This is a genomic window from Pseudarthrobacter sp. NPDC058329, from assembly GCF_042879835.1.
Lineage (GTDB): Bacteria > Actinomycetota > Actinomycetes > Actinomycetales > Micrococcaceae > Arthrobacter.
Genome location: NZ_JBHVZR010000012.1, coordinates 56,974 through 113,853, shown reverse-complemented (window position 1 = coordinate 113,853; position 56,880 = coordinate 56,974). Strand labels below are relative to the sequence as shown.

49 protein-coding genes and 1 pseudogene (2 of these 50 cut by a window edge) are annotated in these 56,880 nt (G+C 64.6%); 29 read left to right on the top strand and 21 right to left on the bottom strand.

What is annotated here, in order from left to right:
- From ACFVYC_RS15615 to ACFVYC_RS15580, 8 genes are all read right to left on the bottom strand, one after another.
- Positions 1-656, bottom strand: the 5' end (the start) of a protein-coding gene (locus ACFVYC_RS15615) for an MmgE/PrpD family protein (protein WP_387551837.1). The gene continues 748 nt to the left of window position 1, outside the view; the window shows 656 of its 1,404 coding nt (coding positions 1-656); it begins with the start codon at positions 654-656; its stop codon lies off the left edge, out of view.
- The gene (locus ACFVYC_RS15610) at positions 656-1,432 is read right to left on the bottom strand and encodes an HpcH/HpaI aldolase/citrate lyase family protein (protein ID WP_387551835.1); all 777 of its coding nucleotides are present in this window, start codon (positions 1,430-1,432) and stop codon (positions 656-658) included. Before ACFVYC_RS15610 ends, ACFVYC_RS15615 begins: the two co-directional genes overlap by 1 nt.
- Positions 1,429-2,283, bottom strand: a complete 855-nt coding sequence (locus ACFVYC_RS15605) for an SMP-30/gluconolactonase/LRE family protein (RefSeq protein ID WP_387551833.1) — start codon at positions 2,281-2,283, stop codon at positions 1,429-1,431. Before ACFVYC_RS15605 ends, ACFVYC_RS15610 begins: the two co-directional genes overlap by 4 nt.
- Positions 2,284-2,424: 141 nt before the next feature.
- On the bottom strand, positions 2,425-3,321 hold the full coding sequence (locus tag ACFVYC_RS15600) for a LysR family transcriptional regulator (RefSeq protein ID WP_387551831.1): 897 nt from the start codon (positions 3,319-3,321) through the stop codon (positions 2,425-2,427).
- A 151-nt stretch (positions 3,322-3,472) separates the two neighbouring features.
- The gene (locus tag ACFVYC_RS15595) at positions 3,473-3,703 is read right to left on the bottom strand and encodes a hypothetical protein (protein ID WP_387551829.1); all 231 of its coding nucleotides are present in this window, start codon (positions 3,701-3,703) and stop codon (positions 3,473-3,475) included.
- Entirely contained in the window at positions 3,700-4,872 is a 1,173-nt protein-coding gene (locus tag ACFVYC_RS15590; RefSeq protein ID WP_387551826.1) for a CaiB/BaiF CoA transferase family protein, read from the bottom strand. Before ACFVYC_RS15590 ends, ACFVYC_RS15595 begins: the two co-directional genes overlap by 4 nt.
- Positions 4,865-5,752, bottom strand: a complete 888-nt coding sequence (locus tag ACFVYC_RS15585; RefSeq protein ID WP_387551823.1) for an HpcH/HpaI aldolase/citrate lyase family protein — start codon at positions 5,750-5,752, stop codon at positions 4,865-4,867. The genes ACFVYC_RS15590 and ACFVYC_RS15585 overlap by 8 nt, the downstream gene beginning before the upstream one ends.
- Positions 5,749-6,315 (bottom strand): MaoC family dehydratase, encoded by a 567-nt coding sequence (locus tag ACFVYC_RS15580; RefSeq protein WP_387551820.1) that lies wholly within the window; start codon positions 6,313-6,315, stop codon positions 5,749-5,751. Before ACFVYC_RS15580 ends, ACFVYC_RS15585 begins: the two co-directional genes overlap by 4 nt.
- Positions 6,316-6,532: 217 nt before the next feature.
- Here ACFVYC_RS15580 and ACFVYC_RS15575 point away from each other — a divergent pair, with 217 nt between their 5' ends.
- Complete coding sequence (locus ACFVYC_RS15575; protein ID WP_387551817.1) at positions 6,533-7,705, top strand: acyl-CoA dehydrogenase family protein; 1,173 nt, start codon at positions 6,533-6,535, stop codon at positions 7,703-7,705.
- 27 nt (positions 7,706-7,732) lie between these two features.
- Here ACFVYC_RS15575 and ACFVYC_RS15570 read toward each other — a convergent pair whose 3' ends face one another.
- Positions 7,733-8,656, bottom strand: coding sequence for a LysR family transcriptional regulator (locus ACFVYC_RS15570; RefSeq protein WP_387551814.1), 924 nt, complete (start codon positions 8,654-8,656; stop codon positions 7,733-7,735).
- Positions 8,657-8,860: 204 nt separating this feature from the next.
- On the opposite strand from ACFVYC_RS15570, the gene ACFVYC_RS15565 reads away from it, so the two are divergent.
- The 6 genes from ACFVYC_RS15565 to ACFVYC_RS15540 all read left to right on the top strand — a co-directional run bounded on the left by ACFVYC_RS15565 (position 8,861) and on the right by ACFVYC_RS15540 (position 17,590).
- Positions 8,861-12,121 carry a 2-oxoglutarate dehydrogenase E1 component gene (locus tag ACFVYC_RS15565; protein ID WP_387551811.1) on the top strand — a complete coding sequence of 1,087 codons (3,261 nt, stop codon included), beginning with the start codon at positions 8,861-8,863 and terminating at the stop codon, positions 12,119-12,121.
- An 82-nt stretch (positions 12,122-12,203) separates the two neighbouring features.
- Complete coding sequence (locus ACFVYC_RS15560) at positions 12,204-12,863, top strand: response regulator transcription factor (RefSeq protein ID WP_387551810.1); 660 nt, start codon at positions 12,204-12,206, stop codon at positions 12,861-12,863.
- Between the two features lie 3 nt (positions 12,864-12,866).
- On the top strand, positions 12,867-14,321 hold the full coding sequence (locus ACFVYC_RS15555; RefSeq protein ID WP_387551807.1) for a sensor histidine kinase: 1,455 nt from the start codon (positions 12,867-12,869) through the stop codon (positions 14,319-14,321).
- Complete coding sequence (locus ACFVYC_RS15550) at positions 14,318-15,271, top strand: TAXI family TRAP transporter solute-binding subunit (protein WP_387551806.1); 954 nt, start codon at positions 14,318-14,320, stop codon at positions 15,269-15,271. The genes ACFVYC_RS15555 and ACFVYC_RS15550 overlap by 4 nt, the downstream gene beginning before the upstream one ends.
- A gap of 51 nt (positions 15,272-15,322) precedes the next feature.
- Positions 15,323-16,036 (top strand): GntR family transcriptional regulator, encoded by a 714-nt coding sequence (locus ACFVYC_RS15545; RefSeq protein ID WP_387551804.1) that lies wholly within the window; start codon positions 15,323-15,325, stop codon positions 16,034-16,036.
- 204 nt (positions 16,037-16,240) lie between these two features.
- Positions 16,241-17,590, top strand: coding sequence for an MFS transporter (locus ACFVYC_RS15540; protein ID WP_387551801.1), 1,350 nt, complete (start codon positions 16,241-16,243; stop codon positions 17,588-17,590).
- Between the two features lie 113 nt (positions 17,591-17,703).
- Here the strand turns inward: ACFVYC_RS15540 and ACFVYC_RS15535 are convergent, their stop codons facing one another.
- Positions 17,704-20,175 carry a glycoside hydrolase family 2 TIM barrel-domain containing protein gene (locus tag ACFVYC_RS15535; RefSeq protein WP_387551798.1) on the bottom strand — a complete coding sequence of 824 codons (2,472 nt, stop codon included), beginning with the start codon at positions 20,173-20,175 and terminating at the stop codon, positions 17,704-17,706.
- 358 nt (positions 20,176-20,533) lie between these two features.
- Here ACFVYC_RS15535 and ACFVYC_RS15530 point away from each other — a divergent pair, with 358 nt between their 5' ends.
- The 5 genes from ACFVYC_RS15530 (at position 20,534) to ACFVYC_RS15510 (ending at position 25,764) form a co-directional block, all read left to right on the top strand.
- Positions 20,534-21,832 carry an extracellular solute-binding protein gene (locus ACFVYC_RS15530; RefSeq protein WP_387551796.1) on the top strand — a complete coding sequence of 433 codons (1,299 nt, stop codon included), beginning with the start codon at positions 20,534-20,536 and terminating at the stop codon, positions 21,830-21,832.
- Position 21,833: 1 nt separating this feature from the next.
- The gene (locus ACFVYC_RS15525; protein WP_387551793.1) at positions 21,834-22,943 is read left to right on the top strand and encodes a Gfo/Idh/MocA family protein; all 1,110 of its coding nucleotides are present in this window, start codon (positions 21,834-21,836) and stop codon (positions 22,941-22,943) included.
- Positions 22,940-23,887: a PmoA family protein gene (locus ACFVYC_RS15520; protein WP_387551791.1), complete on the top strand. Its 948-nt coding sequence runs from the start codon at positions 22,940-22,942 to the stop codon at positions 23,885-23,887. The genes ACFVYC_RS15525 and ACFVYC_RS15520 overlap by 4 nt, the downstream gene beginning before the upstream one ends.
- Positions 23,884-24,630 (top strand): cupin domain-containing protein, encoded by a 747-nt coding sequence (locus ACFVYC_RS15515; RefSeq protein ID WP_387551789.1) that lies wholly within the window; start codon positions 23,884-23,886, stop codon positions 24,628-24,630. Before ACFVYC_RS15520 ends, ACFVYC_RS15515 begins: the two co-directional genes overlap by 4 nt.
- Positions 24,631-24,732: 102 nt before the next feature.
- The gene (locus ACFVYC_RS15510) at positions 24,733-25,764 is read left to right on the top strand and encodes a LacI family DNA-binding transcriptional regulator (RefSeq protein WP_387551786.1); all 1,032 of its coding nucleotides are present in this window, start codon (positions 24,733-24,735) and stop codon (positions 25,762-25,764) included.
- Here the strand turns inward: ACFVYC_RS15510 and ACFVYC_RS15505 are convergent.
- Positions 25,733-26,241 (bottom strand): annotated as a pseudogene (locus ACFVYC_RS15505) (Gfo/Idh/MocA family oxidoreductase); the annotation flags it as partial. The gene ACFVYC_RS15510 and the pseudogene ACFVYC_RS15505 sit on opposite strands and share 32 nt — an antisense overlap.
- Positions 26,242-26,454: 213 nt before the next feature.
- Between ACFVYC_RS15505 and ACFVYC_RS15500 the strand changes: the two are divergent.
- The 9 genes from ACFVYC_RS15500 (at position 26,455) to ACFVYC_RS15460 (ending at position 34,650) form a co-directional block, all read left to right on the top strand.
- Positions 26,455-27,537 carry an ABC transporter substrate-binding protein gene (locus ACFVYC_RS15500; protein ID WP_387551784.1) on the top strand — a complete coding sequence of 361 codons (1,083 nt, stop codon included), beginning with the start codon at positions 26,455-26,457 and terminating at the stop codon, positions 27,535-27,537.
- A 121-nt stretch (positions 27,538-27,658) separates the two neighbouring features.
- Complete coding sequence (locus tag ACFVYC_RS15495) at positions 27,659-27,997, top strand: hypothetical protein (RefSeq protein ID WP_387551782.1); 339 nt, start codon at positions 27,659-27,661, stop codon at positions 27,995-27,997.
- A gap of 90 nt (positions 27,998-28,087) precedes the next feature.
- Entirely contained in the window at positions 28,088-29,029 is a 942-nt protein-coding gene (locus ACFVYC_RS15490; protein ID WP_387551779.1) for an ABC transporter permease, read from the top strand.
- Positions 29,026-30,846, top strand: a complete 1,821-nt coding sequence (locus ACFVYC_RS15485; protein WP_387551776.1) for a dipeptide/oligopeptide/nickel ABC transporter permease/ATP-binding protein — start codon at positions 29,026-29,028, stop codon at positions 30,844-30,846. The genes ACFVYC_RS15490 and ACFVYC_RS15485 overlap by 4 nt, the downstream gene beginning before the upstream one ends.
- The gene (locus ACFVYC_RS15480; RefSeq protein WP_387551774.1) at positions 30,843-31,718 is read left to right on the top strand and encodes an ATP-binding cassette domain-containing protein; all 876 of its coding nucleotides are present in this window, start codon (positions 30,843-30,845) and stop codon (positions 31,716-31,718) included. Before ACFVYC_RS15485 ends, ACFVYC_RS15480 begins: the two co-directional genes overlap by 4 nt.
- On the top strand, positions 31,715-32,623 hold the full coding sequence (locus tag ACFVYC_RS15475; protein ID WP_387551771.1) for a sugar phosphate isomerase/epimerase family protein: 909 nt from the start codon (positions 31,715-31,717) through the stop codon (positions 32,621-32,623). Before ACFVYC_RS15480 ends, ACFVYC_RS15475 begins: the two co-directional genes overlap by 4 nt.
- A 22-nt stretch (positions 32,624-32,645) precedes the next feature.
- Complete coding sequence (locus ACFVYC_RS15470) at positions 32,646-33,812, top strand: Gfo/Idh/MocA family protein (protein ID WP_387551769.1); 1,167 nt, start codon at positions 32,646-32,648, stop codon at positions 33,810-33,812.
- Between the two features lie 9 nt (positions 33,813-33,821).
- A complete protein-coding gene (locus tag ACFVYC_RS15465) occupies positions 33,822-34,235 on the top strand; it encodes a LacI family DNA-binding transcriptional regulator (protein ID WP_387551768.1) in 414 nt (137 codons plus the stop codon).
- Between the two features lie 139 nt (positions 34,236-34,374).
- Positions 34,375-34,650, top strand: coding sequence for a substrate-binding domain-containing protein (locus tag ACFVYC_RS15460; protein ID WP_387551766.1), 276 nt, complete (start codon positions 34,375-34,377; stop codon positions 34,648-34,650).
- A gap of 113 nt (positions 34,651-34,763) precedes the next feature.
- Here ACFVYC_RS15460 and ACFVYC_RS15455 read toward each other — a convergent pair whose 3' ends face one another.
- The gene (locus ACFVYC_RS15455) at positions 34,764-35,597 is read right to left on the bottom strand and encodes a rhamnogalacturonan acetylesterase (RefSeq protein ID WP_387551763.1); all 834 of its coding nucleotides are present in this window, start codon (positions 35,595-35,597) and stop codon (positions 34,764-34,766) included.
- Between the two features lie 34 nt (positions 35,598-35,631).
- Complete coding sequence (locus ACFVYC_RS15450; RefSeq protein ID WP_387551938.1) at positions 35,632-38,226, bottom strand: Tat pathway signal sequence domain protein; 2,595 nt, start codon at positions 38,224-38,226, stop codon at positions 35,632-35,634.
- Between the two features lie 371 nt (positions 38,227-38,597).
- On the opposite strand from ACFVYC_RS15450, the gene ACFVYC_RS15445 reads away from it, so the two are divergent.
- Complete coding sequence (locus tag ACFVYC_RS15445; RefSeq protein WP_387551761.1) at positions 38,598-39,644, top strand: LacI family DNA-binding transcriptional regulator; 1,047 nt, start codon at positions 38,598-38,600, stop codon at positions 39,642-39,644.
- A gap of 36 nt (positions 39,645-39,680) precedes the next feature.
- Here ACFVYC_RS15445 and ACFVYC_RS15440 read toward each other — a convergent pair whose 3' ends face one another.
- Complete coding sequence (locus ACFVYC_RS15440; protein ID WP_387551758.1) at positions 39,681-40,481, bottom strand: alpha/beta hydrolase; 801 nt, start codon at positions 40,479-40,481, stop codon at positions 39,681-39,683.
- 125 nt (positions 40,482-40,606) lie between these two features.
- On the opposite strand from ACFVYC_RS15440, the gene ACFVYC_RS15435 reads away from it, so the two are divergent.
- On the top strand, positions 40,607-42,163 hold the full coding sequence (locus tag ACFVYC_RS15435; protein WP_387551936.1) for a succinic semialdehyde dehydrogenase: 1,557 nt from the start codon (positions 40,607-40,609) through the stop codon (positions 42,161-42,163).
- 54 nt (positions 42,164-42,217) lie between these two features.
- Here ACFVYC_RS15435 and ACFVYC_RS15430 read toward each other — a convergent pair whose 3' ends face one another.
- Positions 42,218-42,433: a hypothetical protein gene (locus ACFVYC_RS15430; protein WP_387551755.1), complete on the bottom strand. Its 216-nt coding sequence runs from the start codon at positions 42,431-42,433 to the stop codon at positions 42,218-42,220.
- Positions 42,434-42,542: 109 nt separating this feature from the next.
- Here ACFVYC_RS15430 and ACFVYC_RS15425 point away from each other — a divergent pair, with 109 nt between their 5' ends.
- Both ACFVYC_RS15425 and ACFVYC_RS15420 read left to right on the top strand, forming a co-directional pair.
- Entirely contained in the window at positions 42,543-43,172 is a 630-nt protein-coding gene (locus ACFVYC_RS15425) for a helix-turn-helix domain-containing protein (RefSeq protein WP_387551753.1), read from the top strand.
- A 2-nt stretch (positions 43,173-43,174) separates the two neighbouring features.
- Entirely contained in the window at positions 43,175-44,062 is an 888-nt protein-coding gene (locus ACFVYC_RS15420) for a DMT family transporter (RefSeq protein WP_387551751.1), read from the top strand.
- An 11-nt stretch (positions 44,063-44,073) separates the two neighbouring features.
- On the opposite strand, the gene ACFVYC_RS15415 is transcribed toward ACFVYC_RS15420, so the two are convergent.
- Positions 44,074-45,573, bottom strand: a complete 1,500-nt coding sequence (locus ACFVYC_RS15415) for a M1 family metallopeptidase (protein ID WP_387551748.1) — start codon at positions 45,571-45,573, stop codon at positions 44,074-44,076.
- 232 nt (positions 45,574-45,805) lie between these two features.
- Between ACFVYC_RS15415 and ACFVYC_RS15410 the strand changes: the two genes are divergently transcribed.
- On the top strand, positions 45,806-46,912 hold the full coding sequence (locus tag ACFVYC_RS15410; RefSeq protein WP_387551746.1) for a GTP pyrophosphokinase family protein: 1,107 nt from the start codon (positions 45,806-45,808) through the stop codon (positions 46,910-46,912).
- Between the two features lie 8 nt (positions 46,913-46,920).
- On the opposite strand, the gene ACFVYC_RS15405 is transcribed toward ACFVYC_RS15410, so the two are convergent.
- Genes ACFVYC_RS15405 through ACFVYC_RS15390 form a run of 4 tightly spaced genes read right to left on the bottom strand, consistent with a single transcriptional unit; the run spans position 46,921 to position 52,142 of the window.
- A complete protein-coding gene (locus ACFVYC_RS15405) occupies positions 46,921-49,059 on the bottom strand; it encodes an iron ABC transporter permease (protein WP_387551744.1) in 2,139 nt (712 codons plus the stop codon).
- A gap of 12 nt (positions 49,060-49,071) precedes the next feature.
- The gene (locus ACFVYC_RS15400) at positions 49,072-50,046 is read right to left on the bottom strand and encodes an iron-siderophore ABC transporter substrate-binding protein (RefSeq protein WP_387551741.1); all 975 of its coding nucleotides are present in this window, start codon (positions 50,044-50,046) and stop codon (positions 49,072-49,074) included.
- On the bottom strand, positions 50,043-50,900 hold the full coding sequence (locus ACFVYC_RS15395; protein WP_387551739.1) for an ABC transporter ATP-binding protein: 858 nt from the start codon (positions 50,898-50,900) through the stop codon (positions 50,043-50,045). Before ACFVYC_RS15395 ends, ACFVYC_RS15400 begins: the two co-directional genes overlap by 4 nt.
- 48 nt (positions 50,901-50,948) lie before the next feature.
- The gene (locus ACFVYC_RS15390; protein ID WP_387551736.1) at positions 50,949-52,142 is read right to left on the bottom strand and encodes a PucR family transcriptional regulator; all 1,194 of its coding nucleotides are present in this window, start codon (positions 52,140-52,142) and stop codon (positions 50,949-50,951) included.
- A 70-nt stretch (positions 52,143-52,212) separates the two neighbouring features.
- Between ACFVYC_RS15390 and ACFVYC_RS15385 the strand changes: the two genes are divergently transcribed.
- Genes ACFVYC_RS15385 through ACFVYC_RS15375 form a run of 3 tightly spaced genes read left to right on the top strand, consistent with a single transcriptional unit; the run spans position 52,213 to position 56,569 of the window.
- A complete protein-coding gene (locus ACFVYC_RS15385) occupies positions 52,213-53,961 on the top strand; it encodes an amidohydrolase (RefSeq protein ID WP_387551734.1) in 1,749 nt (582 codons plus the stop codon).
- 2 nt (positions 53,962-53,963) lie between these two features.
- Positions 53,964-55,289 (top strand): MFS transporter, encoded by a 1,326-nt coding sequence (locus ACFVYC_RS15380; RefSeq protein ID WP_387551731.1) that lies wholly within the window; start codon positions 53,964-53,966, stop codon positions 55,287-55,289.
- A gap of 8 nt (positions 55,290-55,297) precedes the next feature.
- Entirely contained in the window at positions 55,298-56,569 is a 1,272-nt protein-coding gene (locus tag ACFVYC_RS15375) for an ArgE/DapE family deacylase (protein WP_387551728.1), read from the top strand.
- Between the two features lie 65 nt (positions 56,570-56,634).
- Here the strand turns inward: ACFVYC_RS15375 and ACFVYC_RS15370 are convergent, their stop codons facing one another.
- On the bottom strand, positions 56,635-56,880 hold the 3' portion of the coding sequence (locus ACFVYC_RS15370) for a M20 family metallo-hydrolase (RefSeq protein ID WP_387551727.1). 1,038 nt of this gene lie beyond the right edge of the window; the window shows 246 of its 1,284 coding nt (coding positions 1,039-1,284); its start codon lies off the right edge, out of view; it ends in the stop codon at positions 56,635-56,637.

Below are 56,880 nucleotides of genomic sequence, written 5' to 3'. Positions count from 1 at the left end.
GCGAGTACGGCGTTGGACGCCGCCAGCCCAGCGTGCAGGGGCTTGGTGATGAAGCCACAGTTGACCCGGCTTCCTCCGGCCATCGAGGCGGCGATGCCTAAGGCGTGGCGGGTCTGCAGCAGTGTAAGCTGCCGAAGCCGCGCCACCGCCGCCGTTGCCCCGATGATCCCCACAGTACTGGTGGCGTGCCAGCCGTTGGCCCAGTGGGCCCGGACGGGCAATCCGGCCGAAACGGCGCACATGATCTGGTGTCCGATGACGTAGGCGTCGAGGATGTCGCGCCCGGACGCGTCGGCGGCCTCGCCCGCCGCAAGGAGCGCCGGGATGAGAACCACACTGGGATGGCCGTTGGTCTCAAATAAATGATCGTCGTAGTCATCGGCGTGCCCCGCCGTGGCGTTCAGGAGGGCGGCGACGTGTGCCGGCGCCAGCTCTCCCGTGGCCAGGACGGTGGCCCCGTGGATGCCGTTCGCGGGGACCAGGACTGACTCCATTAGTGCGGTGGAGGCGATGTCATGGGATCCGAGAAGTGCGACGGCCACCGTATCCACCAGTGCACGGGTTGCCATGTGCCGCGCAGCATCGGTGATCTCAGCCGATTCGGTGCAGATCGCGAATTCGGCGATGGCCCTTGTAATCTTTGGCGTTTCGTTCATTAGCTCGAAGCTCCTGTCAGGGCGGGGGCGGACCGAAGTTGGCTGACCGCGTTGGACATTAAGCGTGACTGGGCGGACAGAAGTAGGGTTGCGCCCCGCTCGATTGCCGTGGTGGTCTGTTCCGGGGTGCTGGCGGACATGCCCACAGCTTTGCCGGCTGCCCGGGAACGGGTCACAATGTCCCGAATGACGTCCTGGACTCTCTCGTCGAGGACCTCTCCCGGGATTCCTAGGCTCGCGGAGAGGTCGAATGCTCCCACGAAGATTGCGTCGATGGATTCGGCTGCCAGGATGTCATCGAGGACGGCGACTGCTTCCATGCTCTCGATGTGGACGATCAGGGCAACGCTGTCATGGGAATCCTTTATGAGCTGCGCGTAACCGCCGGCATAGTGGCCGAACCTGCTGTTCCGACAACGGCCCAGGCCGCGGTGCCCGTCAGGAGCGAACTGGCAGGCCGTGACGACGTCGTCGACGTCCTGCCGGGACTTGACATGCGCGATCTGCAAAGCTGCGACTCCGGCGTCGAGGTACTTGCCGATACTGTCCGGGTCCGCGTTGGTCTTCACCACGAGGGCTCCGCCGCCTGCCTTGCAGGCCCGGGCCAGTTCAACTATTTGCGGTCCGGTTACGGCCGTGTGCTCAGTGTCGACGGCCACCGCATCGACGCCCAGCTCTGAAAGGAACTCCGCGGCGGAAGGATCCGGGAAGTCAAGGGTGGTGACGAACACCGGAGTTCCGGCGAGGAGGCGGGATCGGAACGCGCTCGCGCTCATGACTGGTCGGAGTCACGGAACGGGTGCAGCGGGAGGCCGGCGGCGGGCCAGTCTGCCTCAAGGACCTGGCCGTTGTCGGAATCCGTCACGGCCAGTTTTCCAGAGGACGAGATGGCGACGTTGGTGTACTTCTGGCCGTCCCCAATCTTGATGACGTCCAGCAGTGTGCCCTCCGGGTTGTATACCTGGAGGTCACCGGGAGCCGTGCCAGTGATTGCGCCGATGACGAGGTTGCCATCGACGTCCCACGCGAATCCGTCGGGACGTCCGTGGTCGAGTTGGACATGAATTTCGGGTTTCCCGAGGCGTTCGCCGGGGGTGAAGGGAAAGCGCAGGATTCGCCTTTCATCCCCCTGGGCTACGAAAATGCTGTCATTATCAGCGCTGAAGCCGATGCCGTTAGGGAACCAGTCAACGGAGAGCAGGAGTTCCGCTTCGCCGGTATTGACGTCGACGCGCCACAGGCGGCCATCATCGCGCCGGGGCCGGCGCATGGGGTCGGTGACGTACAGGAAGCCGTCAGGACCGAAGCAAAGATCGTTAGGGTAGATCGGGTCGGTGGTGACTGTGACCACTGTGCCATCGGGGTGAATGGCCTGAACGCCTCCGCTGACGCCTTCCTCGCGTTTGGCTGGCCACTGGCCGCCGTTCTGTGCCACATAAATGATGCCGTCCGGGCCTTCTGCGGCGCCGTTGGGTCCCGCTCCGGTCCGTCCGAGCACTTGCGTTGTGCCGTTAGCTGTCTCGTACACGACACCCTGGTCGATGGAGACGAAGACCAGGCTTCCGCGCTGGGTGTAAACAGGGCCTTCGGTGAAGCCAACACCGGTGGCAACGGTCTGAAATTCCATGGGTAATCCTCGGGGTAATTTGGGGCTATCAAGCAGGGATTCATCCCTGTGACGAAGCTGACAAAACAACCGTAAGTCCGAGCAATACATCGAAACAACAGATTGGAAGCGATCAATCGATCGAAAATTCCGGATGATGGCCTAGGGCGCCATCTGGCCACTCTTGAACTTTCGGGCCAAGTCAATGGCCGCCTTTACTGCTGGCGTATCGCCTTCCGGCGACCAAGCCATATGCAGGGCAATCTTAGGCAACGGGCCTCTCAGCGGAACAAAAACAACATCCCGGCGCGGGGCGAAACGGAAGGAATCCGGCTGGACCGAAACGCCGAGCCCCGAGGCAATGAGGGCGAGCTGGGTAGCCATATCATGGCTCTCAATAATGCGGCGCGGGCTGCACCCATGGCGGTAGCAGGTGGCTATGAGAACGTCATAAAGGTCCGGGTTGGAGATTCGCGGCCAGTAAACAAAGTCTTCGCCATCGAGATCCTGGATCTCAAGGAATTCCGCGCCTGCATGCTTGTGGGTCGTGGGAAGCAGGGCCGTCAGCGGCTCCTCCAGTATCTTCTCCAACCGGACGCCCCGCACATGCTGGACGCTGCGCACAAAACCCAAATCGATCTGCCCCTGCGACAACTGGCGAAGCTGAACGGCTGTGCTCATGGACGCGATGGTGATTTCGAGATCAGGGCTCTGGCGCCGCAACTCTTTCAACAGGTGCGGTACCAGGTAGTTCATCGCAGGTCCCACGGCACCGATACGCAAGGTTCCTTGCCGCCCGGATGCCACCGCCAAAACCTGGCTCTCTACCCGTTCCAGCTCGTCCATTAACCGTCTGGAACCCTCCAGGAGGGCCTGTCCTGCCGCCGTAAGCTGCACAGACCTGCTCGTGCGGGACAGCAATTCAGTACCGAAATGCGCTTCCAGTGCCCGGACCTGATCACTGACCGTCGACTGTGACACGCCCAGGTGCCGCGCGGCCTTTCCGAAGTGCAGATCCTCAGCGACAGCCGAAAATACCCGTAACTGCTTGAATTCCATGGTCCTGAGCCTATCTATCCCGGGCCGTGATGACCTGCGCCATCAATTCGGTGTTGGTTCCCGGGCGGAGTCTGCTGCTTCAGGTGCTTCGGCATGGCGGGCAGTCTCGGGCTCGAGGCGGTTCCCGTGCGCTGGAGGCTTCCGGACAGCGCTAGAACATGCCGTAATGCGGCCGCACCCGGTACCCGGACGACTTCGCGAAAAGCGCCCTTGGTTCCACAGCGTCAGCTTCGATCCAGAGGATGGTGGAATCGGCGGAGGCCTGGCTCACCTTGCCCACGCGGACAAGGCTGCCATTCAGCCGTACCTCAACGATGCCGCCCACCAACTGGGCCCAATCCTCCCTGTCCCCGGCCGGGGCAACGGGGAAGGTCGGGCTCATGCCGGGCGCCGCACGCCTGAGGCGTCCTCCGGCGATTCCTCAAGTTCGGCAAGGATCTGCGCCGTATGCTCACCGATCCCAGGGACAGGCCCCATACGGAACCCGGCCTCGCGGGAAGTAACGGGGGGAATCAGGCTGCGCACCGGCCCTACCGGGGATTCGACGTCGCGCCAGCGGTTCCGATCGACAAGTTGGGGGTGCGCCGAAAAGCCATGCATGTCCCGGAGTTGCGCATTGGCGATATTTGCGGCATCGAGCCGGGCGACGGCGTCGTCCGTAGCCTGTCCCCCAAGCACAGCATCAATCGCAGCATGCAGCTCGGGGCGGTTTTCCACCCGCAGGGTGTTGGTGCTGAAACGCGGGTCCGCCGACAACCCCGGCTGGGCCAGGACCTCGGCGCAGAAGGCCGCCCATTCCCGCTCGTTCTGGATGCCGAAGAACACGGTGCCGTCGGCCGTGGCAAACGGACCGTACGGTGCGATGCTCGCGTGCTGCGCCCCACTGCTGACCGGAGGAGCACCGCCGTACTCCGCGTAGAAGTACGGTTGGCTCATCCATTCACCCAGGGCCTCCAGCATGGATATCTCCACCACGTCGCCGCGGCCGGTGGTGGCCCGGTGCAGCAGGGAGGTCAGGACACCCGTGTAGGCGTACATGCCAGCAGCGATATCCGCGATGGACACCCCCACCTTGGCCGGGGCATCCGGCTTACCGGTGACGCTGAGCAGCCCGGCCTCGCATTGAATGAGGAGGTCGTACGCCTTCTTCTGTTCGTGGGAACCGCCCCGTCCATAGCCGGAAATTGAGACGTGGACCAGCTTCGGGTTCAGCGCCAGGGCATCGTCCGGACCCAGTCCCAGCCGTTCAACGGCACCCGGGGCCAGATTCTGGACCAGCACGTCGGCGCGGGACACGAGTTCCTTGAGCGCCCGCATCCCCTCAACGGACTTAAGGTCCAGGACGATGCTTTCCTTGCCGCGGTTCAACCACACGAAGTAGCTGGACATCCCGTGGACCTTGCGGTCATAGCCGCGCGCGAAGTCACCGGTGTCGCGTTCCACCTTGATGACGCGCGCGCCAAGGTCCGCCAGTTGGCGGGTTGCGAAGGGCGCTGCCACCGCCTGTTCCAGTGAGACGACGGTGAGGCCTTCCAGCGGGAGCTTAGCCATTGGCCCCACCCCGTACCTGCTGCAGGATCCGCCTGGCGCGTTCTGTCACGGGCCGGTCGATCATTTGCCCGTCCACCTGCGCGGCGCCACCTTCGGCACCGATCACCAGGCGGGCCCACTCGATCTCTGACTCCGTTGGCAGGAACGCCGTGGTCACGGCAGCAATCTGGGCAGGGTGGATGCACAGCTTTCCGCCGAACCCGAAATCGCGGGCGAGCCTTGCCGAAGCCGCAACAGTGTCCTCGTTCCGGATCTCCGTAGAGGGTGTATCCAGCGGCGCCGCGATGCCCGCGGCTCTCGAGGCAAGGACCAGCCCTGAACGCGCGTGGTCAAGGAAGCGGTCACCGCTGTTGGCATTGACGTCGAGGGAGAAATCGATGGCGCCGAACGCGAGCCGGGTCACGCCAGGAACCTGTGCCAGGGCCAGGGCGTTGATGAGGCCCAGCGCCGATTCGACCAGCGGCACCAGGGCAAGGTCCGCCGGGAGTGAGGCGCCGAGCCCGGCGAGCGCAGCGGGCTCCTCGGCCTTGGGAACCACAAGTCCCAACAGGCCGTGGTGCTGCAACCCGGTGAGCGCCAGCAGCGCCGCGACCTCGGCACTGAAGGTAGGCGAGTCCACCGGATTCACCCGGACCAGGGCACGCACGCCGCCGCGCGCCAACGCGTCCACTGTTGACGCCAAAGCCAGTGGCTTGTCCGCCGCCGCTACCGCGTCTTCCAGGTCAATGATGACGACGTCGGCGCCCGAGCCGGCGGCCTTGGCAAACCTCTCGGGACGGTCACCGGGGACAAATAGAACGGTGACGGCCGCGGAAACCATCTCCTGGCCGGTCACCTCAGCCGTCAGCCCTGCTGCCGCTGTGGCCTCCGGCGCCGTCACTGGAAGTCCTCCGCAGCCGGCAGCGTGGACTCGTCCGGGCGTGCGGACTCGACGCCGGGAAGATGGCCCTGCCGGTACACCATAAAGGTGCGCCGGTAGCTGATGACGATCTTGCCGTCCTGGTTGTAACCCTCGGTGGCCACGGTCACGAGGCCCAGGTTGGGCCGGGACTTTGACTCCCTGACAGCCAGCACCTTGGACCGGGAATAGATGGTGTCACCCTCGAAGACAGGGTTGGGCATCCGGACCTCATCCCAGCCCATGTTGGCAAAAACGTTCATGGAGAGGTCAATGGTGGATTGTCCGGTGACGAGCGCCAGCGTCAGCGTCGAGTTGACCAAGGGCAAGCCAAACTCGGTGGCCTTGGCGAAGTTCCTGTCGACATGCGTCTTGGCGACGTTCTGCGTCATCAGGGTGAAGCTGTGGTTGTCAGCTTCCGTGACGGTCTTGCCGAACGGGTGGTAATAGAGGTCCCCTACCGTGAAGTCTTCAAAGAGCCGGCCGGTCCACCCCGGCACTAGGCGGGTGTGGCCCGCAGGGGGTTGCGGCTTGGTTTCAGTCATGAGTTGTCTCCTTCGACCAGCTTTACGACGTCAGCATCGCAAATATATTTTGTACTAGACCAAGGATTCCCGCCGCACGCCCCATATGTCAAGGTTCCTACCAGGGATCTCTTCACCAAGAAATCTCCAAAACCCCTTGTCGAAGCCACAATATATTTTGTATTCTGGAATCCGGGCTACCAACGACGACCTAGCCATCCACCCCAAGGAGCACCCAATGACACTTGAAACCACTGTTGAGCAACTGCGGGAAAAGACCCGCGCCCTCTGCACCCTCTTCCCGGACGAGTACTGGCGTGAAACAGACCGCAACCGCCGGTACCCGCAGGAGTTCGTGGACAAGCTGACCAAGGAAGGGCTCCTGGCAGCGCTGATCCCCACCGAGTACGGCGGCCTTGGTGTCGGCCTTACCGAGGCCAGCGTGATTATGGAGGAGATCAACAAGTCCGGCGGCCACTCCGCTGCGTGCCACGCGCAGATGTACACCATGGGTGCCCTTCTTCGGCACGGCAACGAGCAGCAGAAGGACGCCTACCTTCCGGCAATTGCTTCGGGGGACCTCCGCCTGCAGGCGTTCTCCATCACCGAGGATGCTGCCGGTTCGGACACCACCAGCATCAAAACCGCTGCGGTCAAGGACGGGGACGACTATGTGATCACCGGCCACAAGAGCTGGACCAGTCGGATCGACGAATCAGACCTTCTCTTTGTCCTGGCCCGCACATCCGGGAAGCCCGAGGGCAAAGGCACCGACAAGACCCACGGCCTGACTCTCTTCCTCGTGGACCTGCGCCAGGTGCGTGCCGAACAGCCGGAGACCCTCGAGGTGGTCAAGGTGCGCACGATGTTCAACTACGCCACCAACCAGATCCACTACCACGGCATGCGCGTGCCGGCGTCGGCTGTCATCGGCGAAGTTGGCAAGGGCTTCCGCTACGTCATCGACGGCTGGAACGCCGAACGCATCCTCCTCGCATCCGAGGCAGTGGGGGACGGCTACTGGTTCACCACCCGGGCCGTCGAGTACGCCAACAGCCGCAGCGTCTTCGGCCGCACCATCGGCACCAACCAGGGCGTGCAGTTCCCCATCACGGACGCCTACATGAAGGTACGGGCAGCTGACATGATGCGCTATGAGGCAGCACGGCTCTTCGACGCCGGCGAACCCTGCGGTGCCGAGGCCAACATGGCCAAGCACCTCGCGTCCGAGGCAAGCTGGGCCGCCGCCAATGCGTGCCTGGACACCCATGGCGGCTATGGCTTTGTGGACGAGTACGACGTCGAGCGGAAGTTCCGCGAAACACGCATGTTCCAGGTGGCTCCCGTCAACAACAACATGATCAAGTCGTTCGTTGCCACCAAAGTGCTGGGCCTGCCGCGTTCCTACTAGGCACGCATGGCCGCACAGGGCAGCGGGCTATGGGATGAGGCGGGCGGACGGCCACCTTCCGGCATCAATCAGGCCAAGAACAGTCTCCTCAAGGAGCTCGGCGACCATCCGGACAGCACTCGTGGAGCGGACGCTGGTGGGCTTGGCCAGCACGATCCTTCGCGGGATTACTGGATCGATGATGGGAGCCGCGTTCAGCGTGCCACCCGCCGCTTCATCCGCCACCATAATGCCCGGCAGCACCGTCCACCCAACACCGCCCTGCACGAGCTGCTTCTGGACACCTGCATCATTTGTTTCCACGGCAATGTCCAGCGAGAGCCCCACTCGCGCCGCGACTCCTTCAACGAGCGAGCGGATGGCGTGCGGCGAACTCGGCATCACCAGGGGCCGCTTCAACAACTCGCGGAAGTCCACACCTTCAACACCGACGTGGCCAGCCCCTGGTGGTGCCACGGCCCAAAGGTCCTCCTCCAGCAGCGGTTTCACATCCAGGGCGGCTGCCGGCGGCTGGTTGTAGGTGAGGGCAATGTCCACGTCCCCGGCCTCAAGCCAGCGGCTGAGGTGGCCCCCGTACCCGGTGACCACCCTGAGCCGGACGCCGGGGTGCCGTTCCGTTACTGCCAAAACCAGGGGCACCGCAAGCAATGCGGCGGTGCTTGCCAGAAGACCCACAGTGACGATTCCATACAGGCCGGCCCCCGAGGAACGGGCCTCCTCCCGCGCACGGTCCAGCTCACTGAGGGCCCTTCGGGCGCGTTCGATGACCTGGATGCCGACCTCCGTGGGGCGCATCCCTGCCCTGCTGCGGTCAAAGAGTGTTGCTCCAAGCTCGGTTTCCAGGTTGTGGATTTGCCGTGTGACGGCAGGTTGCACGACGTGCAGGAGTTCCGCGGCCCGCGTGACACTTCCTGTGTCAGCCACAGCCAGCAGTGCTTGGAGTTGCCGCATCTCCATGGTTTTTCTCCGCCCTGAAGCCTTTCGTTGGCCATCTGACCAGCTGCAAGTCTCCCGATCAACCTATGACATATGTCCATCACAGGAAAGTATTGGTAGCCATCTTCCATAACGTGGACGATGGAATGAATCCGTTAGGGTGCCGACGCAGTCAACGCCGGCCTGGCACCTGACACCCGTGAACTGCGAAAGATGACGATGATGCTCAACGCAACCACCCCTGATTCAAACCCCGCCGAGTCCGGCTCCAATACCGGCAGCGCAGCAGGCGTTGATATCCGACGCCCGCTCCGTGGGCGCTCAGCAGCGATGGCCCGGAATATGGAGGCCAGCCTGGCGGTCCCTACCGCGTCAACCATCCGGACATTCGAGGTGTCCGCGTTGATGCAGTGGCGCGAACGGCTGCGGGCCGAAGGCTTCAATGTCCCCATAGCAGCCGTCCTGGCCACAGCAATGGCGAAGGCAGCCCAGGGCCCGGTGCCGGCAGTGCGTCGCAGGATCGAGGCTGCAGACAAGGACCTGGTCATGGTCGAAGAAGCAACAGTGAACCTCGGCGTCGCCGTGGATGTTGAGACGCCGGCCGGCCACTCGATCATGGTCCCCGTGATCCGTGACGCCGCGAGCCTTTCCTTCCCCGCCTTCGTCGGCCGCCTCGGTGAGCTGTCGCAGGCATGCCGGGCCGGGACCGTCGCCGTATCAGACCTCCGGGGCGCAACTCTGATCCTGACAAGCACCGGCCGGTTCGGATCCACCACCGGCGTCCCCCTGCTGCCGGCAGGCCCGGGAATCATCGTGGCAGCAGGGGCCATCGGCATCCCTGCCGGGCTGGAGACGCTGGCCCGCACCCAGCATGTCGATCCCGTACTCACCCTGTCCTCAACCTACGACCACCGCGCCATCCAAGGGGCAGACTCCGGACTCTTCCTGGGGACCGTCGAGAAGCTGTTGCGGTCGGCGGAATTCCTCGCGGAACTTGAGGATGAACTCCGCGGTACACCTGCCGCTGATGTGCTGCTGGATCTTCCCGCCCAGCCAGGGTCGGAACACGATGACATCAGGTTGGCCGAGTACGAAAGCTCTGCAAGCACCGCCGTCGCCAGGCTGGAACCCGTGCGTGCACGCGACGAGGGATCCTGGCTTCCCGAGGGCGTCGAAGTGGAGTACAGCCATCTCTCTGACCCTGAGTCCCGGCAGTGGCTTGCCGAGCTCCTCCGCAATGGGACGCCGTCGCCCGCTTCCTCCCGCCGCCTTCAGGCGCTGCGGCTTGCCACCGAGCTCGATGTCTTCGAGGCGTATCTCCAGACCCAGTTCCTTGGCCAGAAAACGCTGTCAGTCCAAGGCCTTGAAGCGACAGTCCTCGCCCTCGCGGAAATGACCGGCCACGCGGCGGAGGCGGGCTATACGGATGCCGTCCTGGGCATGGCCCACCGCGGCCGCCTGAGCATTATGGCCCACGTCCTGAACTGGCCGGCTGAGCGTATCCTTGCCGAGTTCCTGCCCACGGCGCGTGCCACAGCCAAGGCCCCCGTGGGCGACGTCCGCCAGCACCTCGGCGGCGAAGGCAGGTTCGACGACGTGGACGGCGCGTCCATCAACGTCACGCTCGAACAGAACCCCAGCCACCTGGAGTTTGTGTCACCGGTTGCGCTTGGTGCAGTCCGGGCCAAGCAGGACCGGCTTGTTGCAGACGGAGAAAGCAGGGAACAGGCCCGGCGCCGTGTCCTTCCGGTCCTCCTTCACGGCGACGCTGCGTTCACCGGCCAGGGCGTGGTGTACGAGACGCTGAACCTGCAGAACCTGGCACCGTATGACGTGGGCGGCAGCATCCACATCGTTCAGGACAACCGCCTCGGTTTCACGGCCACGCCGTTCCAGCTGCGCTCCACACTGTGGCCCTCCGACGTCGTCAAGGGTTTCGACGTGCCTGTCATCCACACCGATGCAGACGACATCGACGCCAACCTGGTGGCCGCCAGGATTGCCTTCGACTACCGCGAGCGCTTCGGCAAGGACATCATCATCCACGTGCTGGGTTACCGCCGGCATGGGCACAACGAAACGGACGAGCCGCGCTATACGCAGCCTGTCTACTACGCCGATATCGACGAGCACCCGCCAGTGCACGAGATCTACGCCGCCCGGCTCGAGGCTTCCGGCCTGGTCCCGGCTGATTACGTGGAAACCACCAAGACTGCGGCGCGGACTGCCCTGGTCCAGGCACTGGAAAAGGCCAGGACCTTCGACCTGGAGACTGTGGTCAACCAGGAGCTGTCCCCGCGCCCGTCAGTGCGGGCTGCCTTGGAAACCGCACCGGCTGACTGGGCACTACAGGTACTGGACCTGGCGGAACAGGACCGCGACGGTTTCGCGATCCACCCGAAGCTGATGCGCCAATTCTCCAAACGGCGGTCCACCCGCGCCCAGGACGCGATGGTTGACTGGGGGCAGGCAGAACTGCTGGCCCTGAAGCTGATTAACGAAGCCGGCGTGCCTGTCCGGCTTACGGGCGAGGACGTTGAGCGCGGAACCTTCAGCCACCGGCACATCGTGGTCCACGATGCCGCTACCGGCGACAAGGCCGAGCGGCTGGCCTTCGACAAAGCCCCGTTCCTCGTAGCCAACACACCGCTGACCGAGGTAGCGACTGTCGGTTTCGAGTACGGCTATGGCAGGACGAACACGGACTCCCTGCAGATCTGGGAGGCGCAGTTCGGTGACTTCGTCAACGTCGCCCAGGTAATGTTTGACCAGTTCATTATGGCCGGCCACGACAAATGGGGCCGTGACAGCAGGCTCGTCATTCTCCTGCCCCACGGCTGGGAGGGCGCCGGACCCGAGCACTCCTCGGCCAGGTTGGAGCGTTTCCTCCAGCTCGCGGCCAAGGACAACTCACGCATCATGATCCCCACCACCGCTGCCCAGTACTTCGCTGCCCTCGTTGGAGCAGCAGCCTCGGATGACCCGCGTCCGCATGTCATCTTCACGCCGAAGTCGCTCCTCCGGGCAGAGTCGGCGAAGTCGCCGGTGGCGGACTTCGCACCCGTCCGCTTCAGGTCTGTCATTGCCGACGGCGCCGCCAGCGACCAGACGCGCCGGCTGCTGCTGTGCTCCGGCAAGGTGGGGGTGGAAATCAAGGACCGCCTCGGCGAGGGCGTGCGGCTCCTGCGGATCGAAGGCCTTTACCCCTTCCCGCAGGAGGAGATCCTGCGGGAAGTGGCTGCCGCGTCCAACCTGGAGGAAATTGTCTGGGTCCAGGAGGAGCCGGAGAACATGGGCGCCTGGACCTACGTGCTTCCCAAGCTGCTGAAGCTGGGACTGGGCAAGTTCTCACTGGGTTACGTCGGCAGGCCGGAAGCGGCGTCCCCCGCCGAAGGGTACTCGGCGCAGCACAAGGTGGCGCAGGAGCGGCTTCTCGCTACGGCAGCCCGGGCCGGGGAAGTGGACTACCGAATCAGCTGAAGCGGGGCCTAGAGTAACGGACAGGCGCGTGGGCGGTGCAGGCTTGCCTGCACCGCCCACGCTATTGAGAGGAATCAAGGGGATGCGCATTGGAGTCGTCGAGGATGATGACGGTGTTGCCGGCGCCCTGATGGATGCGCTGGCGGCCAACCGCATCGCCGCGGCACGTATGTCCCGCGGCGGCGATGTCCTGACGCGACACCCGGAATTCGACCTTGTCCTTCTTGACCTGGGCCTGCCGGACATGGACGGAATCGAGGTCCTGCGCAACCTCCGGCAGGTCTCAGCCGTTCCGGTCATCATCCTCACCGCCCGCGACGACGAACGCTCCGTGGTCCGGGGCCTGCGAAACGGGGCTGACGACTACCTGGTCAAGCCTGCCCGGATGACCGAGCTGCTCGCCCGGATTGAAGCCATCCGCCGGCGTTCAATCCGGGCCCGGGAATCCACATCGACGGTCCGCCGGTTCGGAGACCTGGCTGTTGACCTTGCCGCGCGGGAACTTACGGTGGCGGGCACACCCGTCCCGTTGACCACCAAGGAATTCGAACTGCTCGCCGCGCTGGTGGACAATCCGGGAACTGCGGTCAGCCGTCAGCAGTTGATGGACCAGGTCTGGGGCGATGCGTTTGTGTCGGTATCGAAGTCCCTGGATGTCCACATGACGGCACTCCGGGCCAAGCTCGGCCGGCCGCCCCGGATCGAAACGATCCGGGGCTTCGGCTACCGCTGGATCGGCTAGCGCTTGCGTAGCCGCCTCCTCCTGGTCCTGGCGATCCTGGGAGCCGTCGTCGTCGCAGCCTTTGCCGTCCCGCTGGCGGTCTCGACAGCTGATGCGCGGACCCGGGAGTTTGTCCTCAGCCGGGACGCGGACCTTCAGCGCTTCGCGGACCTTGCTGACGGTTATGCCAGGAATGGAAGCCCCGGGCTCCTCTTTGAAGAAGCGGGTGCTTACCACGCCCTTTACGGGGAAGCATTGGCTGTGGTCTCAACCAGGGGCGCGGCGCCACACGCTGTGGGAACAAACCTGGATGATCCCGCTGTTTCGTCCGCCACCGAACGTGCCCTCAGGAACGAACGGTCTTCCGCAGTCGAGCTGCTGACTCCGTGGAGCCCTGGCACGGTTGTCTTTGCCAAACCCATCGGAACAGGCGCGCAAGTTAACGGGGCGGTGGTAATCGTCGCTTCCACAGCATCCGCGCGCAACCACATCCTGCTGGCTTGGGCAATCATCACCGCAGGCTCGCTGGCAGCGGTGATCGGATTTGGCGTCCTCGCACTGTGGGTCAGCCGATGGGTGCTTCGGCCGCTCGAGGAAGTAAGTGCCCGAATGCAGCTGTTGACAAAGAGCCTTCCCTTTGTGGCGCTCGGCAGCGGGACCACGGATGCTCCGCCGGCAGCGGGCAGGACGGGGCCGCCGGAGTTGCGCGCGCTCTCGGCCGCTTTCGAGACGATGGACAGCGCAGTCCACACGTCGGCGGAGGCGCAGCGCAGGCTGGTGGCCGACACCGCCCACCAGCTCCGGAACCCACTTGCAGCATTGCAACTGCGGCTGGACACACTGGGCCCCCGGGTGCAGCCGGAAGGCAAGACAAGCCACGAGCGCGCCATCGGCGAGGCTGTCCGCCTTGAAGAGATCCTCGATGACCTGTTGGCCTTGTCCGTTGCTGAAGTGCGCCGGACCAAAAGTACGGAGGACGCCTCCTGCACGCCCCGCCTGGTTGCCGTCGAAAGGGCCGACTTCTGGCACGACACGGCCGCAGCATCCGGTATCGAGTTCCGCGTCGAGGAGGACTCCGACGACGTGGAAGCACGCATTGGGACAGGTGACCTGGAACAAATCCTGGACGTGCTCTTCGACAACGCCTGCAAGTACGCGGGCCCCGGAACCACAGTTCAAATTTCGACGGTCAAAAGACCGGTTCCCGGCAAGGACGCAGGCTGGCAGACGGAGGTCACCGTGTCCGACAACGGAGCGGGAGTGAACCCCAAGGAGCTGGAGCTTATTACCCGAAGGTTCTACCGCGGCAGCGCTCCCGAAGCCGGTGAGCGTCCCGCGGGCACCGGCCTGGGCCTGTCCATCGTGGAGGCCCTCGTGGAAAGCAACGGCGGCGAGCTGGTCATCCGGGAAACGCCGGGTGGCGGCCTGACTTTCGTGATGTCCTTCGCGGCCCCCGCCGGTGAGGAGGCGAGGAGATGACACCCCAACCAGGTGCCCATCCCCTGGTGTCCCGACGGCGGTTGCTCGCCGGCATCGCGACGGTCGCCGCGGGTATGACTCTCAACGGCTGCCGGCAGGATGCGCGCACGTATAGCCTTGGCACCGCCGAGAACCGGGGCTTCTTCTTCGACTTCGGGCAATCACTGACGGCCGCCGTCGCCCGTTCAGATGCGGGGTTCACCCTTAATCCACTTATAACGGGCGGGTCGGTCGAGAACATACCGGACATCATTGCCGGCCGGCTTGATCTTGCGCTGGCCCTGGCCGATGTGGCCGCGACAGAACGGGACAACCTGCGGGCTGTTGGCCGGGTCTACCTGAACTACCTCCAGCTCGCAGTCCCGGCCGATTCCCCCATCCGCATACTGGACGACCTGCGCGGACGCACCATCAGCCTGGGCGCCAGCTCGGCGACCACCCGGGCAGGCGGCCTGCTGCTTCAGGCGGGCGGCCTCAGCGAATCCGATGTGGAGGTTCGGGCGGTTCCCATCACGGCAGTCCTGGAGGCACTGGCCAGCGGCGAAGTGGAAGCCGCTTTGTTCGCCGGCGGCGTCCCGCACCCGGCAGTGGACATCAGCAGCGGGCGCGGCCCGGCCAGCGGAATCCGCCTGATCGACCTGTCGGGTTACCTGCCGGCCCTGCAAGCGGAATACGGGGCGGTGTACCAGCAGGTCCGGCTGCCCATCGGCCTCTATGGCGCGAGGGAGGAGGTCGGTTCCATCGGCATCGCCAGTCTCCTGCTGGCCCGGGCAGACCTGCCTGACGACGTTGTGGGCAAGATCGTTGATGTCCTCATCAACAGGTCCGCCGAGCTCGTTCCCCCGGGAACCGTGGGTGTGCAGTACCTGGACACCCGTTCGCTGATCTATACCTCTGGGGTTCCGCTGCATCCCGGGGCAGCCGCAGCCTACCGCGGCCACCACCGATAGCCGTCATGGATGCCGTAATTTGGATACAACAGACCAGAGAAAGAAAGAACCATGACTGAGCGCAAACGAGTTCGCCCGCAACTGAGCGATGAAGCGTCCTCCTACATCCGCGCCCTGATCATGTCCGGGAGCCTCCGGCCCGGCACCCAAGTGCGGCCGGAGGTCCTGGGTGAAGCCCTGCAGATCTCCACAACTCCGGTCCGGGAAGCGCTGCAGTCCCTGCGCGTGGAGGGGTTCCTGGAACTCGTCCCCCGCAAGGGCTTCCAGGTGGCGCCGCTGACAGGGAAGGACATCCGCGATATCTTCCGGGTCCAGGCCCTGATCGGCGGTGAATTGGCAGCCCGGGCTACATTGAACGCGTCAGACAGCGATATCGCCGAACTCGAGGCCCTTCATCACGAGCTGATCGCCGCTGCGGCCCGGCGCGACGAAGTTGTCCTTGAGGAAAAGAACCACGCTTTCCACCGTGAGATCAACCTCCTCGCCGATTCCCGAAAAATCATCTGGGTGATGGGCCTGGTGACCCGCTACGTGCCCCGCCGCTTCTACTCGAACATCCAGGGCTGGCCCCAAGCCACTGTTGATGACCATTCCAAACTCCTGGAGGCTATCCGCTCCAAGGACGCTGATACCGCCCGGCAGGAAATGGAAGAGCACATCATGCACTCCGGTGAGCTGCTCGCGGCCCACTTCGATGATCGCGTGGCGGAATCCGAAAAGTCCGACGAAGCCCCTGGCAAGGCACAGGGACTCGCCCGGGTGTAGCCCCCGTCACAACAACCCTAAGGGAGTCCTAAGAATTCACCGTTTCTATTTCCGCGGGCGGTGATGTGAGACACATTTGAACTAGTTCCAGGGCGCAAGACCCGAACACGAGGCCAACGGCAGCAGAACGCCGGCGGCACCGGCCAAGAACAAGGGAGTTCAAATGAACACGCAACAAGCTTCGGTGCCGGCGGCAAAGCCGCGGTGGTCAGCAATGTGGTCAAGGGATGCCTGGGCAACCTGATCGAATGGTACGACTGGTTCGTCTACGCCTCGTTCAGCATCTACTTCGCCGCCGAATTCTTCCCGGCAGGCAACGCGACGGTGCAGCTGCTCTCCACGGCCGCCGTCTTCGCCGTCGGATTCCTGATGCGGCCCCTGGGCGGCTGGATCCTGGGCATGTACGCTGACCGGCACGGCCGCCGCAATGCCCTCGCCGTTTCCGTGCTGCTGATGAGCGCAGGATCGCTGGCCATCGGCCTCACGCCGTCGTTCGAGACGATCGGGATCATGGCCCCGATCATCCTCGTTGTGGCACGGCTCCTCCAGGGCCTCAGCGTTGGCGGCGAATTCGGGTCCAGCGCCACGTACCTGTCAGAGGTGGCCACACCCGGCAAGCGCGGGTTCTTCTCCAGCTTCCAGTACGTGTCCATCATCATCGGCCAGCTCTCTGCCCTCCTTGTGATGATCCTGCTGCAGCGGGTCCTGACTCCCGAGCAGATGGGCGAGTGGGGCTGGCGTGTACCGTTCATCATCGGCGCCGTGGCCGGGCTTGGCGTGATGATCCTGCGCCGGAGCATGGACGAGTCCGAGCACTACAAGATTGAAAAGGCACGCGAAGCTGCCGGCCTTGAAAACGGCACCAAGCCCGTCGGATCCCTTCGTGCCCTGCTGCAGTACCCCAAGCAGCTCGCGGCCGTGTTCGCCCTGGCCATCGGCGGCACCGTCTCCTTCTACGTCTACACCACCTACATGCAGAAATACATGGTCAACACCTCCGGCATCGCCAAGGAAGACGCCTCCGTCATCAGCTTCTTCGCCCTGCTGATCTTTATGTTCCTGCAGCCCATCGCCGGCGGCCTGTCCGACAAAATCGGACGCCGGAAGGTCATGCTCTTCTTCTCCATCGGCGGCACCATCATCACCGTCCCCGTCCTGACCCTCCTCGCCGAAACCACCAACGTCTTCGCCGCCTTCGGAATGATGATGCTCGGCCTGGTTTTCGTCTCCGGCTACACAGCCTGCGCCGCGATCGTCAAGGCGGAGATGTTCCCCACCCGGGTCCGGGCCCTGGGTGTCGGCCTCCCCCACGCCCTGGTCGCTGCAACCTTCGGCGGCACCGCGGAACCCGTCGCCCTCGCACTGAAGCAGGCCGGTATAGAGTCCTCCTTCTTCTGGTACGTGACGGCCTGCATCGCACTCACCCTTGTCGCTTCGATCATGGTCAAGGACCCCTCCAAGAACTCCATGCTCGAGGCGGACCTGAAAGTTACCGACGCCGAGAAGATCAGTGCTGAGCCGGTCCTTGCAACGTCGGCACGGAACGCTTCCTAGCACCAGGAGCGCGCTCCAAGACCAAGAGAACGTCCGACGGCGGGAGGCTCCCGCCGTCGGACGTTCCTCTTTGCCATCCAATAACCGCAGTTCACCCGGAGTTTCCCGTTCGTCTACCCGGGGGCGGCGACCAAGGCCAGGTCCTCCTCGATCGCTCCTGCCAGGGCACTGATGCTCACAGAAACGGCCTCATATCCCTCAGCCTGGGCGATGAGGGATATGAGTCCTTCTCCGGTGGGCCGGACGATGGCCAGGGCGCGGCCGTCGAAGGTGGTGTGCTGGTCCGCGGTGTACGTTTCCTCGGTATTCGGCCGGGCGCTTCCCAGAGCCTGAAGGACTGCCGGGCCCTCAACGGTTACCGTGATGCAGCTTTCCACGTGGGTGGCGGGCGTGCCGTCGGCGTCGCGGAGTTCCAGGGCAACGTAGCTGAGGTCGACACCATCGGCGACGATGATGTTCCGGTCCGGGACAGCTGTCAGCTCGATGGGTCCCGCAGTGCTGCGCAGGGCGGTGCGCGCCTGTTCAACGCCGCGGGAGTACGCGACGGCGGTCAGCTCACCGCGGTGGTAGTGGAGGTCGAAGACTGCCGTGAAGGAGTTGTCGGGGCCGGCCGGCGCCCTGCCGATGGTGCGGCTGTTGAGGAGGAGCTCAACTTCGTCCGCGCCGCTGTAGACCTCCACAGTGACCGGACTTCCCTCTGCGATGTCCCAGCTCCAGCTGGAGATGGAATCAGACCACGCCCATTGTCCGGTGCCACGTTCTGCGCCGTGATGTTCGGGGCGATGGACGGCGATGAAAGGCTCGCGGCGGAGCCCGAAGACAATTTCACGGTAGTACGAAGCCGGGCGCCGGTACCCGGTGATGTCGATGTCCCCGCACCAGGCCGCGATCCACGGGTAGGGGGCGCCGAAGTCTTTGTCGCCGGCGTAGCGGACTCGGCCGATGCCGGTTTCGCCCAGGTAGTCCCAGCCGGTCCATGTGTAGTCGCCGATCACGTGTGTATTCCCGGTGACGAGTTTCCAGTTCGCGGCGATCTGGCCGGGGTAGGTTTCGGTGCCGACGATGATGCGGTTGGGGAACAGTTCCTTGTCCAGCAGGTAGCGGCTGTCGCCGTAGTTCAGGCCGGCGACGTCGACGACTGCGTGGGACTCCGCGGTCTTTTCGGTCACCAGCGAGGATGCGCTGATGCGGCTCATGAACTCGGCGGCCTGGTTCATCATGTCGTTCACGCCCTGAGCTCCTGCGTCGCCTCCGTCGTGCCCGGCCGACGCCGCGGACGCGTCCTTGAGGGTGGAGACGAACCCGTTGATGCCGTTGGTGACATAGCGGGTACTGTCCAGGGAACGAATCTTCTCCGCGATCCTGCGGCCCCAGCCCGATCCCAGACCGGTGCCGGTTTCCGGGATTTCGTTGCCGATGGAGTAAAAAATCACGCTGGGGTGGTTGAAGTCCTTGGCCACCATGGCCTCGACGTCGCGTTCCCACCATTCCGGGAAGTTCAGGGAGTAGTCGAACGCCGATTTGCCCTCAGTCCAGACGTCGAAGGTCTCGTCCATGACCAGCATGCCGTGTTTGTCGCAGGCGTCCAGCATGGCCTGGCTGATGGGGTTGTGGGAGCTGCGGATCGAATTGAACCCGGCTGCTTTGAGGAGTTCGATGCGCCGTTCCTCGGCCCGGGCGATGGCTGCGGCTCCCAGGATGCCGTTGTCGTGGTGGATGCATGCCCCGCGGAGCTTGACGGATTCACCGTTGATTTGCAGCCCGGCGTCGGGGTCAAGCTGCAGGGAACGGATGCCAAAGAATGTGGCCTTTTCATCCACGGCGTCAGCGGCATCGCAGACCGCCGTTTCAGCGGTGTAAAGGTGCGGGGTATCCACGCTCCAGAGCCGCGGGGTGCGGACATAGAAGCGCTGGCGGACGACGGCGGTTTCCCCGGCTCGGACGGTGACAGGCGCCGTGCCGCTTGCTACCCCGGTTCCACCGGCGTCCCGAAGGTGCGTATCGACGTCGACGGTGGTGGTTGACAGGCCGGCGTTGCGGACAGTGGTGGCCACTTCGACGACGGCCCGCGCGGGGGTGATGTCCGGCGTTGTGATCCGAACCCCGTCCCCAGGGACGTGTACCGGGTTGGCCACTGTCAGGAAGACATCCCTGTGGATGCCGAGCCCGCTGTACCAGCGCGAGTCCTCATGCGCCCGCGCCTCCACACGGATCACGTTCTCCTGCCCGTACTTCAGGAAGGGATCCAGAACCACCTCAAAGGTCGAGTATCCGTAGGGGCGCTGCCCTGCGAAATCCCCGTTCACGAACACCATCGCATCCCGGTAAATGCCCTGGAACTCCACCGACACCCGCTTGCCCCGATGGCTCTCCGAAATGTCAAAGCTCTTCGAGTACTCGACCACCCCTCCCGGAAAATAGCCGCCGGGCGAGCCACTGCCGGATGCCGCAGAACGTTCCATACTCATCATGGCATCGTGCGGCAGAGTCACGGCTTCGCCGGCAGCAGCAGGCCCGGACACCTCAGCGAAAATACTGACTTTGGGCCGGACATTCCAGCCGTTGTTGAAGGACCTACGAGTCACTGCTTCCCTCTTTCGTGCCATACGTCAGTCGGACGACGACGAAGGGCGGCTCTTTGTTAGCGTTCACATTACGTCTTTGCGCCCACTTTGCAACCCGGAAAACCAAGCCGCGCCCGCATAAATGTGATCGATAAAAATCCATTGACATTAAAGTTATCGATCACCATACTTGTGTTACCGATCACTTTACTCTGGTCCCTCTACAGGTTTTGCTCATTGCGCAGCGCACTTTGAGGAACTGGCGTTCCCGTACTCCGCACACCTGAAGGACGTGCCGCTGCCACTCAGCCGTGGCAGGCCGCACCCGGCATCAAGTAACCGCCGGCGTCGAAGACGACGCCTCCCAGAAAGGTTCCCCATGAGCGATAATCCCACCCGCCGGAGCTACTTGAAGCTCTCGGCCGCCGTCGCAGCATCCGTCCTGGCGTTGTCCGGCTGTGCCGCCGGCGGCGCCCCCGGCGCAGAAGAAACAGGCCCCGTTACCCTCCGTTTCACCTGGTGGGGAGGCGACGCCCGGCAGAAAGCAACCGAGCAGGTCATCGAGGCCTTCGAAGCGGAAAACCCCAATATCACCGTGGTGGGTGAATACAGCGATTGGACCGGTTATTGGGACAAGCTCGCCACCCAGGTGGCCGCCAACGACGCGCCTGACATCATCCAGATGGACGAAAAGTATGTCCGCGAATACGGCGACCGCGGCGCCCTGCTGGACATGAAGAAGCTTAGCGGCCTGGACACCTCCGGCATTGAGCCGGAGACCCTCAAGAGCGGTGAGGTGGATGGCGAACTCGTGGGTCTGGTGACCGGCGTCGCCACGTTCTGCATCGCTGCCAACCCGGGCGTGCTTGCAGAGGCCGGCGTGGCACTCCCGGACGATACCACCTGGACATGGGAGGACTACAAGAAGATCGGCCAGCAGGTCAGCCAAAGCGGGGCCGGCACTGGCGTGGGCGTCCAGTACGGCGACCAGGACCTTTACATCTGGGCGCGCCAGCATGGCGACCGGCTTTACGACGACGAAGGCAAAGTGGTGATTAAGCCGCAAACTCTCGTCTCGTTCTGGCAGCACACTCTGGAGCTGTCCAAGTCCGGCGCCGGCGACAAGCCGTCGGCAATTATTGAGAACGCCGGCGCCTCACTGAACCAGTCCGCAATCGCCAAGAACGAGATGGGCTTCGCCGGCGTTTTCAGCACCCAGCTCACGGCGTACTCGGGCGCCGCCGGCCAGGAGCTCAAGCTGCTGCGCCTCCCCGGCGAGTCCAGCGCTGATGAACGCGGCGCCTACTACAAGCCCTCCATGTTCTGGTCCGTCTCGTCCCGCACCAAACACCAGCAGGCGGCCGAAAAGTTCCTGAACTACCTGACCAACAGCGAGGCAGCCGCCAACATCATGCTGACCGAGCGGGGCATCCCTGCCAATACCAAAATCCGCGAGGCCATCGAGCCCAAGCTCAACGCCACGGACAAGGCAGCCATCGAATTCACCGACGCGATCGCCGACGAGGTCCGTCCCGCTCCGCCCATCACCCCTGCCGGCGGAAGCACCATCACAGACATCCTCAGCCGCTATACCTCGGACATTCTTTTCGAACGCACAACCCCTGAAAAGGCCGCCCAACCATTCATCGACGAACTCTCCTCCTCACTCCGGAAGTAAAATGACTGACAACAGCACCACCACACGTCGTGTCGCCTTCATCGGCACCGGCGGCATCGCCAACGCCCATGCCGAGGCGCTGCAGCAGCAGCCTGGCGTGGAGCTCGCCGTGGCAATCGACATCGACACCACCCGCGCCGAAGCCTTCGCAAACAAGTGGGGCATCACCCGGACCGCATCGAGTCTGGCGTCAGCGCTCGACGGCGGCGGGCTGGATCTCGTGGCGATCTGCACTCCGCCGTCCAGCCACTTTCCGCTGGCCCTGGAGGCCCTCTCACTCGGCCTGCACGCGGTCATCGAAAAGCCCCCGGCGTTGTCCCTGAGCCAGATGCGACAGCTCGAAACCGCCGAAGCGGAATCCGCCGGCTCCCTTAGCTGCATCTTCCAGCACCGGTTTGGCTCCGGCGCCCAGCGTCTGCTGGCACTGCAGCGCTCCGGTGCCCTCGGCAGGCAGCTGGTGGGAACCTGCAACACCCTCTGGTTCCGGGACCAGCCCTACTTCGACGTGCCGTGGCGCGGGCTGTGGGACGTGGAAGGCGGGGGACCCACCATGGGCCACGGCATCCACCAATTCGACCTGCTCCTGCATCTGTGGGGTCCCTGGTCCGAGGTGACGGCCTTCGCCGGCAAGCTCGCCCGGAAGACCGACACCGAGGACGCATCCGCCGCCGTGGTCCGCTTCGAGTCCGGAGCGATCGCCACCGTCATCAACTCCGTGATCTCACCCCGGGAAACCTCCTACCTCCGGCTGGACTACGAAAACGCGACCGTCGAACTCGACCACCTCTACGGCTACAGCGACCACAACTGGAAGGTGACGCCGGCACCCGGCCAGGACGCCGTCGTCGGACTCTGGGCCCAGGGGGAGGACGCGCCCAGCGGACACGCAGCGCAGTACACAGCCCTCATCCGCAGCCTGCAGGCAGGTGAGGCGGCACCGGTTTCCATCGGCGACGCGTACGCCACCATGGAGCTGGCCGCCGCGATCTACGCCTCAAGCGTCAGCGGAACCACCATCGCCCGCGGCCAGATCGATGAAGCCAGCCCGTTCTTCACCCGCATGGACGGCCATCTGGAACCCTGGAAACAAGAGGAAGCACTCAACGCATGAGCACTACAACAGCACTCACCTGGCGCGACGACGAACAGTCCCTCACCGTCTCGCTTGGGGACCTGGACATTGCCACCTACACCTACGATGCCACCGACGAACAGCGCGAATCACCGCGCCCGTTCTTCCATCCGCTCCGCACCACTGCCGGCGAGACCGTTAGCGTCTACCGGCCCTGGGACCACGTCTGGCACAAGGGCATCGCCTGGTCTCTGCCGCACTTCGGCGAGGACAACTTCTGGGGTGGCCCCAGCTACCGCCGCGGGGACGACTACAAGTGGCTCCCGAACAACGGCAGCATGCGGCACGAACGTGTCACCGATGTGGGGCTCGACGGCGGCGCGTTCCATTTCGCCCACGCGCTGAGCTGGTGGACCCAGGGCGGCAAACACGTGGTGGACGAAATCCGCGGCATCCGGATCAGCCCCGGCGCGAACGGCGACTCCTGGACGCTGGTTTTTGAGACCGCCATGACAAACGTTTCCGGAGGCGACATCCGGATCGGCTCCCCTACCACTGAGGGCCGCGAGAACGCCGGCTACGGCGGGCTGTTCTGGCGCGGTCCCCGCGAATTCGCCGGTGGCCGGATCGCAGGACCCGGCGGGGCAACCGGGGAGGAGCTGCGGGGAACACGCGGCCCCTGGCTTGCATTCGTTGGCCAGCACGACGACACGTGCCGGTTCTCCACCGTACTCATCGCCGATGACACCGCAAACGCGCAGCACCCGCCCGAGTGGTTTGCCCGTTCTGAACCTTTCGCGTGCTTTGGCCCGGCGCCGTTTTTCAGCGAGGAAGTCACTTTTGCGGCCGGAGAGACCATGGTGAACCGATACGCAGTGGTGATAGCCGACGGGGATTCTGACCAGGACCGGCTCGATGGCCTTGCCTCCCTGGCAACAGACGCACTGCAGCACGAAGCCGTGAAAACCGGCGCTGGGGCATGAAAACCCAGCAACAGGCAGCGCCCTTTCCCGGCGCTGTCGGGCTGACCCGGCTCAGCGTTTACGACTGGGAGGCCAATGACGGCGTCTGCGGCGGCTCCCCCCACATGCACACAGCTTCCACGGAGGCATACCTCGTGCTTTCGGGGACCGGCCGTGTGGAGACCATCCGCGCTACGGGCTACGAGTCCTACAATCTGGCCGCCAACGACCTCCTATGGTTTAGTCCAGGCACTATTCACCGCCTGGTCAACGAGGACAGACTCGAGATTTTGGCGATCATGCAAAACGGGGGGTTGCCCGAGGCCGGGGATGCGGTCCTTACATTCCGGGCCGGCGTGGTTGCCGATCCCGAGCAGTACGCCCAGGCCGCAAGGCTCGACGCCGGGCCAGGTCCGGAGTCAGCCTCGCTCGCGGAGGCAGCACGCATCAGGCGGGACGAAGCAATGGCCGGCTACGCGCTGCTGAAGGAGGCCGCCCAGTCGGGTGACCTCGATGTCATCGAGCAGTTCCACCGTGACGCTGTCCGGCTGGTGCAGTCACGGGTTCCGGAGTGGCAGGCGCTGTGGAGCAGCACCATCGCGCCCGAAGCCGCGCGGACCGAACAATGGCTTGCCGAGCTCGCACATGGTCGATTCAGCCATTTCCGTGATGCCGTGGTGGAAAGGACAGCTCCGGAGGGCACGGAGCGGCTCTTCGGGATGTGTGGGATGCTGCAAAAATGGGACGGCACCCCGCTGGTCTGACACCGGCACGGCGAAACTGCCGGCCCCGGGGCGGGAGGGATTAGGCTGGGCTAGGATCCCTCCCGCGAAACCAGGGAACAGTATGTGAAGGGACACCACCGCATGGTGCAAGAGGCAGTCGCCCAGGGCAAGGCAAAAGCCCCCACCATTTATGATGTGGCCGCGCTTGCCGGAGTGTCCCACCAAACAGTGTCCCGCTACTTCAACGCCAAGAGCGGGCTCAAGCCCGGCACTCTGGAACGCGTGGAAAAAGCCCTTTCCGAGCTCCATTACACGCCTAACCTTGCGGCGCGTTCCCTGCGGTCCCGGGAGCTTTACCGGGTTGTGGTGGTAGTCCCGGAAGCCTCATTGTATTTTCCTGCGCGGATGCTCAACGGAGCGGCAGCCATGGCACACTCGGCAGGCTACCGTGTGGATGTCGTCGCCATTGAGGGATCCGCCGAAGCCCGCGCCCATCAGCTGGGTACGCTTCTGACGGGCGAGGATATTGCGGGCGTTCTGTCCTTCGTCCCCAAGCCCAAAGCCAGCGATTCCGTGGTGAAGGCCTCGCCTGTCCCCCTGGTGGTCGCCGGGGAATACGACAATAAGATGCGTGCCCGAGGGAGCCTGGCAGACGGGGCTGCCGCGCAGAAAGTCGTCGAGCACCTCGCCTCGCTCGGCCACAAATACTTCTTTCATGTCGCCGGGCCTGCCGCGTGGCCGTCTGCCCGCAACCGCAGAGCTGTCTATGAAGAAACAGTGGATGAGCTTGGCCTTGTGTCGCTGGGGGGCATTGCCGGCGACTGGACTCCGGCCTCCGGCTACGCGGCCGGCCGGAAGATCGCCGCCCTCAAGGAAGTCACTGCCGTGGTGGCAGCCAATGACCAGATGGCAATTGGCGTCATCCGTGCCCTGCATGAACACGGCCGTGCGGTGCCGGCCGACGTCAGCGTCTTTGGCTGGGATGACATGGCCGAGTCGTCATACCTGGTACCTTCCCTGTCCACGGTACACATGGACCTGGAGGCGCTGGGGGCACGCAGCATGTCGGAACTGGTCGCCCGCATCCGGGGGCAGCAACCCAGCACCGAAGTACTGGCCCTGGCTCCGATGGAATTAGTGATCAGGGAATCAACGGCACCGGCGCGAGCCTAGCGGTGGACCCGCCGCCGGTCTGAACGTCCACAGAGTTGTACTTGCCGGTGAGCACGTCTGCGAAGAGGACGGTCTGGTTGAGCGTGGCCGAGACGTAAACGGCCCGAACCACCGCGAGGGCATGGACGGCGTGGGTCACCGTGACGCCGGGTTGCCGCCCCATCCTGGATGGCGGTGAGGATGTCGGCGAACTGACGGACGTGCCCCGCGGGGAAAGTTGTGGGGCCTTTGTCATTTTCCGCCTGTTTGCCGCGCGCACGGAGTCCGATGTCCGGCGCATCCCGGGCAGCGTCCTTCGTGTAGAAGTATTCGAGTTTGTCATTGTCCAACCGCCGAACCCTCCGAGCCCATGAGTTGAAGGCGGACCGTCAGGCCCGGGTAGGCGGCCGTGGTGGCGTGCAGCAGGGCGAGACCGCCGTTCTCGAACTTCACCGTGGCGACGGCGGTGTCCTCCACCTCGATCCGCTCATGCGCAAGCCCTTCGCACACTGCGCGGGCTGGAAAATCGTCGTTTCCGGTCAGCTAAGACTGGCACATAACCGCCCCATCTGACAATCGATTGTCAGAAATTCTGAATCGATACAGCAATCGATTGCCAAAGCTGGCTTTCCTCGTTACGCTGATTTGCACAGCGTGGCCCGCGACACACCGCGGCCCGCTCTCCGTCCCACCTCAAAGCAGGAGCCAACAATGAAGTTAGGTGCCAAGGCCGCCCTTGCGGCGGCAACACTCAGTGCGGCATTGTGCCTCACAGCCTGCGGCGGCAACGCCGGAGGAACCGACGCCGCAGGCACCACTGCCGGCGCCGCCAAAACAGTCAAGGCAATGACCATCGGCAGCCTTGCGGACGCCAAGTCCTTCGACCCCGTCGATGCCCGCACCGGTCATGCCATGCCCATCTTTCAGACCCTCTACGACACCCTGCTGCTCCGCGAGCCGGACGGCAAGATCAGTCCAATGCTGGCGACCAAGTGGGAATACAACGCCGACAACACCGTCCTGACACTGACCCTCCGTGAAGGAGTCACGTTCAGCGACGGAACGGCCTTTGACGCCGCCGCGGTCAAAGCCAACATTGACAACTTCAAAGCGGCCAAGGGCCAGGACGCCTATCAGGTGAACTCCGTCAAGGAGGTTTCCGTGGTGGACCCGAAGACTGTGGCCGTCGCACTCACTGCCCCCGACCCCGCCTTCGAGTACTACCTCACGCTGGCGGCCGGGTTCATGGCCAGCCCCAAAGCTCTGGGAACCCCCGAACTCAAGACCGATCCGCAGGGATCCGGGCCCTATGTCCTGGACAAGGCCACTTCGGTTAAGGGCTCCCAATACGTGTTCACCAAGCGGGACGGCTATTGGAACAAGGACCTGCAGAAGTTCGAAAAGGTCACCATCAAGATCCTCACCGACGCCACTGCACGCACCAACGCGCTCGTTTCCGGGCAGATTGACGCCGCCCTCCTTGATCCCAAGAACGGCAAGCAGGCGGACGCCTCGGGGTTGAAGCTGAACAAGAGCCAGGTCGACTGGACGGGTATTTTCCTGTACGACCGCGACGGTAAGATCAGCCCGGAACTGGCAAATGTGAAGGTACGGCAGGCCATCAACCATGCCTTTGACCGCAAGACCATCATGGAACAGCAGTTCCTTGGCCAAGGAACCGCGACCACCCAGGTCTTCGGCCCTGAAAGCGGCGCCTACGTTCCGGACCTGGACAACCGCTACCCGTACGATCCCGCGAAGGCGAAACAGCTCCTCACCGAGGCGTTACCCTAACGGATTCACCCTGAAGTACCCCTCCACTGCCGGTTCCGATGGACTTAACGCCGTCTACGCCCAGCAGCTGGCTGACATCGGCATCAAGCTCGAGCTCGAAACGATTCCGCAGCCCAACCTCGTGGCGGACATGGCCGCGGGCAAGTACCCCGCCGGTTCATATTCGCTGGCACAGGCAGGTCCCTGGGTGTCCATCACCCAGACCATTGGCACCTCGGCCCTCTACAACCCGTTCAAAACCACCACCCCGGAGCTTGCATCCCTGATTACCGAGGTGCAGAACGGCGGCCAAAAGAGCAACGAACTCGCCAAGCAGGTCAACACCTACGTAACGGAAAATGCCTGGTTCGCACCGATAGGGCGCCTCGACCAGATGTACTACACCGGCAAGAACGTCACGGTAAAGCCGCAGGCCCAGCAGGCAGTACCTTCCATTTACAACTACGAACCCGCCAAGTAGCGGTCTGGGGGGGTGCCGGAGCCTGATGGCCCGGCACCCCACCCCCGGCAACCGCCGACACCCTTAAGACCCCGCCCAACGGAGCGCAACATGCTTTCATTCATCGCCCGGAGAATTGCAGCTGGACTTGCCGTGCTGTGCGCAATCTCGTTCATCACCTACTTCCTGCTGTACTTCTCGAGTTCGAGCATTGCACGCAACATCCTGGGGGAATTTGCCAGCCAGGAACAGGTTGCCCAACTGGAAGCCCAGCTGGGACTGGACCAGCCGCTGTTGGTCCGCTTCTTCAGCTGGGCGGGCGCGGCCTTCACGGGCAACTTCGGCGTCTCCTGGTTCACCACCGAGCCGGTGGTCACGGCCATCACCAGCAGGCTCCCCATCACCCTTGCGTTGGTCATTGTGTCGATTCTCTTCATTGCCGCCCTCACTACGGCGCTGGGTATGGCAGCAGCAGTCAAGCGGGGATGGATAGACAGGATGGTCCAGGGGGCTGCTGTGATCGGGGACGCCATTCCGGGCTTTGTGATGGCCATCATCCTGGTGACAATCTTCGCAATCTCGCTGAAGCTTTTCCCGGCAACCTCCAGCATCTCCCCCGACTCACCCGGCAGTGCCTGGGTGGCATCATTGACCCTTCCGGTCATTGCCATTGTCATCAATGGAGTCGCCGGCGGTGCACAACAAATACGCAGTGCTGTCATAAAGCAGCTGGAAAAGGACTATGTCCGTACCCTCCGCAGCCGTGGCATCCCGGAGTCAGAGATCCTGTTCAAGTACGTGCTCCGCAGCGCTGCCCCTGCCGGGCTCACAGTCATCAGCCTCCAGTTCATTGGAATGCTTGGCGGAGTCACCATTATCGAACAAATCTTTGCCCTCCCCGGAATGGGCAGCCTGGCCGTTCAGGCCACCACCATGGCGGATATTCCGCTGGTGATGGGAGTAGTCATCTACTCGGTCATCATCGTCATCATCATCAATCTGTTGGTGGACATCGTCAACGGCTGGCTCAACCCGAAAGTGCGTGTCTCATGAGTGCACCCGTACAGCTCAACGGCCAGACAGGAGTGGTTGTCCGCTCGCACGCCGTCAGGAAAGTTCTCACCAATCCCCTCGGTCTGTTGGCCATACTTGTCCTGGCGGTGGTCACTGCCGCAGCCATCTTCGCCCAGTTCCTCGCCCCCATCGACCCCAACTACGCGAACATCGGCAAGTCACTTGGAGCACCCGACGCCGTCAATATCCTGGGTACCGACGGGGTGGGGCGCGATATCTGGAGCCGCATGGTTTACGGAGCGCGTACCACCATGCTTTCGGCGGTGCTGTGCGCAGCCGTTGCCGTTGGCATCGGCCTGCCCACAGGCCTGATCGCGGGTTACTATGGCGGCCGGTTCGACGCCGTCGCCAACTGGTTCGTCAACGTCGCCCTCAGCCTTCCCGGCATCATCGTCCTGCTCGCCGTCCGCGCGGCGTTCGGCCCCTCAGTATGGATCTCCATGATCGCCTTCGGCATCCTAATCAGCCCGTCCTACTTCCGACTGACCCGCACCGCCGTCCAGTCCGTCCGCAACGAGCTCTACGTGGACGCTGCACGTGTATCGGGTTTATCTGACCGGAGCATCATCTCCCGCCACATCTTTGCGGTGGTCCGGGCTCCCATCATTATCCAGACTGCCATGGTCTGCGGTTTTGCCATCGCCATTCAGTCAGGCCTCGAATTCCTCGGCCTCGGCGACCCCACCGTCCCCACCTGGGGCGTGCTGCTCAACGAGGGGTTCAAGAATGTATACCTGAACCCGACCATCCTGCTGTGGCCCGCCCTCGCCATCGGCCTGACCAGCGCCGCCCTCGCACTCCTCGGAAACGCTGTCCGCGACGCTCTCGAAGACGGTGAGAAAATCAAGACGCCCAGGAATCGTGCAACTAAGAACACTACGCCCGCACGCACCACGCAGGCCCGCTCCCGCAAGGCGACGGTCGCCGCCGTGGACGCCGGGACCGAGCACCACCTGCTGAAGGTCACCAACCTCGGCGTCGGCTACCCCCAGGCCGACGGCTCCATCAAAAAAGTGGTGGACGACGTATCATTCCATATTGACCGGGGCGAGGTGCTTGGGATCGTTGGTGAATCCGGTTCGGGCAAATCCCAGACTGCGTTCTCCATCCTCGGACTGATGCCCGGCACGGCCAGAATCACGGCCGGCGCCATCCAGTTCGACGGCAAATACACCGTCGCCCCCGGTGACGACAGGGTCAATCAGGATCGGGTCAGGGGCCTTCGCGGCAAGCGAATCTCCTACATCCCGCAGGAGCCCATGAGCAACCTGGATCCTGCCTTCACCATCGGCCACCAATTGGTCCGTCCCATGGTCAAGGTCCTCGGCATCTCAAAAGACGAAGCCCACAGGCGGGCCCTGAAGTTGCTGGCGGACGTGGGAATTGCCAACCCCGAGCGGACTTTCAAGGCCTACGCGCACGAAATCTCCGGCGGCATGGCCCAGCGGGTACTCATCGCCGGAGCCATCAGCTGCGAACCCGATCTCATCGTCGCTGACGAACCCACCACCGCGCTGGACGTCACTGTCCAGGCTGACGTCCTGGACCTCCTGCGCAACCTGCAGCGCCGACTGGGCGTCGGCGTCATCCTGGTGACGCACAACTTCGGCGTCGTCGCTGACCTGTGCGACCGGGTTGCTGTGATGCAGAACGGCCGCCTTGTTGAGGAGGGGACCGTCCGCGAGATCCTGCGCGCACCGAAGGAGCCGTACACACAAACCCTCCTCGCTTCGATGCTGGAGGGCAAAGAGCCCTTGTCAATGCTGGTCCAGGGCCAGAAGGAGCCAGTCGCATGAACATTACCGCTGCCACCCCGCTCCTGACCGTCGAGGACCTGTCGGTCGAGTACCCCAGCAAGAAGTTCCGGGCCAAGCCGTTCCGGGCACTCACGGACATCAACATCACTATCGGCCAGGGCGAAACCCTGGGCCTGGTGGGTGAATCCGGCTCCGGCAAGACCACACTGGGCAGAGCCGTCCTGGGCCTGGCACCTGTCACCCGCGGAAGAATTACCTTCGAAGGCCAGGACATCAGCCACGCCACCCGCAAAGAGCGCCGAGCCTTGAGCCGGGACCTGCAGGTGGTCTTCCAGGACCCCTACACCTCCCTCAACCCGGCCCTGGAAGTGGGCGACATCCTGGCCGAGCCCCTCGGCGTGCAGGGCATGGAACCTGCCGCCGCGAAAAAGCGGGTCAAGGAGCTGCTGGACCAGGTGGGGCTCCCGTCCGATGCGATCCACCGCCTGCCGCGCGAATTCAGCGGCGGCCAACGCCAGCGCGTGGCAATCGCCAGGGCCCTGGCGTTGTCGCCCAAGCTGATCGTCTGTGACGAACCCGTGAGCGCCCTGGACCTTTCCACGCAGGCGCGCGTCCTGGACCTCTTCCTGCAGATCCAGAAGGACACCGGTGTCTCCTACCTTTTTGTCTCGCACGACCTCGACGTCGTCCGGCACATCAGCCACCGCGTGGCCGTTATGTACCGGGGCGAAATCGTCGAGCAGGGTCCCGCCGAAGTTGTGACCCGCGACCCCGAACACCCCTACACCCAGCGGCTCCTGCTGGCATCGCCGGTCCCGGATCCGGACCGGCAGGAACAACGCCGCGCCGGCCGGCACCGGCTCCTGGAAGCCCAACGCTCCCAGGACGAACAGGCAGGAGTGCCGGCATGACAGAACCAACCGCGGGCAAGAACCGGAGATCCACCATGGAAAGATCCGCCAAAATAGGCGTCCAGGCAATGATGCTCAAGGACAGCGTCGCAGACATCGGTGTCTTCGAAACCCTCCGCAAGGTGGACGCGATCGGCTACAAAGCGGTAGAGATCTCGCAAATCGCCATGTCCCCCGAGAACCTGGACGAACTGGCGAGGGCCCGGGACGAGCTCGGGATGGACGTTGCCGCTTTGTCAGCTGCGGTGGCACTGCCAAAAGGACGTCCCGGCGACTCCCTCCGGAACGACTTCGACAAGATCGTGGCAGACGCCAAACGGCTGGACGCCAGACTTCTCCGGATAGGGATGCTCCCCTACCCAGCCCTGAAGTCACAGGAAGCAGTGGTCGCCTTCGCCCGGGAAGCCAATGGGTTCGCCGAACGCCTTCAGGACGACGGCATCGAACTGTACTACCACAACCACCACGTGGAGTTCGCGAAGTACGACGGCAAGTACCTGCTGGACATCATCCTGGACGAATCCCCGGCAATGGGCCTGGAACTGGACGTCCACTGGGTGCAGCGCGGAGGACTTGACCCGGTAATCACGCTCCGGAAGTACGCCGGACGGACCGCCATGGTGCACCTGAAGGATTACCGCATCGGCCACCTGCCCGCCGACGCCTTCGCCCTCCTGGACCATGGCGACATTCCCGGCTTCTTCGAGCATTTCAGGAATTGCGTCCAGTTCGCGGAAGTAGGCGAAGGCAACCTCGACTTCGCCGCCATCATCAGCGAATCCTGCGCCGCAGGGGCGAAGTACCTGCTGGTGGAACAGGACGAACTCTACGGCCGCACGGTCTGGGAGTCCCTCCAGCTTTCCTATGACAACCTCGTAGCCCTCGGCGCATCAGACCTCTTCTAGCAACAACCTAAGGACGCATTACATGAGCAGGAAACTACGGCTCGGGATCATCGGACTCGGCCAGCAGGGCAATGCCTACGCCCGGTTCATCAACGACGGCGCGGTCCGGAACATGGACATTGGGGCCATCTGCGACGTTGACCCCGCAAAGAAAGAGCTGGCCGCTTCCCTCTACCCAGGGGTTCCGTTCTTCGACGACTACCCCACGATGCTGGAAAGCGGCGACGTCGATGCAGTCGTTACATGCGTACCGCACTACCTGCACCCCGACATGGCAATCGCTGCACTCAACAAGGACATCCATGCCCTGGTGGAGAAGCCGGCGGGTGTCTATACGAAGCAGGTCCGCGAGCTGAACGCCGTCGCCGCGTCTAAGCCGGAGCTTACTTTTGGGATTATCTTCAACCAACGAAATAACCCGTTGTACCGACGGCTGAAGGAGATTGTCGAGAATGGCGAGATAGGCGCCATCCGCCGTACCAACTGGATTATTACCAAGTGGTGGCGCCCGCAGGGGTACTACGACTCCAGCCTGTGGCGCGCCACCTGGGGCGGTGAAGGCGGCGGCGTGCTGGTGAATCAAGCACCCCACCAGCTGGACCTCTGGCAGTGGATCTGCGGCATGCCCCAGTCCGTCTACGCCAAGGCCGCCTTCGGCTTCCGGCGCGACATCGCCGTCGAAGACGAAGTAACAGCCTTGGTGGACTACGGCAACGGCGCTACCGGAGTGTTCATCACGGCAACCCACGACATCACGGGCACCGACCGTTTCGAAATCCTGGGCGACCAAGGGAAAATCGTCGTCGAAAACAGCCTGACGGCCACCGTGACCCGCCTCGCCAAACCGGAGCTCGAGATTAGCAACGGCCTGAGCCCGGAGGAAGTCAAGGGCCTGTTTAGCGGTGGCTTCGACGCGACCGCCCACTACACCCAGGAGACCATCAGCTTCGATTCCGTCTGGGGCAGCCAGCATGCGGGCGTCCTGGAGAACTTCGCAGCCAACGCCCTTGACGGCACGCCGCTGCTTGCGCCAGGCTCCGACGGCATTAACGGCGTGCGGTTGGCCAACGCGATCCACCTCTCCAGCTGGACCGGGCGTGAAGTGCCGCTGGACTTCGACGAGGACGAGTACCTCGCCGAACTGAACAAGCGGATCCGGGAAGAAGCCCTCTTCCCGGAGCGGCACTGACCGGCCCTCGTGAAGGAAGCGACGCCCGTCGTCGGAATTGATGCGCCGGGCCGGCAAAAGCGTGCCCGGCAGGCCGCCACAATCTACGACATCGCTCGCCTCGCGGAAGTCAATGCCTCCACCGTTTCCAGGGGCTTGAACAACCCGGACCGGGTCACCGCCAGGACACGTCGGCTCGTTGAAGCAGCAGCCGCGGAGTTGGATTACAAAGCCAACCAGTTTGCCCGTGCCCTGCCGATGGGCAGAACGCAGACGCTGGGGTTAATCGTGGCCGACATTACCAACCCCAGCTTCTTCGACATCATCCGCGGGGCCGGGGCAACCGCGGCGGAACGCGGCTACACCTTGGTGCTTGCGGAGTCCACCAGATCCTGGAGCTTGCCGGCGAGAAGCCCGTGGTTGTCATCAATCGGGAGGTCATAGGCGTGCCGAGTGTGGTGCCTGCCGTGGACCGTGGCATCAGCCAGGCGGTCAGGAGCCTTGCCGGGCATGGCCATCACGGGGTGCTGTACATTGCGTGTTGGCCGCCGGCAGCACCGCAGTTATCACGTACAACGACCTCTTGGGCATCGGATTGATGCAGGAACTCCAGGCAGCAGGGGTCAAGGTGCCCGAGGCCGTGAGCATCGTTGGCTTTGATGATATTTTTAGCGCCGACTTCACCACCCCTCCCCTCACCACCATTCGTTCGCTGTTGCGCGAGTGCGGTGTACGGGCATCGGCGCGGCTGTTTGAAGATCTTGCAGGGACGCAAGGAACACCGGCGTCGCTGCTTCAGATTGAGACAGAACTGATTGTCAGGGGATCCAGCGGGGCCCGGGCGGTCCTGGTCAGCTGAGCGCAGCCGCTTCCAAGCACGGCAGGCACATCCGGATCTTCACAGGGCTACATAACGGAAAGGCCAGGGGCTGCGCGTTCCATACGCGCGGCCTCTGGCCTTTCCGCGGTTCATCAGAGTGGTGCCGGAGGCGGCGTGGTACCTCCCGGCCACGTAAACCAGGACAACGGAGTAACCTCATCCAGGCGCCGGGTGTAGCCGTTTTCCAGGACATTCAGGTTGGACAGGCCCTGCGCCGCGATCTGGGCAATCGCCGCCGCTCCGCGTGGCTGGAAATGCGTGTTGTCCCGTTTCCCGTCTTCGGTGTAGAGGAAGTACTTCTTGGTTTCTTCGGGCCCCAGCTGCTGCCACAGTGCCAACGTGCTGGCTTGGGCGTCGATCAGCGGCACGCCCATCTCCTCGGCCAGTGACCGCATGGCAGCCGGGTATTCGCCGTGGCTGCTGTAGGCATTTCCTGCCCTGTCGAAGCGCCGCCTCTCTGCAGACGTCGCCAGCACCGGGACTGCGCCCTTTGAACGTGCGCCGTCAACGTACTGCCTCAAATGGTCCTTATAAGTGGTCCACGGCTCCGTATACCGCTTGGCGTCCTCCGCCTTCTGGTCGTTATGGCCGAACTGCGTCACAAGGATGTCACCGGATTTGATCATTCCAAGGATCGCTGCCAGCCGTCCCTCATCGATGAAACTCTTGGAGCTCCTGCCGCTCACCGCGTGGTTCGATACGGCGAGCCGCGGAGTGACGTAGTAGGGCAGGCCCATGCCCCAGCCTGCATAGGGAATGGAATCCTGGTGCATCTGCGCTGCCGTGGAGTCGCCGGCCAAGTACAGGGTTTTGTCCGCTTGCGGATCTGGTGATTCCGCGAATGCCGGTGATACTGCCATGGAGAGGGAAGCCGTGCCCAGGGCAATAAGGGCAGAGCGCCTGCTCACATTCATTGGTTCAGCCATGCTGCGTCGTTACCTTTCTCTTCGTGACGGGGTTTTAGCTGTTGATGTGGTCACCGACGAGGGCAAGCAACTGCATCACCGCAAGTCCGTATTGGGCACTTGCGTTGGTGCTGAAGTCCGCCTCATCGATGGGCTTGAGCACCTTCGGCGCGTCGATCCTGGCCGTTGAGAACGGGTGGCTGTCCGGGTAGCCGGCGTGGCCGGTCCGCAGTTCCTTCCAGGCCCGCTTCGCGAGTGCGGGATCCTCGAGTTTGTTGGCAGCGTAGGCTGTCGCGCGGGAGTATGCCTGACGCAGGTTCTGGCTGCCCCAGGCCTGGCCCGTGATGGCCACCTGTTCTGCGCTGGTTCCGTTGTACAGCTTGCAGTAATTCACCCATTGCGTGGTGACTGCTGCGTCGTCGAGGAGATCGATGATCTCCGGCATGAGCTCCAGCAACCCAAAGACGGAGTCCAGGGAGCCCACACTCACGGTCTTTTCCGTCTCCGGCGCGTATTTCCCGTCGGCCAGGTTGTACTTGAGCGTGCCGCCCTGCGCCCAGCCGTTGGGCATCGCCGCGATGGTAGTGGCACCGTTGACCAGCTTGGTGCGGGCGATGGGGTCTCCGTTGCGCTCCCATTCCGTCAGCCAGGCAGCCGCCAGCGCTCCCCAGTCGGTGGTGTTGGAGACACCCAGAGCATCGGGCTGCGGGGTGTAGACGTCGGTCCGGACCTTCCGGCCAGGGTCCAGGTCCATAAACGTCTTGTCCGCGTCCACCAGGTCCTTGAGGAGTTCGCCGACGCGTTCATCACCGGTCAGGAAGTAGTAGAAGCGGCGGTAGGTGGCGTTGCTGATGCGCACCTGTTTGGCGCTGTCCGCCCAGTGCATGATGCCGTGGCGGGTGCCCAGGTCGCGGTACTTCCCAAGGTGGTAGACGTCCACCTCACCGGTATGCCGGGTCATGGCTTCCGCGAACCGGAAGGCTTGGGACTGGCCGGTCCTCAGGTAGTGGTACCACAGCCAACTGTCGGTGGAAAGTTCGCTGTTGTCCCAGGCATAGCCGCCCACGTCGTAACGCCACACGTGGCGGTCATCGTCGTAACTGTGCATCACGTCGCCAAAGTCCCAAAAGCCGTACCAGGACCGCTGGTCCACCTGTTCCCTGTGGTACTTGTGGACGATGTCGAGGCGGTCCTCCAGCGCAGCCTTGGCCGGGACTGAGCGGTCAGCCGGCGTCCAGGCGCCAAAGACGCCTGCTCCGTGGTTGTGATCCGGACTGCTGGCAATGAGGGGCGGAGTGGCATTCGCCGCGGCCAGGTCCGCGAACTGGTCCGCAGTAGGTGTGGCGGCCAGTGCCCAGAACATCAGTTCGGAGGTCCGGGCAATACCGTAGGGAGTGCCGAAGCCGGGCTCGTAGTCCTCGTAGGTGATCTCGAGAGCATCGAGCTGTTGGGCGTAGGTGTCCTGGCCCATCCCGTCGTGGTAGAAACGCAGGTCCATGGCGCTGGCACGCGGGGACCACATCCAGACCGTTGCCGTCGCGCTGTCCGTGGCAGCCCCCGAGATCTCAAGTTCGGTGGGATGCAGCTGCCAGAAGTTCCGCAAGCCAAAGGCGAGGCCGCCACTAGGAGAACCAACGTAGGCCAGGCCGGAAGCCCGCTTGCCGCCGTCCACCTTGATCCACGAATGATCCCGCTTGGTGCGCTTATTGATCTGGAACCCATCAGCAGTGAGTTGGCTGAGGCTGTAATCGCCGAACGCGGGGATCCACTGCAGGCGCGATGTCACCCGCTGGTCCCAGGTGCTGGAGGGAGGTGTGGCGCGGCCGGCCACCTGCGCTTCCCGGACTGCCGCGCCCGGGTCGCGGCGCAGCCCGGTAATCCCCCGCACTGCTTCCGCCAGCACGCCGCGCCCCTCGCCGGCCAGGCGCACGTGCCTGTCGTGGAGTTCACCGCGCATGGGTACAGCGAACTGCATGCCGATCCCGTTGATGAAGTCCTTGTTCTCATCGCCGTCAAATACAAAGCTGTGGACCACCCGGATCCCGTCTGAACCTGCATAAAGGTAGAACCGGACCGTGAAGGGCAACCACTCGTGGCCCCCGTTTTTGTGCTTTCCGTCGACTTTAATGACGGCCCTGACCGGCCCGCTGTGTTCCACCGCGGCCGACGAGATGGAACTGGCGAACGCATCGTATTTGACTTTGTCCGGGGAATCGGTGCTGGCACGGTCCTGCTTGGAGGCGACCAGGCGGCCATCCTTTGCGATGACGGCCGAACCGCGGTTGATGGACCGCACAAGATGCTCACCCGTCCGGCCGAAGGTCACTTGGACCACGCCGGTATTGACCGTAATCACTCGGGCGTCGCTTGTGACTGTCAGCGGCGTTCCGGGTTCGACGGCGGCACCCGGGGCCAGCGTATAGCTTTCAGCAGGGGCTTCAGCTCCGCTGATCGCGTGGGCTGTCCATTTCACCGAACCATCAGGCCACCAACCGGTAGGCCACGTCTGTACCGGGACCGAAGCCCCTGAACCAGCGGTCAAGGTGAACTGCTGGTCGGAGGCAAATGAGCCCCGCGGCCAGGGAACTCCCCACGTGGTTCCGGCAGCGAGCTGGGCAGGGATTCCACCTTCCAGCCAGTGCAGGCCCACCGGGCCGTGTGGAGTGAGACTTGGCGCTGCGGGAACGGTCACTGGCCGGGCCTGCGCGGCAGGGGCCGCGCCGGCTGCGAGCGCCGTGACGGCCCCCGTAGCTACGGCCGAGGTCAGCAAGTTACGGCGACTTAGATGAACCACGCGATGATCTCTCCTTAGGTGATATAGGGCGTGCTCTGCTCTGAGCAGTTGAAGCCTTAAAAGTGCGGCCTTGTGATGCGAGGCACATCCGGGCCACGAGCAAGCCTGCCACAGGCGCTCCTAAACGACAATCGATTGCCGTAAAATGACAATCGATTGTTGGAAGCGGCCAAGTCACCGATCGACAATCGTTTGTCACTCAACCCACCTCCGTGGTGGAATGGAACATGACCAAGGACAACTCCGGCTTGCGGGACCGCATGGTGACCATCGGTGATATCGCGGAACGCGCCGGAGTTGTTCCCTCCACCGTTTCCCGGGCACTGTCCAATCCCGAGCGCGTCAACGTGAAGACCCGCGAAAAGATCCAACAGATCGCCGCTGAGTTGGGTTACATTCCGAGCACCTTGGCCAGGAACCTCCGGATGGGATCCACCGGCACCATCGCGGTCCTTGTTCCGGACGTCAGCAGCCCAGTTTCTTTCCAGATCGTCCGCGGCACCCAGAACGAAATCAAGGCGAAGGGGTTTACCCAGGTCCTGATCAATACGGAGCAGGCCGAGGACTTCGAACTTGACGTCCTGAAAAAGCTCCGGCGCAGCGCGGACGGCGCAATCCTTGGCTCCTCAAGCCTCACCGATGACCAACTGGCACAGCTGGCAGGCCTGCAGCCACTGGTGACCATAAACCGCCCGACTCCCGGCGTCTCCACGGTTCTGATTGACACCGTCGCGGCAATGACGGATGCAGTGTCCCATCTCGCGGACTTTGGACATAGGTCCCTGGTTTACGTCAGCGGCCCGGCCAGCTCCTGGTCCAACCAGCAACGGTGGCGGGCAATTAAAGCGGCGGCCCGCAATAGAGGCATAAAGGCAGTAAAGATCGGCCCGTATCCCGGGGACAAAAAATCAGGAGCGGCCGCGGCGGACGAGGCTCTCACGCATGGCGCCACTTCAGTCATAGCGTTCAACGACATGCTGGCCATCGGGATCCTTCAGCGCCTCGGTGAACTCGGGGTATCAGTCCCGTCAGAAATAAGCATCGTTGGCTGCGATGACGTGATGGGTGCAGATTTCTGCAATCCGCCCCTCACCACCATTTCCTCACCCATTGAGCAAGCCGGTCAGATGGCCGTAACCATGCTGCTGGACCGACTTGGCTCCGCCAGCCTGGCGCTCAAGCCGTACACCGCCACCTTGCCCTCCGAACTCGTCATCCGCGCGTCCACCGGCCAGGCCCCGCAGTCTCCCGCCAAGCCGGCGGCCGACCTCTAAGCGCCTTCGGCACGGAAAACTTCCCAGCAGCCCACTTCAGCGCAAAAGCTCCAGGACCAGTTCCCGGCACTTCACATAAGCGGGCGCGCCGGGATCGATGAGGGCGAAGTGGTCCCCCGGTACCATAACCAGCCGCGCCGGCACGGCCCCGGCCTGGCTGGCGTCCACATAGGAGTTGGACATGCTGAGCGGCACATCCTCGTCCCCGGCCGCATGGACGGCGTGGACGGGAATGTTCAGCGGGAGCGCTGCCATCGGGTCCGCGTACCGGCGCCGGCCGGGAAATTCCGACGACGGCCCGCCGAGCAGGTTGGCCACCGCCCCGTTGCTGAGGTTTAGCTTCTCCGCTTCCGCCAGGTTGAGAACGCCTGACTGGCTCACCACGCCGGTGAGGCGGACGCCGTCACTGTCCGCCCCGACGTCACGGTGCTCGACGCCCAACCCCAGCCCGCCCAGCCGGTCCCGGCCGGCCGCCCACACCGCCAGGTGCCCGCCGGCGGAGTGCCCCAGCGCAACCACCTTCCCCAGGTCCAGACCGTGGGGCGCAGCCAGCCCCTGCAACTTGTCAATGCCCGCTAAAACATCCTGAAAGGTCCGTGGCCAGCCGCCGCCGTTTCCGGCCCGGCGGTACTCCAGATTCCATGCCGCGATCCCGTGGGCGGCGAGATCTGCGGCCAGGGGCTCCCCCAGCTCCGCACCGTACTTCGGACGCCAGTAGCCGCCGTGGATCACCACCACCACGCCGGGGTGCGTCCCACCGCGCGGGAGGTCCGGAAGGAACAGCTCACCCCACTGGCTGGGGTCATCGCCGTAGTTATACCTATGCCGCTGCACCATGTGCCGAGCGTACCGTGCAGCACCGTTCCAGGCCGTTGCCGTCAGGACGGGGCACTGCCATCCTGAGTGGACCCGCACCCCGAGGAGCAACCCGAAAGGACGAGGAAATGCCGCCTGAACATCCCATGGAGGCAACAACACGCCCCCACCCACTGGAAACTCCGGACCTCTCCTGCCTGTCCGGCCTCGTGGCCAGCGCACCCGGGCGTCCGACGCAGGTCTCCTACGCTCCGTTCGACGGCGGCGTGGTGGGGGAAGTGCCTGTCTGCACTCCCGGCGACGTGGAGGCCGCAATTGCCACCGCGCGGGCAGCCCAGCGGCCGTGGGCCGCTGTTCCCATCCGGGAGCGCCGCGCCGTCGTCGGGCGTTTCCGCAGGCTCCTCCTCGAACGGGAGGCCGGGATCCTTGACCTCATCCAGACGGAGAGCGGCAAGTCACGGCTCAACGCTTTCGAGGAACTTACGGACGCAAACCTGACGGCGGCTTATTACGAGCGCACCGCTGAACGGTATCTGCGGCCGGCCCGCCGCAGGGGTGCTGCACCCGGCCTTACCCGGACGAAGGAACACCGGCTTCCGAAAGGCGTGGTGGGGATCATCAGCCCGTGGAACTATCCCTTCACGCTCGCCGCCTCGGATGCGATCCCCGCCCTCCTGGCGGGCAACGCCGTCGTTCTCAAACCTGATTCGCAAACCCCGTTCACCGCGCTGCTCGCCATGGCGCTGCTGCGGGAGGCCGGGCTTCCAAAAGACCTGTTCCAGATAGTGACCGGGCCGGGACCGGCGCTGGGTCCGGCGATGATAAGCGGCGTTGACTTCCTGATGTTTACCGGTTCGTCCGAGACCGGCAAGGCCGTGGCAAGGCAGTGCGCCGGGCGGCTGATCGGTTTCTCCGCCGAGCTTGGTGGCAAGAATGCCATGCTGGTCCTCGCCGACGCCGACCTCCAAAAGGCGGCGCGCGGCGCAGCGCAGGGCTGCTACTCCAATTCCGGGCAGCTGTGCATCAGCATGGAACGGATCTACGTCCACCAGGCCGTCTTCGAGGAGTTCCTGGCTGCCTTTACTGCCTGCACAAAAAACGTACGCCTGGGCGCGGGCCCTGGCTGGGACGCCGATATGGGTTCACTCACCGGTCCAAAGCAGCTGGAGCGGGTGACCGCCCATGTGGAGGACGCCGTCGCGAAGGGTGCCCGGCTCGTGACGGGCGGCCGCCCCAGGCCGGACCTCGGCCCGTTCTTCTACGAACCCACCGTCCTCACCGGTGTGACGGACCAGATGCTCGTCGCGCGCGAGGAGACGTTCGGGCCCGTAGTCTCCGTCTACCAGGTGGAGCACGACGACGAAGCGGTCGCCTTGGCCAATGACTCCCGGTACGGACTCAATGCCAGTGTCTGGTCCGCCCGCCACGGCGAATCCGTAGGCCGCCGCCTGCTGGCCGGGACGGTGAACGTCAATGACGGCTGCGCTGCCGGATGGGCCTCGTTTGACGCGCCGATGGGCGGGATGAAGGACTCAGGGGCAGGGCGGCGCCACGGCAGGGAAGGCATCCTCAAGTACACCGAGGCCCAGACCGTCGCCGTTCAGCGGCTGCTTCCGATTGGCACTCCTGCGGGTACCTCAAACGAGAGGTACGCGAAGCTGCTCAGAAGATCGCTCAGGCTCATGGGCAGGTTAAACCCCTAATGCCAGCAGCCGTGCGGGCTGTTGGGTCTCGGGATCTTCAGGGTGAAAGGGCCGTCAGGGCTTCGCGACGTCGGGGCTCGCGGCTTCCGTTTCATCCGCGAGGAGATGATGTTCGCTCTTATGGCGGGCTTCCTGAAGGTGGTGCTCCAACTTCTCCTCCGCGTCCCGCCGGCGCTGCCCGACGGTCCTCATCTGCTGGGTACTGGGTGCTGCGTGCGCATGCTGGTGCGGGCCGAGGTCGCGCGCGGCGCCTCCGCTGATATCGCTCATACGTGCATCGTCCCACCTTGCGGACTTTTGAGGAAGAGGTGCATCGAACCCCTTCCAAGCATGCCTTTTGGGATCTGCGGCTGCACTAAAAATGCACTATTCTGCACTGATGGACAAAAGCACAGCTGCCCTTGCCACGGCCATTGGCGGCCGGGTGAAGCAGGAACGCCAGGCGCGGAGCTGGACCCTCGACCAACTCGCCCAGGCCGCGGGCGTCAGCCGCCGCATGGTGGTCAACGTGGAACAGGGCGCCGCGAATCCCAGCGTGGGAACCCTGCTTCGGATCAGTGACGCGCTCGGCATCGGCCTGCCGGCGCTGGTCGACTCTCCGCGCCCCAAGCCTGTGGCCGTCACCCGGAGCGGTGACGGCGCTGCCCTGTGGACTTCCGCCTCCGGCGGCCGCGGCGTGCTGGTGGCGGGGACTGAATCCCCGGACGTGGTGGAGCTTTGGGACTGGACGTTTGAGCCCAATGACCGGCACGCAAGCGAGGCGCACGCGCGCGGCACCAAGGAGCTGCTTCAGGTCCGAGAAGGGTCCGTCATTCTAGTGGTCGCCGGCGAGACCTTTGCCCTTGAAGCCGGTGACGCCGTCTCGTTCCCCGGCGACGTTGAGCACTCGTACGCCAACACCGGCAGCGATTTGGCCAGATTCTCGCTGGCCGTCTTCGAACCGGGCGTGGGCTCGGGACACCGCCCCGAGGCAAGCGGTGCGGCTCCAACATCCGGCGAAGGAAACTGAAGATGCCCAGGCCCAACATCCCTGTCCCGCCGTGGGGGCTGGCCGTTACGGCGATCCTGTCCGTCCAGCTTGGTTCAGCCCTGTCCGTGAACCTGATCGAGACGGTCGGCCCTGGGGGAACTGCCTGGCTTCGGCTGAGCATGGGAGCGATCATTCTCCTGGCCATTGGCCGCCCGCCGCTGCGCTCCATCCGCCGTCCCGACGTGCTGCCGCTGCTCGGCCTCGGGATCACCACCGGCGTGATGACGGTGGGGTTCCTTGCCGCGGTGGAGCACATTCCGCTCGGCACCGCGGTGGCCATCGAGTTCCTGGGCCCGCTGACGGTGGCCGCCATCCGAAGCCACAACAAAACGGCGCTGGCATGGCCAGCCCTGGCGCTGGCGGGCGTTGTCCTGCTGACCCAGCCCTGGCAGGGCGACTTCAACCCGACCGGTGTGGCGTGGGCCGCGCTCGCGGCCGTCGGCTGGGGCGTTTACATCCTGCTCACGCAGCGGATGGGCGACAGGTTCAGCGGCATCGGTTCGCTCACGCTTACGGTGCCCATCGCCGCGGTGGCAACCGCCGTCGTCGGGATCCCCCAGTCCGCGGGCCACCTCAGGCTTGACATCCTGGCCGCCGCAGCCGGGCTGGCCATCCTGCTGCCCGTCCTGCCGTTCGCGCTGGAAATGCTGGCCCTGCGCAGGATGACTCCCGCCGCGTTCGGAACGCTGATGGCACTCGAACCCGCCGTCGGCGTCCTCCTCGGGCTGCTCATCCTGCACCAGCAGCCCTCCGCCATCCAGGTGGCGGGCATCCTGCTGGTGGTCCTCGCCGGGGCCGCCGCACAGCGCGGCGGCAGGCGCCGGCCAGACAAGAATGGCAGCCCGGCCGATCTCGACTTCGTAGGTTAGCGCGGGGGTTCTTACGGCATCGCCGGCCGGTCACCCTCCCGCAGCCAGTCGTTGAAGAACGCGCCGAGCTGCCGGCCCGAGGCTTCCTCAATCACCTCTTGGAAGTCTTTGGTTATGGCCGAGGAGTTGTCATACCGGGCAAGCCATTCCCTGGCACCTTCGAAGAACGCCACGTCCCCCACCTCAGCGCGCAACGCGTGGATGGCAGCCCCGCCACGGCGGTAGATCTGTTCCACGAACAGGTTGTCCCGTCCCGGGTCGGCGATATTCAACCCCCACAGGTTCTTCCGGTCCAGTTCCGCCACGGCGTCCGTAAACTGCTTCGCCACCGTCGCTTTTCCCTGCTGCTCGGCCCACAGCCACTCGATATAGGTTGCCCAGCCCTCGTTGAGCCAGATGTCCCGCCAGTCAGCCGGACTGACGGCGTTGCCGAACCACTGGTGGCCCAGTTCGTGTGCCACCGTGTTTTCACTTGCGACCTGGGAGTAAACCGGCCGCGTTTGATTTTCCAGGGCATAGCCAACGGAATCGTCATCGACGATGGCACCGAAAGCCTCGAATGGGTACCGCCCAAACAGGCGCTCCAGGAATCTGATCATCCGGGGCTGCAGGGCAAGGGCCGCGTTGGTGTCCGTTAGCGCCTGGCCAGTTACATTTGCATCGATCGCGTTGATGATGGGCAACCCCCGGGGTCCCTCCCCGTAGGACAAGGCGAAGTCGCCAACGCTTGCCGTGGACAAATAGCTGGCCATGGGATCCGACGCTTCCCAGGTCCAGGTGGTCCACCCTGCCTTCGTTGCAGGCCGGCGTCCGGGCAGTCCGTTGGCGACGGCAGCCTTGCCCTCCGGCACGGTGATGCGGAACGTATAGGTAGCTTTGTCCTCGGGATCATCGTTGACGGGGTACCAGGTGGACGCGCCCTCCGGCTCGTTGACCACCATGGCGCCGTCGGAGGTGGTCACCCAGCCATAGAGCGCCCCGGTGGTGTCGACGGGCCGCCCGGTGTTGCCGCTGTACTCGATCTCGATTACGGCCTCCTGACCTGCCTTCAGCTTCGGCCGGAGGGTGATCGCCAGCTCCCAGACACGGGCGGCGTCGTCCCGCATTTGTGCCCATTCAGCAGGAATGCGTTCGCCCTGGGATTCCCCGTGCTTCCCGTCCGTGCCGTAAATCCAGACGGCGAAGACCTCATGTCCGCGCAGATCGAAGTTGAGGGATTCCAGGTCCTCCGTTGCGCGGAGGGTGATGCTGGCTTCGGCGGTGAGGTGCCCCACGAGCACGGACGGGTCCGACGGCGGGGTGTACCGGAGTGCGAGGTCGTAGTGCAGGACGTTGTACCCGCCGTTGCCGGCGTTGGGGAAGTAGGGGTCGCCGCTTCCTGCTGCGCCCGCTGCGGCCCGGGTTTCAGTGCGGGGCGCAGCCTGTGCCGGTACGCTGATGCCGGCAAGGCTGGCGGTCACCAGTATTACCGCCACCACTGCGCGGCGGCATTTCCTCATCAAGTGGGTCATGGCTGTGGTCCTGGACGGGGCAGAAGCCGGGCGGTGTCCCGCTCGAATCTGCAGGGGCTAGCAGCTGAGTGCCTTCGCGGCGACCAGACCAGTACCGGCGGCTTCAAAGTGCCGCTCCCCCGCAGTTGGGAAAAATGTAGGCCTCCCGGCGAAGCGTGTCAACGGGCCGGACGCCCGGACACTGGCTCCGCGCCGCCGTCGTTCTGTCGGACGCCCGCCGTAAGCTGGGATCATGCCGAGTAACTGGGACAGACTGGACCCGAGCCTGCGCGAATCCGTGCAGCAGAACGTGGAGATCTACGAGCGCGTCCGGCCTGCCCTGAAACTGGTCACGCGGGACGTCCTGCTGTTGATGCGGGACATGCTGAAGGACAGCGAGGTTACCCCGCTGTTCGTCACCGGGCGCACCAAGACGGTGGAATCGTTCAAGGAGAAGATTTCCAGGATCGAGGAGCCGCTGGAACCGGGCGCTCCGCCGGTGCTGAAGTTCCCGGACCCGTTCCGGACCTTGAATGACATGGTGGGCATCCGCGTGATCACCAAACTGCCGGCCGAGAACGCCGCGGTGGCCAACATCATCAAACGCCAGCGCCAACTGTTCGACTGCCGCGGGGACCGGGAGAAGGACATTGGCTCCATCGAGTCCGGCACCTATGGCTATTCCAGCCGGCACCTGATCCTGCGGACCATCCAGAACGAGGCCGTCAAGGAGTACCAGCAGGTCTTCAACCCGGATGCCCAGCCCAACGGCAGCTACTTCTTCGAATGCCAGATCCGGACGATCTTCGCGCACGCGTGGAGCGAGATTGAGCACGACATCCGGTTCAAGGCAGAGGACCCGCGCGCCTGGACCCCGCACTTCGACCGGCAGTTCACCGCCACCGCCGCGATGCTGGAAACCGTGGAAACGGCTTTCGCCGACCTGCATGAACGCTACGAGGAAGTGCGCAGTTTCTGGGATACCGAGGGTGAGGGCGCTGCCCCGCTGACGCCCAACCGCATCCGCGACGTGTGGCGCACCCTGCTCCCGCACGTGGACCGCAAGGTTGACGATGATTGGGGCTGGGCCGCAGAACTCCTCGCCGCGCACGGCCTTAACCAGACCATGCAGCTGGCCGGGCTGCTCAGCGCCAACCGCATCACCGAAGTCCGTAAGGCATTGGACCACCGTTACTCCCCCGGGCCCGACAGGCTGCTCGATGACCTTCTGCTCTGGCAGTACGGCACCAAGCACATCGACCTCACCGCGGAAGCGCCCGACGCCGTCCCGCACCCGCGGCGGGACAGCCTTTTGCGGCGGCTCAAAGAGATTGAGCGGTACCGGCTGACGAAGAAGTAGGGAGCTTGCTAGCCCGGCCGGTCCACGCGTGAGCGCCAGAGCAGGTACACGAAGTAGGGCGCGCCTACCAGCGCCGTCATGATGCCGGCAGGAATCTGCGCCGGCGCGATGACCGTCCGGCCCACCACGTCGGCGAGCACCACGGTGCAGGCCCCGATCAGGGCAGCCACCGGCAGCACCCGTACGTGCCGTGCACCCACGAGGCTTCTGGCAGCATGCGGTGCCACCAGCCCCACAAACGCGATCACTCCCACAGACGAAACCGCGCCCGCCGTCAGCAGCACCGCCACGGAGAGCAGCAACAGCCGGGAACCTGGCAGTCCAATGCCCAGCACCCGGGGCGAATCGTCGTCGACCGCTATCAGGTCAAGATCGCGGCGCAGCGCAGCAAGCACGGGAAGCGCCACCACCAGCGCCGCCAGCGGCGGCAGGACGGACTCGAAGGTGCGCCCATACGTCGAACCGGACAGCCAGGTCAGGGCTTTCGTCTGGTTATAGGGGTCGGTGGTCACCAGAAGGACGGTGATCAGCGCCGCGAGCCCGGCCGAGACCCCGATGCCGATCAGCACCAGGCGGTTCTGCTGCAGTCCCCCGCGGAACGCCAGCCCGAACACCACGAGGGCAGCCAGCGCCGCTCCCACCAGCGCGGAGCCGGTGACGAACCAGGAACCGGCCAGCGGCACGGTGGTGATGACGATGATCGCGGCCAGGCCGCCGCCGCCCGAGACGCCGAGGATACCCGGCTCGGCGAGCGAGTTCCGGGACACAGCCTGGATCAGGGCGCCGGCGATCGCAAGCGCGGCGCCGGCCAGCACTGCCGCCACCACGCGCGGCATCCGGGTCCCCAACACAGCGCTGACCCGGTTGCCGGACTGGCCGGTGAGCCAGTTGGCCAGGTCGCCGAGCAGGAGTTTCGCATCGCCGAGGAGGGCTCCGGCCACCAGCAGCCCGGCCAGCAGGACCACCAGGCCCACCAGCACAGAAAGGAAGAACCTTCGGGAGCGCAGGCGTGCGAGCGCATCCCCGGCAACGCTCAGGCCGGCGTCGGACATCCGCAGCGCCAGGATTACCAGGAACACGGCACCGAACACGGTAGTGACCGCGCCGGTGGGCACTTCGACCCCCGCCTGCGCGCCGAAGACCACCCGGACCATCACGTCGGCCCCGATCACCACCACCGCCCCGGCAATGCCCGAAATGGGGAGCAACGCCCGGTGCCGGCCCAGGCCGCGGACTCGGGAGGCCAGCAGCCGGACAATGGCGGGCGCGCACAGTCCCACGAACCCGATCGGACCGGCGACGGTCACCGCTGCAGCGGACAGCAGGACGGCGAGGACGACGGCGCCCACCCGGGCAAGGCGCGGATCCGCCCCTGCCAGCCGGGAGGCGTCGTCGCCCAGCCCGAGGAGGTCCAGCCGGCGGGCAATGAGCAGCAGCCCGGCGACGGCGGCCACCACCACGGGGGTGAACTGCAGCAGTTCATCCGGGCGGGACTGCGCGAGGCTGCCCTGGCCCCAGGCGTACAGCCCGGTGGTCTCCTGGCTGAACAGCAGCAGCAGGGCGCTGGTGGCGGAATGCAGTCCCAGTGCCAGGGCGGTGCCGGCCAGCACCAGGCGGATCGGCCCGCCGTTGCCGTTGGCGCCGGCGCCGGACAGGGCCAGCACCAGCATGGCAGCGACGAGGCCGCCCACAAAGGCGAGGCCACCGGACAGCAGCGCGGGAAGGGTAATTCCGAAGGCCGCGACGGCCACAATCGCAAGGTGGGCACCGGCGTTGACCGCCAGGGTATCCGGCGCGGCGAGGACGTTGCGTGTGGCCGACTGCAGTGCCGCGCCGGCCACGCCGAGCGCCACACCCACCAGCAGCCCGGCCAGCAGCCGCGGGATGCGTGAGGCGACCAAAACTGCGGTTTCCTGGTCGGAGCCGCTGCCGGTGAGCAGCCCCAGCAGCTCGGCAGGGCCGACGTCGGCTGTTCCCTGGGTGAGGTGGATAACCGCGAAGAGGGCCAGGATGGCCAGCCCGCAGCCGGCAGCCACTGCTGATCCCGGCCGTCCGCGCGCTCCGGCAGGTGCCGGCGCGGGAGCCCCCGCCACGGACGTCGGTGCGGCCGGGGCGGGATCGGCGGGCCTCTTCACAGTTTCGGTCATGGTGCGGTGGGGCTACTTGGTCAGCGCAGCGGTGAGGGCGTCGACGTACTGGGTCATCGAGGCAGGGCCACCGAACATCCAGATGCCGTCGGCCAGGCGGTGGACCTCACCGGATGCCACGAACGGCAGCGACTTCCACACGGCGTTGTCGGCCAGTTCCTCGGTGAAGTCACCGTCTGCGCTGTTGGTGATGTAGACAAAGCTGTCGGCGTTCAGGGAGGTCAGGCCTTCGACGTCGGTGGAAGCAAGGCCGTAGGCCGGGTCGCCTTCCGCCGTCCAGGGTGAGACCAGGCCGAGCTCGGTGTTGATGTCGGCCATCAGCGATCCCTTGGTGTACGGCCGGATGGAGACCTTCCCGTCGGCGACCCAGCCGTCGGCGAAAGCCACGCGGGAGCCTGCCAGGCCGGCATCCTCGAGGGCCTTTTTGCCCGTGGCCACGGCCGCATCGAAGGACGCGATGGCCTCGTCGGCCTTGGCCTCCGTGCCGGTTGCCTTGGCCACCAGCTTGAGGTTGTCCTCAGCCTGGTCGATCTGGCGGCTGGCATCGGCGGACTTTAGGACGACCACCGGGGCCAGGTCTTCGAGCTGTTTGATAACGGGCTCGGCCAGGTCGGCCGTTGCCACGATCAGGTCCGGGTCCAGAGAGGCGATGGTGTCGAAGCTGGGTTCGCCGCGGGTGCCGATGTCGGTGGCGGTGCTGTCCAGGGTGCCGGCCTTGACCCAGGCGCTGTACCCCTTGATGTCGGCGACACCCACGGGCTGGACGCCCAGGGTTGTCAGGTTTTCCACCACGTTCCATTCGGTGCCGACTACCCGCTTGGCGGGGCCGTCGAGCTTGACTTCAACACCGCGTGAGTCCGTCAGGGTGACGGCTTCCCCGCTGCCGGCGCTGGTTGAGGCGGAACTTGCGGGGCCTTCCGTGGTGCCGCAGCCGGTGAGCAGGAGCGCCAGGGCAGCGGTGACGGCCAGGGCCTTGTGGATCTTCATGGACGTGAGGTCCTTTCGGGTTGGGGGTTTTGACTGTCGCTGTGCCTTCCGACGGCGCGGGTGCGCAGCCGTCCGGTGAGCGGGTCGGTATGGGTCACGATGGGAATGGAATAGACAGCGCTGAGCAGCTCGGCGTCGAGGGCTTCATGGGCGGGGCCGGCCGCCGCGATCCTGCCCTCGGAAAGGACCACCACGTGGTCGGCAAGGGCGGCGGCCTCGTCGAGGTCGTGCAGCACCACGCCGATGGCCACGCCGTGAACGCGGGCGAGGTCGTACACCAGGTCGAAGATTTCCACCTTGTAGCGCAGGTCCAGGTGGTTGGTTGGTTCGTCGAGCAGCAGCACCGAGGTGTCCTGCGCCAGGCAGCTGGCCAGCCAGACGCGCTGGAGCTGCCCGCCGGAGAGTTCGTGGACGCCCCGGCCTGACAGGTCGGTGATGCCGGTGAGGGCCATGGCGCGGTCGACGGCGGCCGGCCCCTCGGGATCTGCGGCCCGCCACCGGCCCCGGTACGGATGGCGGCCGAACTCGACAACGTCGCGCACGCTCAGCCCGTGCGGCACCGGGCGGCTCTGCGAGAGGAGCGTCACGTGCCGGGCGAAGTCGCTGCGCTTCATCAGCAGCGCGTCGGCGGCTTCGCTGCCGGCCGGCCGGACAGTCACGTTTCCGGAGGATGCCGGATGCAGCCGGGCGAGCGCGCGCAGCAGGGTGGACTTGCCGCTGCCATTGGGCCCCACAAGGGCAACAATCCGTCCGGGCTCAAGCCGCAGCCCGGCGCCGTGGACCACCGTCCTGTCCCCGTACCGGAGCACCAGGTCACTGGCTTCGAGCCCCGAGAGGTCCTTTTCTTCAATCACAAAATGAAGATTAGCTTAGGCTTACCTAATACAACGAAATGTGTCGCCCTACTTCCCGAGCGGAAAGTGGACATGGAGCGCGGCAATCACCGTAGCGGCGTCCTGGGGGTTGGCGGGATCAAAGCTGGTGAGTTCGCCGAAGCGGGCCAGCCGATTCAGCACAGTGTTCCGGTGGCAGTACAGCTCACCGGCAGTTTCAGACACTGACCCGGAACGAAGGTACGCCCGGACGGTCTCGATGAGGCGGTCCTTCTCGTGCACGGAAATCGCTGCGAGCGGCCCCAACACCATGTCCGCCAGGACCGTTCCGTATTCTCCCAGCCGAGTGGCGGCAACCGGCCCCCATGCATCACGCACTGTGTGCAGGCCCGGCCGGTCAGCCACCGGCAATGACTCCAAAGCGATCCGAAGCATTAGGGGCACACCGGCCAGTGACCGGGCGGGCGGCGCCACAAAGCAGTCCAGCGGGGCAAGCCAGGCGCGTTTCCCTTCGGGCTCCCGTCCGGCCCGGGCGGGAACGTCCTCCAGAATGAGGACCAGCGCGCCGTCGCGCTCGTGCAGGAACTGCTCGACCCCGGCCCGCAGCACCCCTGCCCTGAATGCCTTTTGCGCATGTCCTGCCGCCACAGCAACGATGAAGCTGCTCTCCGGCTTGACGCCGAGCGCCCGGGCCGCCTGGCTCAGCAGCTGCGGATCCTTTCCGTCTGAGTTGAGGAGTCCCGACAGGAGGAACGCACGCCGCGTTTCCTTTTCCTGTGCCATGGTGGCGAGCTCGTTGAGGTAGCCCGCGTGCACACGAATGGTATGGAATTCGACCGCTTCCCAGACGCGCACCGCATCTTTGGTGAAATCCGGCAGGAACTCCGGAGGAACCTTTTCCAGCATGGCGTTCCAGAGCACGCGGAAGTCCATCCGTACCGCGCGCAGGAGGGACTCCAGGGGCAGGCCTTGCTGGGCGCGGCGGTGACCGAGCGCTTCGGACAACCCGGCGAGCCGGTCGGGTATCGGCAAGTCACCCACTAGCCGCAACAGGAGTTCCATCGACGCGACGGCTGTCTCCTCCAGGTCCTGGTCGGCCACCAGGGAGCCGGCATAGTCATCGATCTCCTGCACTTCAAGCAGGTACTCGCGGGCTATCCGCCCGATGTCAGCCAGGCAGTCTGCCACGACTTCCGACACCACCGACCGGGTGGCCGGCCTGCGGGACGCGTGAACGGCGTCGGCGGACGCTTCGCTGGGCATATGCCCATTCTAGGACTGGAGTGCACTGTGATCGTCCATTGTTTACCCGGGTGATCCAGACCACCATTGAATGAGCCGTTCCGCGCGGCTGCGCCCTCTAGCCCGGAAAGACGCCGTTACCTCCATGCTTGATCTCAAACTTGTTAATGCCAGCATCTTCACTATGGCTGATGCCGCGCCTACGGCCCGCGCAATGGGAGTTCTGCACGGACGGGTTGTGGGGTTCGACGACGACATCCTCCACTTTCCCGCGCAGCGCACCCTTGACTGCGCCGGAGCGGTCGTCGTCCCCGGGTTTGGTGATTCGCACAATCACATGGCTTGGTTTGGGCAGTCCCTGGCCGAGCTGGATCTGTCCGGGTGCCGGACCCTTGACGAGGTGTACGACGCCGTCTCCCGGTTTGCGCTCGACCTCCCCGAGGGTGCCTGGGTTGTGGGCTCCGGCTATGACGACACCGTGATGGGCGCCCACCCGCACCGTAGCGGCCTCGACAGGTCCGCGCCCGGCCGTCCGGTGTGGCTCAAGCATCGCTCCGGGCATATGTGCACGGTCAACACGGAGGTGCTCGAACGAACGGGCGTTCTGAACGGGTCAGCGGCCACCCCTGAGGGCGGCAAGATCGTCCGGGACTCCGATGGGCCGACTGGACTCCTTGAGGAACAAGCGCAGAAGCTCGTCACCGCGCTGGTGGTCCCCTATCCCGTGACGGATCTGGCGGATGCGATCGGCGCGGCGAGCGGGGTGTACGCGTCCGAAGGCCTGACACACGTGGTGGAGGCAGGCATTGGTTCGGGCTGGATCGGCCGCACCCCGGTGGAACTCGCGGCGTACGTGGAAGCCCGGCGCCGCGGCCTCCTGAAAACCCGCGTCCAGCTGATGGCTGCCAGTGATGCCATGCATCCGCTGCAGTCCCACTCCGCAGATGGAATCACCTTCGGCCTGGACCTTGGCATCGCCTCCGGGTTCGGCGATGACCACGTGCGGCTCGGTGCCATGAAAATCTTCATCGACGGTTCCTTGATCGGCCGTACTGCTGCCGTAACCGAGCCGTTCTGCGATCACGGCCACGGTACCGGCAACTTCCAGCTCTCCCTCGAGGAACTGACACAGCGGATTGTGGATGCCCACTGTTCCGGCTGGAACATCGCCGCACACGCGATCGGGGACGCCGCCGTCGACGTCGCCCTGGACGCCTTTGCTGCCGCCCAGCAGAAGCTGCCACGAACCGAAGCCAGGCACCGCGTCGAGCACGCCGGCATGGTACGGCCCGACCAGCTCTCCCGGTTCGCATCCCTCGCGATCACGCCGGTTCCGCAGCCGCATTTCCTGTTCGAAGTGGGCGACACTATGGCGGTCGCTGTTGGCCCCGAGCGGACGCCGTGGCTGTACCGCCACAAGTCGTTCCTCGACCTCGGGATCCGGGTTCCCGGTAGCTCAGACCGCCCGGTGGCTTCCGGCGCGCCCCTGCTCGGAATGCAGTCAATGGTGACCCGGCGAACCTCCGGCGGAGCAACACTGAGCCCCCAGGAACGCGTCGACGCCCGGACCGCACTAAAGGCCTACACGGTCGACGCCGCGTGGACGGCAGGCGAGGAGGACCTGCGGGGAACGCTGGAAAGCGGCAAACTGGCCGATTTTGTTGTCCTCTCGGCCCACCCGGCGGACGTACCGCCTGACGAAATAGGCCGAATCAACGTGCTGGCGACCATGCTCGAGGGCAAGTGCGTCTTTGGGCAGGCTTACCTCGATGAGCTGCAAACCACCCACCACACCACATCCGTCCAACCCCAGTTCCACCTTGAGAGGCAGACAGACTAATCATGCAATCACCTGAGACAAGCCAGGGAGAGGAAGCGGCCGTACCCACTGTCAGTGGAGCCGAGGCGGGCAGGATTGCCCGCGCGGCCTTCGTCGGCACTGCCCTCGAATGGTACGACTACTTCCTTTTCGGCACCGCTGCAGCAATTGTTTTCAACCGGCTGTTCTTCACTTCCCTCGACCCGACAGCTGCGACGCTCGCCGCCTTTGCCACCTTCGGCGTCGGCTTCGCTGCCCGCCCGCTTGGTGCCGTTCTGTTCGGCTACATCGGTGACCGGGTGGGCCGCCGCCCGGCGCTGCTGATCACCATTGTGGCAATTGGCGTGGCCACTGGCCTTATCGGTGTCCTGCCCGATTTCGGCACCATCGGCCTCGCAGCACCCATCATGCTTGCCATCCTGCGCCTGGTGCAGGGCCTGGCGGTCGGCGGCGAGTGGGGCGGAGCCATGACCATCGCGGTGGAACATGCCCCCATCGAGAAGCGCGGGCGCTATGCCGCGCTGGTGCAGGTCGGTTCGCCTGTCGGCACGCTGATGTCCTCTGGCGCCTTCGCGCTGGTGCTGCTTATGCCCACCGAGGTTTTTGATTCCTGGGGTTGGCGCCTGCCGTTCCTGGCAGCGTTCCCGCTGCTCCTGGTCGCGCTGTACATCCGGTTGAAGGTCGAGGAATCGCCGATTTTCCGCGAACTGGTCAAGCTGGAAAAGCGCGCCAAGATCCCTGCGGTGGATGTCTTCCGCCAGGCGTGGGGCCGGCTGATTGTTGCCATCGCTGCTGCTTTCCTGGGGGTTGGCGGGTTCTACGTCATGACCACCTTCGTCATCAGCTACGGCACCACGAACCTTGGCATGGACCGCGGACTGATGGTCAACGCAACCTTGATTGCCGCCGTCGTGCAGATCGGAGTCATCCTGGTCATTGGCCGTATCAGCGAAAAGGTAGGACCGGGCCGAATGACCTTCATCGGCGGGCTGGTAACGGCCGCCGCAGCGTTTCCGCTCTTCTGGATGATCGACTCACGCAATCCGTTCGCCATCGTCCTCGCCGTAACTCTCGGCATTGCGCTGCTGTCCGTGGCCTACTCGGTCACCGGAGCCCTGCTGACAGAAATGTTCCCGCCGGAGCTGCGCTACAGCGGTGTTGCCCTGGGTTACAACCTGGCCGGAGCCCTGAGCGGATTCCTGCCGCTGATCGCCGTCGCCCTGCTCGGTGTCTCCGGTGGAGCCTCCTGGACCGCTTCCCTGCTGCTGATCGTTGTGTCGTTGATTACCGCTGCTGGCGGATTCTTCGGCGAGCGCCTCCGCGTCAAGGACAAAGCGATCGTACGGTAAGGAGCTCCATGCTGAACCCGGAAATTGCGCGTCGGATTACCGATGCTGTTGATGCGGCCTTTGACCGCCAGCTTGAGTTCACGGCAGAGCTGATCCGGCATCCCTCGCTGAGGGCCGCCGAGGCCAGCGCGCAGGACCTTATGTTCGCGGAGCTAAAGTCCCGCGGGCTCGCCATGGACCGCTGGACGCTCGACGGCGATGCCCTCGCCACGCATGTGGGTTATGGTCCCACCACTGTCGCCTTCGAGGACCTCACCAACGTGGTGGGCACCTACACTCCCCCGGAGGAGAAGGGCCGCTCGCTCATTTTGAACGGGCACATCGATGTGGTGCCCACCGGCCCTGAGGAGACGTGGGAACGCAGTCCCTGGGACGCGGCGGTGAAGGACGGCTGGATGTACGGCCGCGGGGCCGGTGACATGAAGGCAGGGCTCGCTGCCAATCTCTTCGCGTTCGACGCCGTCCGGGCAGCCGGGCTCGCGCCGGGCTCAACCATTCACTTCCAGTCCGTTGTGGAAGAGGAGTGCACGGGCAACGGGTCGCTGGCTGCGTTGCAGCGGGGGTACACCGCGGATGCCGTGATCATCCCGGAACCGGAAGAGAACATGCTGGTGAGGGCGAACGTGGGGGTGATCTGGTTCCGGGTGCGTGTTTCCGGCCAACCGACCCACGTGCGGGAAATGGCCTCGGGTTTCAACGCCATTGACGCCGCCTACACCGTGATGGGTGCCCTGCGGGAACTTGAGGCGAAATGGAACGCCGACAAGGGCAGCCATCGGTACTTCGAAGACGTCGACCATCCAATCAACGTCAATGTAGGCATGATTTCCGGCGGCGACTGGCCCTCCAGCGTGCCGTCCTGGTGCGAGTTCGACGTCCGCGCGGCACTGTATCCGGGGGGTTCCGCAGCTGAGGCGTGGGGGGAAATCCAGGAGTGCCTCCGGACCGCCGGAGCCGGGGGATCGGGGTCAGTATCGGCGGAACGGACGGGATTCTTCTCTGAGGGCTACGTCCTGGAGGAGGGGTCGGATGCTGAGGAAGTGCTGGCCTCTGCACACCAGGATGTCTTCGGCTCGGCGCTGCAAAGCTTCACCACGCCGGGATACCTGGATGGCCGTGTCTTCGCCCTGTACGCGGGTATCCCGGCGCTGGTCTACGGGCCGGTGTCTGAGGCGATTCACGGTTTTGATGAGCGCGTGAACATTGAGTCGGTGCGACAGGTGACCAAGACTATTGCCCTGTTCATCGCCGACTGGTGCGGCGTGACCGAGGCAGCCTAGCCTCTTTCGGTACGCGTAAAGGTGCCCGGCCAGTGGCCGGGCGCCTTTACGAGGTTTTGGGGGGTCTAGCGCGGGTCAAGCTCCCCAAAGCAGAGGCTACGGACGACGTCTGTGAGCACATGCAGCCCACTGACGATGTCCTGGTCGGTGGTGTACTCGTGCTCGTTGTGGGAAATGCCCTCCACCGACGGGACGAACAGCATCACCGTCGGAACGATGTCCTTCAGATTGGTGGAGTCGTGGCCAGCCAGCGTCTTGACACGCGTGTAGGTCAGGCCACGGTTCGCTACGATTTTTTCGGCGAGTGCCAC

What these genes read in the sequence shown, in the direction of transcription:
- ACFVYC_RS15610 (WP_387551835.1), bottom strand. Translation starts at nt 1,432, where the DNA reads ATGAGCGCGAGCGCGTTCCGATCCCGCCTCCTCGCCGGAACTCCGGTG.
- ACFVYC_RS15605 (WP_387551833.1), bottom strand. Translation starts at nt 2,283, where the DNA reads ATGGAATTTCAGACCGTTGCCACCGGTGTTGGCTTCACCGAAGGCCCT.
- ACFVYC_RS15600 (WP_387551831.1), bottom strand. Translation starts at nt 3,321, where the DNA reads ATGGAATTCAAGCAGTTACGGGTATTTTCGGCTGTCGCTGAGGATCTG.
- ACFVYC_RS15595 (WP_387551829.1), bottom strand. Translation starts at nt 3,703, where the DNA reads ATGAGCCCGACCTTCCCCGTTGCCCCGGCCGGGGACAGGGAGGATTGG.
- ACFVYC_RS15590 (WP_387551826.1), bottom strand. Translation starts at nt 4,872, where the DNA reads ATGGCTAAGCTCCCGCTGGAAGGCCTCACCGTCGTCTCACTGGAACAG.
- ACFVYC_RS15580 (WP_387551820.1), bottom strand. Translation starts at nt 6,315, where the DNA reads ATGACTGAAACCAAGCCGCAACCCCCTGCGGGCCACACCCGCCTAGTG.
- ACFVYC_RS15575 (WP_387551817.1), top strand. Translation starts at nt 6,533, where the DNA reads ATGACACTTGAAACCACTGTTGAGCAACTGCGGGAAAAGACCCGCGCC.
- ACFVYC_RS15570 (WP_387551814.1), bottom strand. Translation starts at nt 8,656, where the DNA reads ATGCGGCAACTCCAAGCACTGCTGGCTGTGGCTGACACAGGAAGTGTC.
- ACFVYC_RS15565 (WP_387551811.1), top strand. Translation starts at nt 8,861, where the DNA reads ATGATGCTCAACGCAACCACCCCTGATTCAAACCCCGCCGAGTCCGGC.
- ACFVYC_RS15560 (WP_387551810.1), top strand. Translation starts at nt 12,204, where the DNA reads ATGCGCATTGGAGTCGTCGAGGATGATGACGGTGTTGCCGGCGCCCTG.
- ACFVYC_RS15550 (WP_387551806.1), top strand. Translation starts at nt 14,318, where the DNA reads ATGACACCCCAACCAGGTGCCCATCCCCTGGTGTCCCGACGGCGGTTG.
- ACFVYC_RS15545 (WP_387551804.1), top strand. Translation starts at nt 15,323, where the DNA reads ATGACTGAGCGCAAACGAGTTCGCCCGCAACTGAGCGATGAAGCGTCC.
- ACFVYC_RS15530 (WP_387551796.1), top strand. Translation starts at nt 20,534, where the DNA reads ATGAGCGATAATCCCACCCGCCGGAGCTACTTGAAGCTCTCGGCCGCC.
- ACFVYC_RS15525 (WP_387551793.1), top strand. Translation starts at nt 21,834, where the DNA reads ATGACTGACAACAGCACCACCACACGTCGTGTCGCCTTCATCGGCACC.
- ACFVYC_RS15520 (WP_387551791.1), top strand. Translation starts at nt 22,940, where the DNA reads ATGAGCACTACAACAGCACTCACCTGGCGCGACGACGAACAGTCCCTC.
- ACFVYC_RS15515 (WP_387551789.1), top strand. Translation starts at nt 23,884, where the DNA reads ATGAAAACCCAGCAACAGGCAGCGCCCTTTCCCGGCGCTGTCGGGCTG.
- ACFVYC_RS15510 (WP_387551786.1), top strand. Translation starts at nt 24,733, where the DNA reads ATGGTGCAAGAGGCAGTCGCCCAGGGCAAGGCAAAAGCCCCCACCATT.
- ACFVYC_RS15500 (WP_387551784.1), top strand. Translation starts at nt 26,455, where the DNA reads ATGAAGTTAGGTGCCAAGGCCGCCCTTGCGGCGGCAACACTCAGTGCG.
- ACFVYC_RS15490 (WP_387551779.1), top strand. Translation starts at nt 28,088, where the DNA reads ATGCTTTCATTCATCGCCCGGAGAATTGCAGCTGGACTTGCCGTGCTG.
- ACFVYC_RS15485 (WP_387551776.1), top strand. Translation starts at nt 29,026, where the DNA reads ATGAGTGCACCCGTACAGCTCAACGGCCAGACAGGAGTGGTTGTCCGC.
- ACFVYC_RS15480 (WP_387551774.1), top strand. Translation starts at nt 30,843, where the DNA reads ATGAACATTACCGCTGCCACCCCGCTCCTGACCGTCGAGGACCTGTCG.
- ACFVYC_RS15475 (WP_387551771.1), top strand. Translation starts at nt 31,715, where the DNA reads ATGACAGAACCAACCGCGGGCAAGAACCGGAGATCCACCATGGAAAGA.
- ACFVYC_RS15470 (WP_387551769.1), top strand. Translation starts at nt 32,646, where the DNA reads ATGAGCAGGAAACTACGGCTCGGGATCATCGGACTCGGCCAGCAGGGC.
- ACFVYC_RS15455 (WP_387551763.1), bottom strand. Translation starts at nt 35,597, where the DNA reads ATGGCTGAACCAATGAATGTGAGCAGGCGCTCTGCCCTTATTGCCCTG.
- ACFVYC_RS15445 (WP_387551761.1), top strand. Translation starts at nt 38,598, where the DNA reads ATGACCAAGGACAACTCCGGCTTGCGGGACCGCATGGTGACCATCGGT.
- ACFVYC_RS15440 (WP_387551758.1), bottom strand. Translation starts at nt 40,481, where the DNA reads ATGGTGCAGCGGCATAGGTATAACTACGGCGATGACCCCAGCCAGTGG.
- ACFVYC_RS15435 (WP_387551936.1), top strand. Translation starts at nt 40,607, where the DNA reads ATGGAGGCAACAACACGCCCCCACCCACTGGAAACTCCGGACCTCTCC.
- ACFVYC_RS15430 (WP_387551755.1), bottom strand. Translation starts at nt 42,433, where the DNA reads ATGAGCGATATCAGCGGAGGCGCCGCGCGCGACCTCGGCCCGCACCAG.
- ACFVYC_RS15425 (WP_387551753.1), top strand. Translation starts at nt 42,543, where the DNA reads ATGGACAAAAGCACAGCTGCCCTTGCCACGGCCATTGGCGGCCGGGTG.
- ACFVYC_RS15420 (WP_387551751.1), top strand. Translation starts at nt 43,175, where the DNA reads ATGCCCAGGCCCAACATCCCTGTCCCGCCGTGGGGGCTGGCCGTTACG.
- ACFVYC_RS15415 (WP_387551748.1), bottom strand. Translation starts at nt 45,573, where the DNA reads ATGACCCACTTGATGAGGAAATGCCGCCGCGCAGTGGTGGCGGTAATA.
- ACFVYC_RS15410 (WP_387551746.1), top strand. Translation starts at nt 45,806, where the DNA reads ATGCCGAGTAACTGGGACAGACTGGACCCGAGCCTGCGCGAATCCGTG.
- ACFVYC_RS15405 (WP_387551744.1), bottom strand. Translation starts at nt 49,059, where the DNA reads ATGACCGAAACTGTGAAGAGGCCCGCCGATCCCGCCCCGGCCGCACCG.
- ACFVYC_RS15400 (WP_387551741.1), bottom strand. Translation starts at nt 50,046, where the DNA reads ATGAAGATCCACAAGGCCCTGGCCGTCACCGCTGCCCTGGCGCTCCTG.
- ACFVYC_RS15390 (WP_387551736.1), bottom strand. Translation starts at nt 52,142, where the DNA reads ATGCCCAGCGAAGCGTCCGCCGACGCCGTTCACGCGTCCCGCAGGCCG.
- ACFVYC_RS15385 (WP_387551734.1), top strand. Translation starts at nt 52,213, where the DNA reads ATGAGCCGTTCCGCGCGGCTGCGCCCTCTAGCCCGGAAAGACGCCGTT.
- ACFVYC_RS15380 (WP_387551731.1), top strand. Translation starts at nt 53,964, where the DNA reads ATGCAATCACCTGAGACAAGCCAGGGAGAGGAAGCGGCCGTACCCACT.
- ACFVYC_RS15375 (WP_387551728.1), top strand. Translation starts at nt 55,298, where the DNA reads ATGCTGAACCCGGAAATTGCGCGTCGGATTACCGATGCTGTTGATGCG.